Origin of the sequence: Photobacterium carnosum (assembly GCF_021236965.1) — a bacterium.
Classification (GTDB): Bacteria; Pseudomonadota; Gammaproteobacteria; order Enterobacterales; family Vibrionaceae; genus Photobacterium; species Photobacterium carnosum.
In genome coordinates this window covers 1-57,671 of sequence record NZ_WMDN01000003.1, presented here as the reverse complement: position 1 = coordinate 57,671, position 57,671 = coordinate 1, and the positions used below count along the sequence as shown (strand labels likewise).

Annotated in this window: 47 protein-coding genes, 13 tRNA genes and 1 pseudogene; 28 read left to right on the top strand and 33 right to left on the bottom strand. The window is 37.3% G+C overall.

The window, feature by feature from the left end; translation table 11 throughout:
• Positions 1-638 precede the first annotated feature (638 nt).
• From GLP24_RS03850 to GLP24_RS03840, 3 genes are read left to right on the top strand one after another with little or no spacing between them, the layout of a single operon-like run.
• Complete coding sequence (locus GLP24_RS03850; RefSeq protein WP_101768933.1) at positions 639-1,277, top strand: murein L,D-transpeptidase catalytic domain family protein; 639 nt, start codon at positions 639-641, stop codon at positions 1,275-1,277.
• A 49-nt stretch (positions 1,278-1,326) separates the two neighbouring features.
• Positions 1,327-1,512, top strand: a complete 186-nt coding sequence (locus GLP24_RS03845; protein WP_232615548.1) for a hypothetical protein — start codon at positions 1,327-1,329, stop codon at positions 1,510-1,512.
• Positions 1,513-1,531: 19 nt separating this feature from the next.
• Positions 1,532-2,101 carry a cysteine hydrolase family protein gene (locus GLP24_RS03840; protein WP_101768932.1) on the top strand — a complete coding sequence of 190 codons (570 nt, stop codon included), beginning with the start codon at positions 1,532-1,534 and terminating at the stop codon, positions 2,099-2,101.
• On the opposite strand, the gene ald is transcribed toward GLP24_RS03840, so the two are convergent.
• The 9 genes from ald to GLP24_RS03795 all read right to left on the bottom strand — a co-directional run bounded on the left by ald (position 2,077) and on the right by GLP24_RS03795 (position 11,750).
• Positions 2,077-3,186 carry an alanine dehydrogenase gene (ald, locus tag GLP24_RS03835; RefSeq protein WP_101768931.1) on the bottom strand — a complete coding sequence of 370 codons (1,110 nt, stop codon included), beginning with the start codon at positions 3,184-3,186 and terminating at the stop codon, positions 2,077-2,079. The genes GLP24_RS03840 and ald overlap by 25 nt on opposite strands.
• A 193-nt stretch (positions 3,187-3,379) precedes the next feature.
• Complete coding sequence (locus GLP24_RS03830) at positions 3,380-3,646, bottom strand: hypothetical protein (protein WP_036794193.1); 267 nt, start codon at positions 3,644-3,646, stop codon at positions 3,380-3,382.
• A gap of 75 nt (positions 3,647-3,721) precedes the next feature.
• Positions 3,722-4,390, bottom strand: coding sequence for an HAD family hydrolase (locus GLP24_RS03825; RefSeq protein WP_232575475.1), 669 nt, complete (start codon positions 4,388-4,390; stop codon positions 3,722-3,724).
• A 76-nt stretch (positions 4,391-4,466) separates the two neighbouring features.
• On the bottom strand, positions 4,467-7,412 hold the full coding sequence (locus tag GLP24_RS03820; RefSeq protein WP_232615547.1) for a bifunctional diguanylate cyclase/phosphodiesterase: 2,946 nt from the start codon (positions 7,410-7,412) through the stop codon (positions 4,467-4,469).
• A gap of 184 nt (positions 7,413-7,596) precedes the next feature.
• Entirely contained in the window at positions 7,597-8,829 is a 1,233-nt protein-coding gene (gene arsJ, locus GLP24_RS03815; protein ID WP_152652542.1) for an organoarsenical effux MFS transporter ArsJ, read from the bottom strand.
• A gap of 43 nt (positions 8,830-8,872) precedes the next feature.
• On the bottom strand, positions 8,873-9,871 hold the full coding sequence (locus tag GLP24_RS03810) for an ArsJ-associated glyceraldehyde-3-phosphate dehydrogenase (RefSeq protein ID WP_232615546.1): 999 nt from the start codon (positions 9,869-9,871) through the stop codon (positions 8,873-8,875).
• Between the two features lie 192 nt (positions 9,872-10,063).
• Positions 10,064-10,246 (bottom strand): protein-tyrosine phosphatase family protein, encoded by a 183-nt coding sequence (locus GLP24_RS03805; RefSeq protein WP_232615545.1) that lies wholly within the window; start codon positions 10,244-10,246, stop codon positions 10,064-10,066.
• 29 nt (positions 10,247-10,275) lie between these two features.
• A complete protein-coding gene (locus GLP24_RS03800) occupies positions 10,276-11,049 on the bottom strand; it encodes a metalloregulator ArsR/SmtB family transcription factor (protein WP_232615544.1) in 774 nt (257 codons plus the stop codon).
• A 92-nt stretch (positions 11,050-11,141) separates the two neighbouring features.
• The gene (locus GLP24_RS03795; RefSeq protein WP_101768924.1) at positions 11,142-11,750 is read right to left on the bottom strand and encodes a 2OG-Fe(II) oxygenase; all 609 of its coding nucleotides are present in this window, start codon (positions 11,748-11,750) and stop codon (positions 11,142-11,144) included.
• A gap of 261 nt (positions 11,751-12,011) precedes the next feature.
• Between GLP24_RS03795 and GLP24_RS03790 the strand changes: the two genes are divergently transcribed.
• Complete coding sequence (locus tag GLP24_RS03790; protein WP_152652540.1) at positions 12,012-12,869, top strand: DMT family transporter; 858 nt, start codon at positions 12,012-12,014, stop codon at positions 12,867-12,869.
• A gap of 70 nt (positions 12,870-12,939) precedes the next feature.
• On the opposite strand, the gene GLP24_RS03785 is transcribed toward GLP24_RS03790, so the two are convergent.
• The 19 genes from GLP24_RS03785 to GLP24_RS03695 all read right to left on the bottom strand — a co-directional run bounded on the left by GLP24_RS03785 (position 12,940) and on the right by GLP24_RS03695 (position 19,211).
• Positions 12,940-13,452, bottom strand: coding sequence for an RNA methyltransferase (locus GLP24_RS03785; RefSeq protein WP_101768922.1), 513 nt, complete (start codon positions 13,450-13,452; stop codon positions 12,940-12,942).
• Positions 13,453-13,678: 226 nt separating this feature from the next.
• Entirely contained in the window at positions 13,679-14,176 is a 498-nt protein-coding gene (locus GLP24_RS03780) for a hypothetical protein (protein WP_101768921.1), read from the bottom strand.
• Between the two features lie 156 nt (positions 14,177-14,332).
• The gene (gene arsB / locus GLP24_RS03775) at positions 14,333-15,388 is read right to left on the bottom strand and encodes an ACR3 family arsenite efflux transporter (protein ID WP_101768920.1); all 1,056 of its coding nucleotides are present in this window, start codon (positions 15,386-15,388) and stop codon (positions 14,333-14,335) included.
• A gap of 108 nt (positions 15,389-15,496) precedes the next feature.
• Positions 15,497-15,838 (bottom strand): ArsR/SmtB family transcription factor, encoded by a 342-nt coding sequence (locus tag GLP24_RS03770; RefSeq protein ID WP_232615639.1) that lies wholly within the window; start codon positions 15,836-15,838, stop codon positions 15,497-15,499.
• Positions 15,839-15,998: 160 nt separating this feature from the next.
• Complete coding sequence (locus GLP24_RS03765; RefSeq protein WP_232602470.1) at positions 15,999-16,565, bottom strand: DUF5384 family protein; 567 nt, start codon at positions 16,563-16,565, stop codon at positions 15,999-16,001.
• Positions 16,566-16,568: 3 nt separating this feature from the next.
• Positions 16,569-17,057: a hypothetical protein gene (locus GLP24_RS03760; RefSeq protein ID WP_101768917.1), complete on the bottom strand. Its 489-nt coding sequence runs from the start codon at positions 17,055-17,057 to the stop codon at positions 16,569-16,571.
• 491 nt (positions 17,058-17,548) lie between these two features.
• A tRNA-Leu gene (locus GLP24_RS03755) sits at positions 17,549-17,633 on the bottom strand.
• Between the two features lie 19 nt (positions 17,634-17,652).
• A tRNA-Cys gene (locus GLP24_RS03750) sits at positions 17,653-17,726 on the bottom strand.
• 54 nt (positions 17,727-17,780) lie between these two features.
• Positions 17,781-17,867, bottom strand: a tRNA-Leu gene (locus GLP24_RS03745).
• 64 nt (positions 17,868-17,931) lie between these two features.
• Positions 17,932-18,007 (bottom strand) — tRNA-Gly (locus GLP24_RS03740).
• 137 nt (positions 18,008-18,144) lie between these two features.
• Positions 18,145-18,231 (bottom strand) — tRNA-Leu (locus tag GLP24_RS03735).
• A 64-nt stretch (positions 18,232-18,295) separates the two neighbouring features.
• Positions 18,296-18,371, bottom strand: a tRNA-Gly gene (locus tag GLP24_RS03730).
• A 20-nt stretch (positions 18,372-18,391) separates the two neighbouring features.
• A tRNA-Cys gene (locus tag GLP24_RS03725) sits at positions 18,392-18,465 on the bottom strand.
• Between the two features lie 54 nt (positions 18,466-18,519).
• Positions 18,520-18,606, bottom strand: a tRNA-Leu gene (locus tag GLP24_RS03720).
• Between the two features lie 64 nt (positions 18,607-18,670).
• Positions 18,671-18,746, bottom strand: a tRNA-Gly gene (locus tag GLP24_RS03715).
• 20 nt (positions 18,747-18,766) lie between these two features.
• Positions 18,767-18,840 (bottom strand) — tRNA-Cys (locus tag GLP24_RS03710).
• 54 nt (positions 18,841-18,894) lie between these two features.
• A tRNA-Leu gene (locus GLP24_RS03705) sits at positions 18,895-18,981 on the bottom strand.
• Positions 18,982-19,045: 64 nt separating this feature from the next.
• Positions 19,046-19,121, bottom strand: a tRNA-Gly gene (locus GLP24_RS03700).
• 16 nt (positions 19,122-19,137) lie between these two features.
• Positions 19,138-19,211, bottom strand: a tRNA-Cys gene (locus GLP24_RS03695).
• Positions 19,212-19,744: 533 nt separating this feature from the next.
• On the opposite strand from GLP24_RS03695, the gene nirB reads away from it, so the two are divergent.
• From nirB to cobA, 4 genes are all read left to right on the top strand, one after another.
• On the top strand, positions 19,745-22,312 hold the full coding sequence (gene nirB, locus GLP24_RS03690; RefSeq protein WP_232604643.1) for a nitrite reductase large subunit NirB: 2,568 nt from the start codon (positions 19,745-19,747) through the stop codon (positions 22,310-22,312).
• Positions 22,309-22,635: a nitrite reductase small subunit NirD gene (gene nirD / locus GLP24_RS03685; RefSeq protein ID WP_101768915.1), complete on the top strand. Its 327-nt coding sequence runs from the start codon at positions 22,309-22,311 to the stop codon at positions 22,633-22,635. Before nirB ends, nirD begins: the two co-directional genes overlap by 4 nt.
• Before the next feature lie 113 nt (positions 22,636-22,748).
• Entirely contained in the window at positions 22,749-23,555 is an 807-nt protein-coding gene (nirC, locus tag GLP24_RS03680) for a nitrite transporter NirC (protein WP_101768914.1), read from the top strand.
• Positions 23,556-23,605: 50 nt separating this feature from the next.
• A complete protein-coding gene (gene cobA / locus GLP24_RS03675) occupies positions 23,606-24,427 on the top strand; it encodes a uroporphyrinogen-III C-methyltransferase (protein WP_101768913.1) in 822 nt (273 codons plus the stop codon).
• A 175-nt stretch (positions 24,428-24,602) separates the two neighbouring features.
• Here the strand turns inward: cobA and pgsA are convergent, their stop codons facing one another.
• From pgsA to uvrY, 3 genes are all read right to left on the bottom strand, one after another.
• The gene (pgsA, locus tag GLP24_RS03670; protein WP_045038447.1) at positions 24,603-25,160 is read right to left on the bottom strand and encodes a CDP-diacylglycerol--glycerol-3-phosphate 3-phosphatidyltransferase; all 558 of its coding nucleotides are present in this window, start codon (positions 25,158-25,160) and stop codon (positions 24,603-24,605) included.
• Positions 25,161-25,291: 131 nt separating this feature from the next.
• Positions 25,292-27,142, bottom strand: a complete 1,851-nt coding sequence (gene uvrC, locus GLP24_RS03665; protein WP_331254159.1) for an excinuclease ABC subunit UvrC — start codon at positions 27,140-27,142, stop codon at positions 25,292-25,294.
• Complete coding sequence (gene uvrY, locus GLP24_RS03660) at positions 27,142-27,786, bottom strand: UvrY/SirA/GacA family response regulator transcription factor (RefSeq protein WP_080174795.1); 645 nt, start codon at positions 27,784-27,786, stop codon at positions 27,142-27,144. The genes uvrC and uvrY overlap by 1 nt, the downstream gene beginning before the upstream one ends.
• Positions 27,787-28,443: 657 nt before the next feature.
• On the opposite strand from uvrY, the gene GLP24_RS03655 reads away from it, so the two are divergent.
• The 5 genes from GLP24_RS03655 to GLP24_RS03635 all read left to right on the top strand — a co-directional run bounded on the left by GLP24_RS03655 (position 28,444) and on the right by GLP24_RS03635 (position 35,604).
• Positions 28,444-28,995: an ECF-type riboflavin transporter substrate-binding protein gene (locus GLP24_RS03655; protein WP_101768910.1), complete on the top strand. Its 552-nt coding sequence runs from the start codon at positions 28,444-28,446 to the stop codon at positions 28,993-28,995.
• A gap of 2 nt (positions 28,996-28,997) precedes the next feature.
• The gene (locus GLP24_RS03650) at positions 28,998-30,692 is read left to right on the top strand and encodes an ABC transporter ATP-binding protein (RefSeq protein ID WP_101768909.1); all 1,695 of its coding nucleotides are present in this window, start codon (positions 28,998-29,000) and stop codon (positions 30,690-30,692) included.
• A gap of 2 nt (positions 30,693-30,694) precedes the next feature.
• Positions 30,695-31,537: an energy-coupling factor transporter transmembrane component T family protein gene (locus GLP24_RS03645; protein WP_101768908.1), complete on the top strand. Its 843-nt coding sequence runs from the start codon at positions 30,695-30,697 to the stop codon at positions 31,535-31,537.
• A gap of 374 nt (positions 31,538-31,911) precedes the next feature.
• Positions 31,912-32,871: a TAXI family TRAP transporter solute-binding subunit gene (locus GLP24_RS03640; protein WP_232615543.1), complete on the top strand. Its 960-nt coding sequence runs from the start codon at positions 31,912-31,914 to the stop codon at positions 32,869-32,871.
• Between the two features lie 129 nt (positions 32,872-33,000).
• Complete coding sequence (locus tag GLP24_RS03635; protein ID WP_232615542.1) at positions 33,001-35,604, top strand: TRAP transporter permease; 2,604 nt, start codon at positions 33,001-33,003, stop codon at positions 35,602-35,604.
• A gap of 65 nt (positions 35,605-35,669) precedes the next feature.
• Here the strand turns inward: GLP24_RS03635 and lgt are convergent, their stop codons facing one another.
• A complete protein-coding gene (gene lgt / locus GLP24_RS03630) occupies positions 35,670-36,470 on the bottom strand; it encodes a prolipoprotein diacylglyceryl transferase (protein WP_045038435.1) in 801 nt (266 codons plus the stop codon).
• 298 nt (positions 36,471-36,768) lie between these two features.
• Between lgt and GLP24_RS03625 the strand changes: the two genes are divergently transcribed.
• The 5 genes from GLP24_RS03625 to copI all read left to right on the top strand — a co-directional run bounded on the left by GLP24_RS03625 (position 36,769) and on the right by copI (position 44,220).
• Complete coding sequence (locus GLP24_RS03625; protein WP_152654386.1) at positions 36,769-37,161, top strand: hypothetical protein; 393 nt, start codon at positions 36,769-36,771, stop codon at positions 37,159-37,161.
• 223 nt (positions 37,162-37,384) lie between these two features.
• Positions 37,385-38,767 (top strand): TolC family protein, encoded by a 1,383-nt coding sequence (locus tag GLP24_RS03620; RefSeq protein ID WP_232615541.1) that lies wholly within the window; start codon positions 37,385-37,387, stop codon positions 38,765-38,767.
• A 12-nt stretch (positions 38,768-38,779) separates the two neighbouring features.
• Positions 38,780-40,501 (top strand): efflux RND transporter periplasmic adaptor subunit, encoded by a 1,722-nt coding sequence (locus tag GLP24_RS03615; RefSeq protein ID WP_232615540.1) that lies wholly within the window; start codon positions 38,780-38,782, stop codon positions 40,499-40,501.
• Positions 40,501-43,665, top strand: a complete 3,165-nt coding sequence (locus tag GLP24_RS03610) for an efflux RND transporter permease subunit (protein ID WP_232615539.1) — start codon at positions 40,501-40,503, stop codon at positions 43,663-43,665. The genes GLP24_RS03615 and GLP24_RS03610 overlap by 1 nt, the downstream gene beginning before the upstream one ends.
• Before the next feature lie 3 nt (positions 43,666-43,668).
• Positions 43,669-44,220, top strand: a complete 552-nt coding sequence (copI, locus tag GLP24_RS03605) for a copper-resistant cuproprotein CopI (RefSeq protein WP_232615538.1) — start codon at positions 43,669-43,671, stop codon at positions 44,218-44,220.
• Between the two features lie 92 nt (positions 44,221-44,312).
• On the opposite strand, the gene GLP24_RS03600 is transcribed toward copI, so the two are convergent.
• On the bottom strand, positions 44,313-44,804 hold the full coding sequence (locus GLP24_RS03600; protein WP_101768900.1) for a YehS family protein: 492 nt from the start codon (positions 44,802-44,804) through the stop codon (positions 44,313-44,315).
• 363 nt (positions 44,805-45,167) lie between these two features.
• Here GLP24_RS03600 and GLP24_RS03595 point away from each other — a divergent pair, with 363 nt between their 5' ends.
• The 10 genes and pseudogenes from GLP24_RS03595 to GLP24_RS03550 form a co-directional block, all read left to right on the top strand.
• Positions 45,168-46,634: an MltF family protein gene (locus GLP24_RS03595; RefSeq protein ID WP_232615537.1), complete on the top strand. Its 1,467-nt coding sequence runs from the start codon at positions 45,168-45,170 to the stop codon at positions 46,632-46,634.
• 629 nt (positions 46,635-47,263) lie between these two features.
• Positions 47,264-48,454, top strand: a complete 1,191-nt coding sequence (locus GLP24_RS03590; RefSeq protein ID WP_232615536.1) for a NupC/NupG family nucleoside CNT transporter — start codon at positions 47,264-47,266, stop codon at positions 48,452-48,454.
• Positions 48,455-48,722: 268 nt separating this feature from the next.
• Entirely contained in the window at positions 48,723-50,387 is a 1,665-nt protein-coding gene (alsS, locus tag GLP24_RS03585) for an acetolactate synthase AlsS (protein ID WP_232615535.1), read from the top strand.
• A gap of 12 nt (positions 50,388-50,399) precedes the next feature.
• Positions 50,400-51,119 (top strand): acetolactate decarboxylase, encoded by a 720-nt coding sequence (gene budA, locus GLP24_RS03580; RefSeq protein ID WP_221944915.1) that lies wholly within the window; start codon positions 50,400-50,402, stop codon positions 51,117-51,119.
• Between the two features lie 234 nt (positions 51,120-51,353).
• Entirely contained in the window at positions 51,354-52,580 is a 1,227-nt protein-coding gene (locus tag GLP24_RS03575) for an NRAMP family divalent metal transporter (protein ID WP_101768895.1), read from the top strand.
• 247 nt (positions 52,581-52,827) lie between these two features.
• Positions 52,828-53,721 carry a LysR family transcriptional regulator gene (locus GLP24_RS03570; protein WP_101768894.1) on the top strand — a complete coding sequence of 298 codons (894 nt, stop codon included), beginning with the start codon at positions 52,828-52,830 and terminating at the stop codon, positions 53,719-53,721.
• Positions 53,722-54,264: 543 nt separating this feature from the next.
• The gene (locus GLP24_RS03565) at positions 54,265-55,491 is read left to right on the top strand and encodes an NAD(P)/FAD-dependent oxidoreductase (protein ID WP_101768893.1); all 1,227 of its coding nucleotides are present in this window, start codon (positions 54,265-54,267) and stop codon (positions 55,489-55,491) included.
• A gap of 168 nt (positions 55,492-55,659) precedes the next feature.
• A complete protein-coding gene (gene gfa / locus GLP24_RS03560) occupies positions 55,660-56,271 on the top strand; it encodes an S-(hydroxymethyl)glutathione synthase (protein ID WP_101768892.1) in 612 nt (203 codons plus the stop codon).
• Positions 56,272-56,573: 302 nt separating this feature from the next.
• A complete protein-coding gene (gene gfa, locus GLP24_RS03555) occupies positions 56,574-57,137 on the top strand; it encodes an S-(hydroxymethyl)glutathione synthase (protein ID WP_101768891.1) in 564 nt (187 codons plus the stop codon).
• A gap of 420 nt (positions 57,138-57,557) precedes the next feature.
• Positions 57,558-57,671 (top strand): annotated as a pseudogene (locus GLP24_RS03550) (S-(hydroxymethyl)glutathione dehydrogenase); the annotation flags it as partial.

Genomic DNA, 57,671 nt, shown 5'->3' with positions numbered 1-57,671 from the left:
CAAAGCCATTTGGGCTCAACAAAATGTCAATCTGGTGATGACTTAGCAGTCCTTTCATTAGGTCATGGTCATAGTGATCATATCGGTGATCTAAATGGCGGTGGTGATAGTAGTTGAAGTGAAATTTATAATATGTAACTAATAAAGTAGCGCAATATGATGAATAGTATCGATACTGTCCTTTATATTAGACAATATAAATAGTTATTATTTATTTTTCTTCATCTTATATTCATGTTTATTTGTTTTGGTTGATATTCTCTCTCGCTGAATCACTCTTAACTCACCCTCTACATTATTATTTTAAATATATTCTAAATATTTAAAATTCAGATTGTAAGATATAAATATCAATTAAAAACAAATAGTTATAACCACTTCTCGCTTAATTACACAGCTTTTTTTAGCTTCATATTAATCAAACATGCTGCACTTAATTAAATGATGTTCATATTAATAAGCTATTGTTATCCATGATTAAATTAATCATTAATTCAACAACTATCTTATTTAAAACCGTTTAATTATCACTGCTCTATTATTTAATATCTCCTTTTTTTTTTCTTATTTATGATAAAGTACACCCTCGCTTAATTGCTAACCAACTTTGCAACCTATTTAAGAATAGAACGAATTAAATGAAAAAAGTTATTTACCTATTTCTATTAATGGTATGCCTTTTACCATTAAATGCATCTGCGCATGTTCTCCATACTGAACGTAAGAATGCAGACATTGTCGCAGATTATGTCTACCAAAAAGCGGATTTAAAAGGCAAGATTGATTACAGCGTGTTCAAAAAAGCATTTATTGCTTACAATAAAACCCGTGGGAAAAAGAAATCTTTATTAACCATTATTGATTACAGTATGCCATCTACTGAAAAAAGATTTTATGTCATTGATTTAAAATCGAATAAATTACTTTACCGTACTTATGTGTCACATGGCGAAAATAGTGGTCGTTTAATGGCTGATGATTTCTCTAACCGTGTTAATTCACATAAAACATCATTAGGTACATTTTTAACCGAAGGTACATACAATGGTGGTAATGGTTATTCATTAAAACTTAATGGGTTAACACGTGGTGAAAATGATAATGCATTAAAACGCTTTATTGTTATTCACGGTGCCAAATATGTTTCAGAATCATTTATAAAGCATAATGGTTACCTTGGTCGCAGTTGGGGCTGTCCGGCTATACCAACCTATTTGACCAAAAAGATTATTGATACAATTAAAGGCGGTAGTGTTATTTTTGCTTACGCTAAATAATCTACCTCTTCTAATAAAAAGCTTTTAGTTGAAGAACTAAAAGCTTTTTTTGTATCTAAGATTTCATAATATTCAAACTCAATATTTGATTGTATGCTCATTAGCATTAGCATTAGCATTAGCATTAGCATTAGCATTAGCATTAGCATTAGCATTAGCATTAGCATTAGCATTAGCATTAGCATTAGCATTAGCATTAGCATTAGCATTAGCATTAGCATTAGCAAAAAAATAACCAACCAAAAGGTAAAATTATGAAAAAGGCATTAGTTATTATAGATTTAATTAATGACATTGTTGATATAAAAGGGAAAATACCAAGCTGTGCTGAACAAGTCAGTACCCACCATATCATCCATAATACAAATATCGCGATTCAATGGGCCAAAGAAAATAATATACCGTGTATTTTTGTCAAAGTTGGTTTTCAGCCTAGTTATCTTGAATTACCTCACCAATCACCAATGTTTGGCAAAGCACAACAATACCGAGCGTTAGAATTAGGCCAATGGGGCACTGAGTTTCACCCTGATTTAAATGTAACTAAACACGATATGGTAATCACAAAATCACGCGTAAACCCTTTCTATAATACGGCACTTGATAGTGTCCTACGTGCCAATACAATAACTGATGTTTACTTTTGTGGCGTAAGTACTTGCTGGGCAATTCAATCCGCCGTTAGAGATGCCCATGATCGTGATTACTGTGTCCATATTATCAGTGATGCTTGTACGTCAGCAACAGAACAAGAGCATCAACGTTCTTTGGCAATGTTGTCAAGAATAGCTACCTTACATCAAGTAAAAACACTTGATATATAAGGATAACCTAATGCTTGAGCAACACTATAGTTCGTGACTTGACCGTGATAAACATTTAAGCCATTGAGTAAATGTTTATTGGTAGAGAATGCAGTTTTATAACCAAGATCAGCTAATTGTAGAATATAAGGTAACGTCGCATTATTAAGTGCAAATGTTGATGTTTTCGCTACAGCACCTGGCATATTAGCAACACAATAATGCACAACATCATCAACAATATAAGTCGGGTTATCATGGGTGGTTGGATATGATGTTTCAATACAGCCACCTTGATCTATTGCGACATCAACAATCGCAGCCCCGGCTTTCATGCGTCGAATCATATCCTTTGTGACAAGTTTTGGCGCTTGTGCACCAGCAACGAGCACACAACCAATCACAAGATCTGCAGCAATAACATATTTTTCAATAGCATCACTGGTTGAATAAATGCAGGTCACAGCCCCAGAAAATAAACGGTCAAGGCGGCGCAATACTTCTACATTTCGGTCAATAATCACCACATTAGCACGTAAGCCTACTGCCATCTGAGCTGCATTCATGCCCACTACACCACCACCAATAATTACCACATTGGCAGGTGCGACACCAGGTACTCCAGCTAATAAAACCCCTCGACCACCTCGTGATTTTTCAAGAGCAAAAGCACCTGCTTGTAATGCCATTCTGCCAGCCACTTCTGACATAGGTGCTAATAATGGTAATTGTCCATTGTCATCAGTTACTGTTTCATAAGCGATGCATACGGCTCCACTATTAATTAAATCTTCTGTCTGTTCTCTATCTGGAGCCAAATGAAGATAAGTAAACAATATTTGATCTTTACGTAATAATCTCCGCTCTTGCCGTTGAGGTTCTTTTACTTTTACTATCATATCGGCTTGTTCAAACACAGCTTGGGCTGATATTACAATTTGTGCGCCAACCGCAATATAATCCTCATCAGTGTAACCAATCCCCTCTCCTGCCTGTGTTTCGACATAAACAGTATGACCATGTAATATTGCTTCTTTTACTGAAGCAGGTACCATACCAACGCGATATTCATGAATCTTGATCTCTTTAGGAATACCAATTTTCATCATTGTACCCTTGTCTATCAACACTCGTCATATATAGACAATAGTTAATAATAATAGATATTTCCTACTATTTTCCCGCTAACAACTCACGTTTAAACTAATGATCAATAGCAAATCAAACAATAATTCACAAAAAACAAGCAAAAAAAAACCGTGATAAAATATCACGGTTTTTTATCACTTCCGATATAAATTAGATGTCATCTTCCCAAGGCATATCAGGTAAAGCGACAAGATTTTCACGATAACGTTTTAAATCAAACTTACCGTCATTTTTCATTACATCAAAAACTTCGATAGATAATGCACAAGCAATCATCTGCACCGCTTCATCACGTGCAGTACCTGTCATCATTAAACGCATCAATGTTTCTTTCACGACTAATGGATTACCGTCAGCTAGCTGATTTTCAACAGTTTCAACCAACATGTCACCCGTCATGATTTCTTCGTTTTCCATCATAAACCTATCTAAGTTATTTCAATCGTGCATAATTTAACATAGCGTATTGTTACTGCAAGATAATTGCTTATTTCACACAGCTGCAGACGATAATTTATCTTTAAATAACGCATCTAGTAATGGTTTTGCCTCAACCATTGAAACAAATGAATGATCAGCATTAATTGCTGTTAATGAAGAATGTCCATTAATCAATAGACAACAAATATCGGCATTTTTTGCTGATTGTAAACCCGTACGGCTATCTTCTATCGCAACAACTTGATAAGGTTGAACCTTCATTGCTTGGCAAGCATGTAAATAAACATCAGGTGACGGTTTATTATTTGCAACTTCATAACCACTGAATACTTGATCAAATAAATCTAGCCAGCCATGTAATTTTAAGACACCTTCAACGTAATCTCGAGGCGCTCCTGTCACAACCGCCATTGGTACTTTACCAGAAAAAGCGTGAAGCACGGCATCAACACCAGGTAAGGCAGGGATCCCTTGCTGACGAATTTTGGTATCAGTCAATGCTTCCATTTCAGTCGTAATAGTGACGATATCTACATTAAGTTGATAACTATCTATAAAATGTTTCGCTATCTTTGGCCACGTAACCCCAGCATAATATTCAATAAAATCTTCTGCCGTTAACGTAACACCATATGTCGCTAAATAGTCACTCCAATTGTTAGCGTGAAACGTTTCAGAATCAACTAACGTACCATCAAAATCAAAAAAAAGAGTTTGCATTGTTTACCAAATAATAATTTCTATATAAAAGAACTGCTTTTATAACATCCTACTTTTACAAATAACAGCTCGCTATTCATCTCACACCACTAGCACTATTACGTGCTTTAAGTATCGTAATCGCATCATCAATCGCTACTGCTGGGCTATAGTAGAAACCTTGAATATAATGACACGACATCTCAGATAAAATATCCAATTGCGCTTGTGTTTCAACACCTTCAGCAACAACCTCAACCTTTAATTTACGACTAAGATCGATAACTAATGAAACTAACATTTGACTCTCTTTACTGTGTTCAATATTAACAATAAAGCTTCGATCAATCTTAATAATATCGGGTTTAATATCAATAATGGCTGCTAATGACGAATAACCCGTGCCAAAATCATCTAATGAAATAGCAATACCGCGTGATCTAAATGCCGCAAGAATATCAATAATATTCTTACCGTCATCAAGGGCTGTTGATTCAGTAATTTCAATCATTATCGCGCTATAGGGTAAGTTATAGTTATTGATCGTTTCAAAAATATATTCTTGATTATGCTGTGAGAATTCTTTCACTGAGTGGTTAATTGAAAAAACAACATCGGTAAAACCACTGCGATGAATACGATCTAAATCAGCACACGCTTTTTCAAAAACTAATTGACCTAACATACCAATTAAACCGTAGCGTTCAGCAATAGGAATAAAGACCCCTGGAGAGATGAAACCCTCTTGATCATCATGCCAACGCGCTAGTGCTTCAAATTTACATACGTTACCGGTTTTATTATCAACAATAGGCTGATAATGGACGATTATCTTTTGAGCATTAATAGCATGCTTTAATTTATCGCGTAATTTTAATTTACGGATATATTCATGTTGTAATTGTTGATCATAAACACAGACACCATTACGCCCTAACCACTTCTGTTCATACATGGCATAATCAGCATTCTTAAGTAAAGCTTGATGTGTCGTACCACTTTCAGGATATGATGATATACCAATACTAATAGTTAAATTTATATCAATACCATTACATTGAATCGGTTGTGACATAATACTTACCAATCTATTGGCAATCCTTTGAGCATAATTAACATCTTGCTCTTTAATTAAGACGGCATATTCATCGCCACCATAACGACAAACAACACTGTACTCACAAAGTGTCGTTCTAAGAATATCAGCTACTTTTTGTAAAACTGTATCCCCAAAATCATGACCATAAAGATCATTAAAAATCTTAAAATCATCAAGATCAATAAATAAAAGTGAACACATTGATGTCGATAATTTATTAGTTGATACGTCATCAATTTGTGCGATGTATTTTTCTACTTTTTCAATAAAATGACGGCGATTCATTAACCCTGTCAAGGTGTCATTATTTGCTAATAGTTTTAATTTCTTTTCAGTTTGCTTTCGAGAACTAATATCATGAAAAACACCAACATAATTAACAGCATTATGATCATCTTCAATTTTATTAATCGTCATTTCTTCAGGATAAACAATACCATCACTACGGCGGTTATTTAATTGCCCTTGCCATGTTCCTGTTGTTTCAAGGCTATGCCACATTTGTTTATAAAAAGCAGTATTATGATAACCGGATGCTAATATACGTGGATTTTCACCAATAATATCAGCATGACAATAGCCTGTTACTTTTTCAAAGGCTTTATTAACTGAAATTATATTATTATCTTTATCGGTTATCACAATACATTCAGACGTATTATCCAAAACTGTTTTAGCAAGGGTTAATTGCTGCTCTGCCACAACAGCATCGGTTATATCAATTAATATACCGACAATGCGGTTGTAACAATTAATACTATTGGATTCAATAATATTACCTTTACAATTAAACCAACGACAATTTTTGTCATTACTTCCTGATTTTAATCTAAATTCAACATCAATTGAGGTTGTATCACCATTACGTAAACTTGAAAAACATTCAATAACCGCTAAACGGTCATCGTTGTGAATCATCATAACCCAATCATATATATTATTAACAGGGGTTTCATTAATACCTAAAATATCCCAAAATTTAGGTGATGTTAATAATACTTGTGTTTCTAAATTATATTCCCATAGACCTTCAGTAACTGCGTTATATGTTACGCTTAATTTATCTGATGCTTGATCTAATTTATTTGAAAGGTAATAAAATTCGGTAATGTCTTGTACAATACCTTTAATTAATGTGGCAGTCCCATTAATGTCACGCAATATATGACAATGCTCACGTAAGTATTTATTTTCACCTTCTGCTAAAACAATACGATAAATAACATTATAACTCATGCTATTGCTATCTAGCATATCACGTCTTAGTTCAAGAATACGGGTACGATCATCAGGATGAATATATTGATTCGTCGTTGTTTCATTAGGTGTAAAACTATCAATTTCACATTGGAATATTCGATAAATTTCTTTACTCCAATAGGCACTACCCGTTGCTATATCTACTTGAAAATTACCAAGCTGAGCTTCTTGCTGGTATTCTTCCATTTCACAAAGTAGTTTTTTTTGTTCTGATAGCACTGCTAAATATTGCACATCAGAACCAAGAATATCACCAAGAACTTGGCACCATTCGCCATACCGTTCTTCAGAAAAAAAATAAGGATGTTCAAATAAACATCCAATAACACCCACAACTTCACTGCTCTCAGAAAAGATAGGTATGCCGAGATAATGTTGTAATGAATAAGAAGTGATTATCTGATTGAATGGGTAGATCTGTGAGATATTATTAGAAAAATAGTAAGGTTTTCCAGAAGATATCATCTTTTCACAAAGAGAATTATTGATTAAATATGTAAATACGGTGTTCGAAAAACGATCATTAATAGAATAAGCTAAAGATGTCGCTTTGTGATGCTTTTGATCAAAATAAGCAATATAACAATGTGTGGGTTTTAATGTTTTATAAACAGTATGCAGTACTTCTTGTATGAACTCGCCACCATAACTGTTTCGTTTTAATGCTTTTAGTGTTGTAACCATAAGTAATCAGTAGCCTAAACAATATATCTGGAAAAATAATTATCTTTAATACTGGAAAAATAATAACTACTTAATATAGCGCATGTTATAGCATAATTAAAGGAAGTAAGTATTGATAATAAACTTTATTTAATATCTTTCAGGTGAATATCACTTTATCACTAAAAACAATAACACAATTAGATTAAATAGACGCCGTTGTTGTACTGTGACGAGGTAACCATAATGATATAATTGTTGTCATCATAATAAAAATAAATGCTATCCATAAACACATCGCTAAACCATATAATTGATATATCATGCCTGAAAGCAATGTTCCGATTAAACGCCCCATGGCGTTAGCCATATAATAAAAACCAACATCTAAACTTACACCATCACCTTTAGCATAACTTACTATTAAATAAGAATGTAATGAGGAATTAATCGCAAAAATAGCACCAAAGATCATTAGACCAATAATAATAATTAATTGCGGATACCAATTAAATTGCAATGCAATAGCTATCACTCCCGTAACCACAGCCAGTATCATTGCCCATCCAAATGCAACTCGACCATCGGGTACTATGCCTTCCGTTTTACCGGTAATTCTTGGGGCAATACTCTGAACCAAGCCATAACCAATGACCCACAACGCTAAAAAACCACCAACCAATATATAATCCCAGCCAAAAACTTGCCCCAAATATAATGGTAATGCAATCACAAACCAAACATCACGCGCACCAAAAAGAAACATTCTGGCCGCAGACAGTATATTTATACTTCTACTTTTTGAGAAAATCTGACTGAATTTTACCTTACTCTTTGCCTTGCCAAGATCTTTATCAAGCCACAATAGGCTACATATAAATACGACGGCAAGCACTCCAGCCATCGCAATAACTGCACCTTGAAAACCAATCAATGCCAGTAACGCCCCTCCTAAGAAAAAGCCGACACCTTTAAGTGCATTTTTTGAACCTGTTAACAGTGCGATCCATTTATATAATGCACCTTGCTGATCATTTGGAACGAGTGTTTTAATCGCACTTTTAGCACTCATCTTATTTAAGTCTTTAGCAATACCTGATAACGCTTGGGCAAACATTACCCATATAACAGTAAGATTTGCGGAAGGTACAGCCAACATTAACAATGCGACAACCTGCATAAACAAACCAATATTCATGGTCTTATTTAAACCCACCCGCGCACCAAGCCAGCCACCAATTAAATTCGTTACCACGCCAAAAAATTCATAAAATAAAAATAATGAGGCAATCTCTAACGGGCTATAACCCAGTTGGTGGAAATGTAAAACCACCAACATTCTTAATGCGCCATCCGTTAGAGTGAAATTCCAATAATTAAATGTCACCAACATATATTGGCGTACATCATTGGGTAACTGGCTCAGCTTTGCTAACATAAAAATACTCTCTAACTTATTATCACTTTTTATTATTAGCTGATTAACAACCAACTTTACGAATTAATTCTGCTGTCCGTGTGGCATAACCCATTTCATTGTCATACCACGCATAAATTTTTACCATACGATGATTTACAACCATGGTTGATAGCGCATCAATAATAGTTGATCGTTGATCACCGCGATAGTCAATCGACACCAATGGGCGGGCCTCAAAGCCTAAAATACCACTCAGTTCCGTTTCTGATGCAGCTTTCAATAATTGATTAACTTCATCAATAGAAGTATCACGCTCAACATCAAAAATAATATCCGTCAATGATGCGTTTGCCAATGGTACACGCACCGCATGACCATCAATTTTCCCAGCTAACTCTGGAAAGATTTCCACAATGGCTTTAGCTGAACCCGTTGTTGTTGGAATTAAACTCATACCACATGCACGAGCACGACGAAGATCTTTATGCGGCGCATCTAGGATAGTTTGTGTATTGGTTAAATTATGGATAGTAGTAAACGATGCTTGCTTGATACCAAGATGTTCGTGGATCACTTTAACAACGGGCGCAATACAATTGGTAGTACAAGATGCGGCAGTAACAATACGGTGTTTTTTAGCATCAAATAAATGATCGTTAACCCCGACCACAATATTTAATACTCCCTCGGCTTTTACTGGCGCAGAAACCACTACCCGCTTTACGCCTTGCTGTAAATATTGATTAAGGTATTGAGTATCACGGTGAACACCTGTGGCTTCTAATACAACATCACAACCAGACCAATCGACATCAGCAATCTGTTGTTGCTGACAATAACGAATTGCATGACCATTAATCATCATTTTGCCATTATCAACAGTCACAGCATGTCCCCAACGCCCTTGAATCGAATCAAATTCAAGTAAATGGGACAAGGTATTAACATCACCTGCAACATCATTAATTAAGACAAATTCAATCTCAGGCCAGTCAAATGCACCACGTAATACTAAGCGGCCAATACGACCAAATCCATTAATCCCTACTTTAATAGTCATGATTCTTCCTTACCTTGTTAATAATAAATATACGAATATCCATATATATGGAAAATCAAATATATCAGCCACAAGAAAAGAAATAAACCTTTTTTGCCTAAAATACGTTCAACAAGCTTCAATAACAAAAAACCCCGCATCTGCGAGGTTTCGTAATAAATTATTATTGATAGTAATTAGTACTTAGCGTCATCATTCCACGGCTTTATATTCTAACGCAGTTAACACTACCGTTGCTCCCGCCGCTTTTAATTGACGCAAGCTCGTTATCGTATTAACCCCTTTTGTTCCAGGGCATAGTGTTAATAATAAGCCACCTTTGGTAGAGGCTGCTTCATTTAATGATAATGTCCAAACAGGATGTAGATTATCCATAAAGTAACAATTCCTATTCTGCTATAGCATTAATAAATTGATGGTGGTTTCTTCCTGTTTTTTATTGCACTTAAACGTATTTTTTCTTGATTAATCAATGCAGGTTGACCATTACGTACCGTATCAAATGTATGGCGGATCCATACTGGTAAATCGGAAGAGAAATGATAAAAAATCCACACCCCTTCACGTTGATCTTGTAATACACCACTATCACGTAATAAGGCTAAATGACGAGAAACTTTCGGTTGGCTAACCTGTAACGCTTTCGTCAAATCCCCTACAGATAAAACGACTTCATCATGAATTAACATTAAAATACGTAATCGTAATGGATCACTCATTATTTTAAATAACTCAACCGCACCAATAGTGTCAGATTGATTATCACCATTAAGCATTAAAAATAACGCGATCTTGGCTTTTAAACCATCAAAGACATCATAGAAACCTTGAGAGCCGGACTCTGGCTTAGGATCTTTAAAATCCCAATGTATTAATGCGTCAGAATCAGGGAAAAGAGCACATTCTTTACTGGCTTTATCACACAACGTTATCACGACATCGAAATGTCGATGTTGTAAACTCGATGCCAATACACTGGTTAAATTATCGGAATTAATATGATGATAATTGAGTACTTCATAAACTCGTGAATCAACGCTTTCTGGCGCCATTCCTGCACTCATAATTTCAAATTGACCAATTGCGGTTTCACTGTCTCGACACATATGACGCATTAATGCTTCAGCAAGTTGCGATCGTGCAGAGTTACCGGTACAAAGAAACAAAATACGTTTCACAGTAAAAACCTTATTAATTATCATTGAAACATTAGAATATACGATAAAACATATATGACAAGTTCAAGTAATAAAAAATATATCTTTGAATTCTAACGAGCTATATCTAATTGATGACCACTGACGCCATTGGTTCTAAACCAACCAGCAATACTAAATCGTTGTTGTGTCACGGGAAGTACTTCATGCGGAAACAGTTCAGATAAAAAAACGACTAATCTGCCTGCTTTTGGATCTAATGTTGCTAATTCATTATCGTCGAGATCATACATTTTAAGACAACCACCATGTCCTGGCTGCCAATCATCATTTAAATAAAAGACCGTTGTTAATTTACGGTTCTCTTGACCACGAAAACAATCTAAATGCTTTTGATAAAAGTCACCTTGTTCATATTTGGAAAAATGTGCTTCATATTCAAATAAACCCAAGAAAAAATGACGATTTACTTCGACTCGAATATCATTCATTTGCTGTAAAAAATCAGTAACTGGTGGCCCCATATCTGAAGATAACCACTGAATTTTATCACTTCTAATTGCTTTTTTAGTCAGATATGTCTCATTACGACCGATCCCTGCTTGACTCCAATCTGCGGGAATACAGGCTTTCAGTTCACTGACTTTATCTTGAGTTAAGAAATCATCCCAAACAAACCACCCTTGGGTAAATAATGCATCAATAAGCTTGCCGTTGTTCATAGTCGTTCCAATATTAAATAAAAAAACGTTATAAGGGCAGACACACTTTACGACAAATCATAAAAATCATCATAACTATGAAATTTTCTACTCAAATTAACAATGACGTATACAATATTAGATTCAGTAGTTGATTAATCTAATCAAATAGTGACTAATGCCACATAGACATAATATTTATTAAATACTCATCACGTATTAAATAAATAATTTTGATAAAAACATTAATTTACTGATTTAAATGTATGGGAAATCGTTGTTATGAGCGATAAAAAACACGGATTATTATTGGCTTTTATTGGCATAATGATATTAAGCTTTGATAGTTTATTCGTTAAACTATCAAATTCTACTGCATGGAATGTACTTTTTTGGCGTGGTGCGTTTCAATGTATCGTATTGGTGATTGTTCAACTATTTTATAATCGTAAGAAATTTATAACTGAAATCTCACACCCATCTTTATCTCTTTTAGGCTTAGGATTTATTTTTGCAGCTTCAACCGTCTGCTTTATTGAATCGCTACATTATACTCAAGTAGCAAGTACCCTTGTTATTATCAATACCGCACCGTTTTTTACCGCTATTTTAGGTTTTTTAATCTTAAAAGAGAAACTGAAATGGCCAACATTACTTGCTATTGGTATCGCTACCAGTGGTATTTGGATTATCTTTGCGTTTGCGCCAGCTGGCGGTCAATGGGTAGGCAATGTATTAGCATTGGTTACGGCATTAGCAACCGCTATCTATTTAGTCGCCATGCGTAAAACGAAAGGGGAACAAGCCGCTAATATTCTGATTATAGCTGGCTTTATGATTGCGGTGTTCGCTTATATTAAAGGTGCTCAACCCTTTTCGTTATCCCATCTCCAAATGTTATATTTATTGGTATTAGGTGGTATTGTTGTACCCGGCTCTTATCTGTGTATTTCAAAATCTGCAGCCTATATTCCAGCCGCTCAAACAAGCTTAATTTTGCTAATGGAAATTCTATTAGGCCCACTATACGTATTTTTAGTGATTGGCGAGCAACCATCAATAAACGATATTTTAGGCGGAGCTATAATATTAATTACATTAGGGCTTTATACTGTGTGGGATCTTAAACAATCTGCGTAAAATATAACACCTAATAAAATTACCGCCGTTCGTATTTACAACGGCGATAATCCATCAATCATGTTAAATATTATTTAGCGCTTACACGTAAATTATTTTTATTATCACGATTTTGGCGAATATGTTCATCACTCTGGATAATATTTTCTTGTTTAGCAAGACGGTCATATAAAACAACATTAACGGATGCTGCTAAGTTCATACAACCAACCGTGGGTACATAAACAACATGGTCGGCTCTGTTTGCTACGTCTTGTGAAATGGAACCATCTTCAGGACCAAAAATATAAATCGCTTTGTCTGGATGCTGAAAATGAGGCAATAATGTTGCTCCCTCAGCAAAATCAACACAAACAATCTTCATATCTTTCGGCAAATTATCAAGCATAGATTCAACACCAGATAATGGAATTGTCTGTGCCATTTTCTTAGTATCTGTCTGAAATTTTGCGGCTTTATCGTAACGGGTTCCCGTATAAATAACAGCATCTGCTTTATAACAACCAGCAGCTCTGAGTACAGCACCGATATTGGTTGGACTTTTAGGATTACTTAATCCAATGATTACTGATGCATCTTTCATGTCAGGAATACCTTATTGTTTAGATTAACAACAAATATAAATAAAGATGTCATTATACTAAAATAGTAACTTTGCAGAAAGAAGTAACCAAACTTAACGTTACCGTCAGACCCATAAGCAAAAAAGCCTCACTCTTTTGAATGAAGCTTCTTCTTTAAATAATCGCTGTTGAAATTCTATACTAAAAAATTAACTCAACGTCGATAATCACTATAATCAATAAGAATTAATTTACGTTATTATCCGCTAAATGATGACATAACCAACCTAACGATAAATCTTCAATGGCTTGCTGTATCGATGCATCTATCTTTTGCGCTTCATCGCCATTATACATATCAAGAATAGTAGTAAAAAATGGCATATATGGCATTGTGGATATATACACTTTATTATCATCAGCAGCAGCGATCACTTCAATATCATAGGCATTTAAATGACGTGAGTCTTCAGATGTGATGTGTACTAAATTAAAACGAATGATACTGGCATCTTTCAAATCAACGGTCGCACGATACCCTATTCGATTTTCATCATCGATCAAATGATAGCCCCCATCAGTAAGCGCTATCCCTTTTTCAATCAGCATCGCTAATGTATCCGCTCGCTCAGAAGAGACGTCCATTACCAATGCTGATTCTTCTGAAAAATCATCAATAGAACCATCTTCAAGATCATCATCAAATATAGATCGGGTGTAGGTTGTTACGACATGATCTAGCATGCTTGCAATCCTAATGTTTAGTATAAATAAATTTATCAAGTAGATAATGGTTATACTGGATTACATTTTATCTGCAACACAAATTATAAAATCCAGTAATAAACACTCTAATTCTTCTCTATTCATTGTTTTAATATACACCTTGATTTAAAAGAATTACGGATAGTATTTTTGTTTCATTCTAAGCGCGACATTAACCAAAGCAATTAACACTGGCACTTCAACTAAAGGACCAATTACCCCTGCGAATGCTTGATCTGAACTCAATCCAAACACTGAGATAGACACTGCAATCGCTAATTCAAAATTGTTGCCTGTGGCTGTAAAAGCAATAGAGGCATTCTTGTCATAAGGAATACCCATTTTCTTACCAACAAAAAAGCTAATAAAAAACATTAGAACAAAGTAAATAACCAGTGGCACAGCAACACGGAAAACATCCATTGGTAAGGCTAAAATCATATCGCCTTTAAGGCTAAACATCAGCACAATCGTAGCGAGTAATGCAATTAACGTAATAGGTGAAATATGTGGAATAAACACCTCGTTGTACCATTGATCTCCTTTTTTAGCGACCAACCATTTACGACTAATAAAACCCGCAAGGAAAGGAATACCAAGATAAATAAGAACACTTTCTGCAATATCTATAATAGATATATTAATAGCAAAACCTTGATAACCAAATAGTGGTGGTAATACCGTAATAAACAACCACGCCATAACACTGTAAGTCAGAATTTGAAATGCGCTGTTTAATGCAACCAATGTAGCGCCATACTCTTTATTACCGCCTCCAATATCATTCCAGACTAATACCATCGCAATACAACGAGCCAAGCCGATAAGAATAATCCCCACCATGTAACCGGGATGATCACCAAGGAAGGTTAATGCTAAAACAAACATTAAAATAGGGCCAACAATCCAATTCATAACCAAAGATAACGTAAGGGCTTGTTTATCTTTGGTTACTTTTCCCATTAATCCATAATTTACTTTTGCAAGAGGAGGATACATCATTAAAATCAAACCAATCGCCAACGGAACATTGGTTGTTCCAACCGACATCGCTTGATTCCACTGAGACACTTCAGGAAAAATAGCGCCGATCCCCACCCCAATGATCATTGCAGCAAAAATCCATACCGTTAAGTAACGATCAAGAAACTGCATTTTATTATTTGGGCTATTTAAAACCTTTGTTGTCATAGTAACCTTCCAATATTTATTATTTACAACAATTAATCGTTAATCGTCGAATGACGATTAATTGTTATGAAAAAATCCAATCTTGTCTATAAAGTACTTAATAAAATATTAAGACAAGAAATCTGAAAATTTAGCGTTAAATGTATTTAGTGCTTCACGGTTAATGCGGTAACACACTTTAGGTGGGTTTGGTTCAGCTTTAATAAAATTAGCTTGTTTTAGTATCCGTAAATGCTCAGAAACTGTTGATTGCGCTAATCCTAACTCAGACACTAGATCACTGTTTAAACAGCTATCCATCGCATCTAAGGTATGAAGAATGTGAAGAATACGCAAACGTGCAGGATGTGATAATACTTTAGCTTGTGCTGCTAATGTTTGTTCTGTCTTTAGTTGTTGATCTGTTGCCGCAAAAGATATTTGGCAAGAATCAGGACATTTGGTCATTATTTTATCACACCATCTCGTTAATCGTCGATTAACGATACTTCATATTGAAGAACAGTGCAATTATCAATTTTTAGATAAGGCGAATAAAAAGCCTCAATCTTTCAATTGAGGCATTAATTACTTAAATAAGAATAATATTTCACCAATAATTAGAACGAACTTAATTGAACCAACCACTATTAGCATCTTCTTTAGCTCGACCTTCTGACTCCATCAAATTTTGAGTGCCTTTTGATACATTTCTTGTAGCATCAGCTTCAGATTGCAATATATCAGTTTTGGCTTTTTGTCTGTTAAGTTCTACATCAATAAAATCATTTTCTCTAGCTGCTCTTGCTGATTCTTTTTGAATAGCTATCATTTTACTTTTAAACTCAAGATCTCGTAATTTATCTTGATATTCTTGATCTCGATATTTATCCGCTAAACGTTCAGCTACCTTTTCTTGATGCAGAGCATCTAATCGTTTTTGCTTTTCTAGTGCCTTTTTATGTCTTAATCTCGCCGATTGTTCTGCTTGCTTTCTTTTTTGAGAAACAATACGAGCCAATTTAGCTCGGTGTTTTGCTTCTATTTTATCCTGCCGTATTTGTTCTGCTTTTATATTTGAAATCCCAATACTTTCTGCTTGATGAATTGCAGATAATTGAGATTGTAATGTATCAGCATTAGCCATTGAAAAAGGTAAAATACAAAATGTGCAAAGAAATATTATCACTTTCTTCATAGCTTAACTTTCCTTACATACTGAGTTAGGCTGAACTCGAGTCTCATTAGCTTGAGTTGATATAACTAAAGCAACACCGGGTTTAAACTCGCAAGCTTGCCCTACTTGAGTCGACGTATAAATTTTATTATTTTCAGAATATGTTAAAGAAACAGCATCGACCATTACTTTATCGGAAACAAGCATACTACTAGCACCTCCTGTGACCCCCCCCAAGACACCACCTACAAGTGTTTCTCCCTGATTATTGCCAATAAACGCTCCAGCAATACTACCTAAAAATCCCCCAACCGCAGCCACGTCTTTTTTAGCTTCTTTATTATCAACCTGCACCTTTGCTGGAGTAACAGCTATAATGTTGATAGTTTTTGCTTCTTGTTTTTGATTCAAGGCACTAACTTGATAAGTTGATGCTTTATATTGTTCCCCTGTTACTCCGCAACCACTTAGAATAACAGCCGATAATAAAGATAAAGCGATTATTTTTTTCATTTCTCACACCATAATTAAACGCAAACAGTTGCTATAAAACAAAGCACCTAGTGTTGGTATATTGCGCCTAATTTATATATTTGTTAATACCCAAAAGGCATATTGCTCGTATTTTAATATTTTTTGAGTTTATATAAAAAGAATAACTGCATATATATTTATAATATGAACGACATTAAACAAATCCCTACAATAAACTATATATCCCCGACCTTATTCGCTATGTCTCATAATGTGATAATAAAATAAAAATTTCATAAACGCTTATTTTTAACGAGAGACACTTGAATACACAAGATTATGTTGGAATTTGCAGGACAGTAATCGGCTATGGATTTTCAACATGACCGGATATCAGCAGGAACAGCCGTTTTACTAAGGGGTTTTAACAGAATAGGACAGGAAGTTGACCAGAAAAAGACAGGGCTACGTTTTTGATTAGGCTAGAAACAACAAAGCCCCAGCGTGAGCTGAGGCTTTATTATTTGAATTGGTGCCCGAGGTCGGACTTGAACCGACACTCCCGAAGGAAACGGATTTTGAATCCGTCGTGTATACCAATTTCACCACTCGGGCTTTATTCTCATAAAGAGAATGGAGGCGCGTCCCGGAGTCGAACCGAGGTACACGGATTTGCAATCCGCTGCATAACCACTCTGCCAACGCGCCAACGTTACTAGGAATTCTCCTAGCCTGTTGTTAATTGTTTAACAACGTAATAGATGGTGCCCCGGGCCGGACTTGAACCGGCACAGCGCGAACGCCGAGGGATTTTAAATCCCTTGTGTCTACCAATTCCACCACCAGGGCACGCAATTTCTTGCGATGGGTAAGACACCATCTGTAAATACTGCCTAAGCCGTATTCTTTAATTTGGAGCGACACATCGGGTTCGAACCGATGACCTCAACCTTGGCAAGGTTGCGCTCTACCAACTGAGCTAGTGTCGCATTTTATTCTCAAAGAGAATAGAGGTGTATTCTGAAGAGGTACGCAGACTTGTAACCCACTACATAGCTACTCTACCAATACGCCAATATTACTAGGATTTCCTAGCCTGTTGTTAATTGCTTAACAACGTAATAGATGGTGCCCCGGGCCGGACTTGAACCGGCACAGCGCGAACGCCGAGGGATTTTAAATCCCTTGTGTCTACCAATTCCACCACCAGGGCACGCAATTTCTTGCGATGGGTAAGACACCATCTGTAAATACCGCCTAAGCCGTATTCTTTAATTTGGAGCGACACATCGGGTTCGAACCGATGACCTCAACCTTGGCAAGGTTGCGCTCTACCAACTGAGCTAGTGTCGCATTTTATTCTCAAAAGAGAATGGAGGCGCGTCCCGGAGTCGAACCGAGGTACACGGATTTGCAATCCGCTGCATAGCCACTCTGCCAACGCGCCAACGTTACTAGGAATTCCCCTAGCCTGTTGTTAATTGCTCAACAACGTAATAGATGGTGCCCCGGGCCGGACTTGAACCGGCACAGCGCGAACGCCGAGGGATTTTAAATCCCTTGTGTCTACCAATTCCACCACCAGGGCACGCAATTTCTTGCGATGGGTAAGACACCATCTGTAAATACCGCCTAAGCCGTATTCTTTAATTTGGAGCGACACATCGGGTTCGAACCGATGACCTCAACCTTGGCAAGGTTGCGCTCTACCAACTGAGCTAGTGTCGCATTTTATTCTCAAAAGAGAATGGAGGCGCGTCCCGGAGTCGAACCGAGGTACACGGATTTGCAATCCGCTGCATAGCCACTCTGCCAACGCGCCAACGTTACTAGGAATTACCCTAGCCTGTTATTAATTACTTAACAACGTAATAGATGGTGCCCCGGGCCGGACTTGAACCGGCACAGCGCGAACGCCGAGGGATTTTAAATCCCTTGTGTCTACCAATTCCACCACCAGGGCACGCAATTTCTTGCGATGGGTAAGACACCATCTGTAAATACCGCCTAAGCCGTATTCTTTAATTTGGAGCGACACATCGGGTTCGAACCGATGACCTCAACCTTGGCAAGGTTGCGCTCTACCAACTGAGCTAGTGTCGCATATTCTCAAAGAGAATGGAGGCGCGTCCCGGAGTCGAACCGAGGTACGCGGATTTGCAATCCGATGCATAGCCACTCTGCCAACGCGCCATATCGTAAAGAATTATATTCCGTACTAACCTCAGTGAGTCACCCCGCTGAGGTATGTGATGTAATTTACTGATTTTACGGGCTGAGTCAACGAAAAATTATGACTTTTTATTTAAGTGGTCATTTTCCGTTACATCCACCTAAAAATCAGCCCATTTCTGATCAAAAACCACCCGCATCAAAATAACCATTCTAAATTAAAAGATTATCATCTTTTGTTAGCTGTCATTCCTTTGTTATAACTAGGCACTGAGATTTACTTTACGTTCACTTAAATTTCATATTGTTATTCACACATTAACAATATTACAAATAAAATAGTCAATAACTTTTCACCTAAAGTATTACATCGGAAACCACACCTTCTTCTACAGTAAGATCTTCATCAATAAGCGTTAATTGTTACCGCTAATTATTTGATTTTAAAGTATACCTCTTTAGGGTTATTTAAAGTTGTATTTGATTTATATCATATTTATTCTGACTAACACTCAATAAGATTATTGTAATTCACAATATTGTTAAGAGGATTTATGAGTAAAGTCAAAATAGCGATTATTGGTAACGGTATGGTTGGTCACCGCTATATCGAAGAGCTTATCGATAAAGCTAACATGGATAACTATGATATTACGGTCTTTTGTGAAGAACCACGTGTAGCCTATGATAGGGTTCATCTTTCATCTTATTTCTCTCACCACACCGCTGAAGAACTCTCGCTCGTTAAGCAAGGTTTTTATCAAAAGCATGATGTTAAGGTCCTATTAGGCGAACGTGCCATCACCATTAACCGAGATCAAAAACTCATTTACTCAAACAGTGGTCGTGAAGTTCATTACGATAAACTGATCATGGCAACAGGATCATACCCTTGGGTGCCATCAATTAAAGGCAATGATTCAAAAGACTGTTTTGTTTATCGCACCATTGAAGATCTTAAAGCGATTGAAGCAACCGCTAAACACAGTAAAAGTGGTGTTGTCGTTGGTGGCGGATTACTTGGATTAGAAGCCGCTGGTGCACTAAAAGCATTAGGGGTGGATACTCATGTTATTGAGTTTGCCCCAGTACTGATGGCTGAACAATTGGATCCCCATGGTGGCGCACAACTTCGAAAAAAAATCGAACAACTCGGTGTTGTGGTTCATACAGGTAAAAATACTCAAGAGATTATTGCCCAAGGTGAACATGCTCGCAATACATTAGCATTTGCTGATGGTACTTCACTTGAAGTCGACTTTATTGTCTTTTCTACTGGTATTCGTCCCCAAGATAAACTCGCTCAACAATGTGGTTTAGGGTTAGGTAATCGTGGTGGTATTGCGATTAACAATCACTGCCAAACATCCGATAGTGATATTTATGCCATTGGTGAGTGTGCTTCATGGAACAACATGTTCTTTGGCTTAGTTGCCCCTGGTTATAAAATGGCTCAAATTGCAGTTGGTCACTTATTGGGTGAGTCGCATGCTTTTGAAGGTGCTGACATGAGCGCCAAATTAAAATTATTAGGCGTAAAAGTTGGCAGTATTGGTGATGCGAATGGTCGTACTCCCAACAGTAAAAGCTATGTTTACCTTAACGAACAGCAAGATGTTTATAAACGTATTATTGTTTCAGAAGACGGAAAACAGCTTTTAGGTGCCGTGTTGGTCGGTGATACCGCTGATTATGGTAATTTATTACAGCTTAAATTGAACAATATTGAATTACCTGAAAATCCTGACTCTCTAATTCTTCCAGCTCATGCGGGTGCAGAAAAACCGGCAATGGGTGCTGATTCATTACCTGATAGTGCTGTCATTTGTTCATGTTTTGATGTTACTAAAGGTAAAATTGCGGCAGCTGTCGCTGATGGTTATACAACGCTAGGTGAGATTAAAGCAGTAACAAAAGCAGGTACAGGCTGTGGCGGTTGCTTACCATTAATAACCCAAGTTCTTAATGCTGAACTTGCGAAAGCCGGCGTTGAAGTTAAAAATCACCTTTGTGAGCACTTTGAATATTCTCGCCAAGAACTCTTACACCTTATTCGTATAGAAGAAATTACGTCATTTGAGGCGTTACTGGCTAAATATGGTAAAGGTTACGGCTGTGAAGTCTGTAAACCAACAATCGGTTCAATCCTTGCTTCATGTTGGAATGAATACGCACTCACACCTCAAAATACACCACTCCAAGACACCAATGATATTTTCCTTGGCAACATGCAAAAAGATGGCACCTATTCTGTTATTCCACGTATGGCTGGCGGTGAAGTGACACCAGCGGGATTATTAGCATTAGCCCAAGTTGCAAGTGACTATAAACTTTACACCAAGGTAACTGGCGCACAGCGTATTGGTTTATTTGGTGCTCATAAAGACGATTTACCACAAATTTGGCAACGTCTGATTGATGCCGGATTTGAAACAGGTCAAGCCTATGCCAAAGCACTCCGCATGGCAAAAACATGTGTTGGTAGCACTTGGTGTCGTTTTGGCGTGCAAGACAGTGTCGGTTTAGGCGTCCAACTTGAGAACCGTTATAAAGGTATTCGTACTCCTCATAAGATGAAGTTCGGCGTGTCTGGTTGTACTCGTGAATGTGCTGAAGCTCAAGGTAAAGATTTAGGTATTATTGCTACAGATGCGGGTTGGAATATGTATGTTGGCGGTAATGGCGGTATGAAACCACGTCATGCCGACTTATTTGCGGCAGATCTTGATACTGCAACCTTAATTAAATATATCGATCGCTACTTGATGTTCTATATCCGTACTGCCGACAAGCTACAACGTACCTCAACATGGTTAACAAGCTTAGACGGTGGCGTTGATTACCTTAAAGACGTCATCATCAATGATAAATTAGGCCTAAACCAACAGCTTGAAGCTGACGCAGAACGATTGATTGCAACTTATCACTGTGAATGGCAAGCCACACTCAGCAATGAGCAACAATTAAAGCGCTTTGCACATTTCATTAATAGTTCTAAGCATGATGACAACGTTGTTTTTGTTCCTACACGCGAACAGCATCGTCCAGCGACTGCTGATGAAAAAGCAATCAGTCATGAACAAAATACAACCTTTATTATTTCATTGGAGGAAAAAGCATGAGTCAGTGGATTTCTGTCTGCAATCTTGATGATTTAATTCCCGGCACCGGTGTTTGCGCATTAGTTGGCGATCAACAAGTGGCGATTTTCCGTCCCTATAATAGTGAGCAACTATTTGCCCTCAATAATAAAGACCCTTTTGCACAATCAAATGTCCTCTCTCGTGGGATTATTTGCCAACATCAGGATCAACTATGGATCGCGAGTCCATTAAAGAAACAACGTTTTTCATTAGTTGATGGTCATTGTTTAGAACAACCTGATATTAAAATTACGTGTTATCAGATTCAAGTTCACCAAGGTCAAGTACAGGTTCGCTTGTAATTAAAGCAGTAATGAGTTTGGCATATATTGCCAAACTCTTTTTGCCATAAGTTAATATAAACACTTCATTATTAGCTTATGACAAACAGTTTTAATTTCTACAAGGAAAATGTATGTACGCTGATACAATCAAAAAATGCTCCGCCAATGCGGCTCGTATTGTTAAATTTGCACAAAACGAGAAACTAGGCTTTTGGATAAGCTCTGCCATGGCTGGCGCTTACGTTGGTTTAGCCATTATTTTAATTTTCACTCTCGGTAATATGGTTGATCCCAGTATTAGACCCCTCGTTATGGGTGCTACATTTGGTATCGCTTTAGTCTTAGTGATTATTGCAGGATCTGAACTTTACACTGGACACACTATGTTTTTAACTTTTGGTGTAAAAACAGGTCAAATCACCGTCACAGACATGCTAAAGGTATTGCCTCAAACATGGATGGGTAACCTCTTAGGATCTGTAGGCGTCGCATTACTTTTCTTCTATGCTGGCGGTGGTCATCTGTTAAATGACGGCAATAGCTTATTAAACAATGTCGCGATGGCAAAAACGGCCGCACCCGCTTCAGTGTTAGTATTTAAAGGTATTCTTTGTAATTGGCTTGTTTGTTTAGCTATTTGGATGTGTCAGCGGGTTGAAGGCTCTGCGAAATTCATTGCTATTTGGTGGTGTTTATTAGCCTTTATCGCTTCAGGTTATGAGCACTCAATTGCAAATATGACAATCTTTGCTCTATCTTGGTTTGGCGTTCATAAAGAAGCATTTACGCTTGCAGGAATTGGTCATAACTTACTATGGGTAACTATCGGTAATACTATTTCTGGGGTGGTATTTATGGGACTTGGCTATTGGTTTACAACATCAAAAACACAACGTCCAATAATTAAATCCGCTACAACTGATACCCAACCACAATAAAAAATAGTGTAATCATACCAATAATAATGACACAGCCTTGGAGTAAACTTATGTCACAACAAGACACTTTTTATACATTATCAACACCAAAAAGTGTTGGTAAAGTTATCCTTGTCGGTGCTGGCCCTGGCGATCCTGACTTGCTAACGGTAAAAGCAATGCGTTTGATTCAACAAGCTGATGTCATTATTTATGATCGTTTAGTCTCTGGTGAAATTATTGCGTTATTTCCACCGCACTGCCAATCAATTTTTGTGGGTAAAGAAGCTGGTAATCACTGCGTCCCCCAGCAACAAATAAATGATTTATTAGTTAAACATGCTTTAGCCGGCAAGCAAGTAATACGCTTAAAAGGTGGAGACCCGTTTATTTTTGGTCGTGGCGGTGAAGAATTAGAAGCATTACTGCCTTTTAATATTCCTTTTGAAGTTGTTCCAGGGATCACAGCCGCATCAGGCTGTGCTGCATATGCAGGCATTCCATTGACCCATCGCGATCATGCGCAAAGTGTCCAGTTTATTACCGGGCATCTAAAACAAGGTCAGGATCAAATTGATTGGCTATCACTAGCACGTGCTAAACATACACTCGTATTTTATATGGGACTCAATCAAAGCAGTGCCATTCGTCATAAACTCAGTGCTTATGGCATGTCACTCGCAACACCAATCGCAATTGTGGAACGTGGCACCACGGCTCAGCAACGTGTTTTAACGGGAGAATTAGCTCAGATAGAAACACTCGCTAAACAAGCAGCTAGCCCCGCTCTTATTATTATCGGTAGCGTGACCTTATTATCACAACAACTTAATTGGTTTAAGCAACAAACAGATTCAATCAATATTGAACAACCTTTACAGTGCTGTGGATAATCTTATACTATTGATATAATAAGGAATTGATAAGTAAGGTGTTAATGATATTTGCCACATTAAAATAGCACCAATAATATATCGATTCAGACAACAAAGATAAAAGACTAGAAACAAAAATGGCGAGCTTATTAGCTCGCCATTTCTTTATTTGTTAGCCAATATTTAACGTTATTTAGTGATTATCTGCGTTTAACAAATCACCTTTAGCCGCTTTAAGATACTGCACCATTGACCAGTAAGTTAGTACCATTGCAATGTAAAGCGATGCATAACCTAGCCACACAACATATTGATGTGGATGCCATAGTAGTAATAATAACGCAAACATTTGTGAGGCAGTTTTTACTTTACCGACCCATGAAACGGCTACACTTGCTCGTTTACCGAGTTCAGCCATCCACTCACGTAATGCTGAAATAATAATCTCACGTCCAATCATTGTAATAGCAGGCACAGTTACCCAAAGGGTATGATAATGTTCAACCACCAACACCATCGCGGTTACAACCATTAATTTATCGGCAACAGGGTCAATAAAAGCACCAAAACGGGTTGTTTGATTGAGTTTACGTGCAAGATAACCATCAAACCAATCTGTTACGCCTGCCACCCAAAAGATTAACGCAGTTGCAAACGCCGACCATTCATAAGGTAAATAAAAGGTAATAACAAAAAATGGGATAAGAATGAGCCGGATAAAACTTAAAATATTTGGGATTGATAAACGCATAATTTTATTCTTATATTCAAGATCTGGGTCTAAGATACAACCGAGGTTACTCTAAAAAATAACAGAGTATGCCTTTCGTGTAAATTCAACCAATAAAGTACTGTAACAATGATGACCTTCAAAGTGACAGACTAACCATGTTGCAATGCATCGACTATTTTTTCTGCTAAAGCTAAACTGATACCTGGTACTTTAGCTATTTCTTCTTTATTTGCTTTTTTCAGTTCTTGCATTCCACCCATGTATTTTAATAAAGCTTGACGCCGCTTGGGTCCAACTCCCTCGACATCTTCAAGTGTACTACGCTTTCTTACTTTTGCTCTCTGGGCACGGTGACCACTGATCGCATGATTATGACTTTCATCACGAATATGTTGGATTAAATGTAACGCGGGAGAATCACTTGGCATAGATAATTCTTCACCCGTCACGAAAATTAAGGTTTCAAGCCCTGGTTTTCGTGTGGTTCCCTTTGCAACACCCACTAACATTGGTCGTTTCGGCCACTCAGCAATATAAGGTCTAACAACATCATACGCTCTTGAGAGCTGACCTCTACCCCCATCAATAAAAATTATATCTGGAATTTTATCCAATTCCATATTTTTACTATACCTACGATCTAATACTTGTGCCATCGCTGCATAATCATCACCACCAGTGATCCCAGTAATATTATAACGGCGGTATTCTTGCTTTAATGGACCTTCATGATTAAAGACCACACAAGATGCCACGGTTTTTTCACCCATGGTATGGCTAATATCAAAACATTCCATTCGAGAGATAGGTTTTAAGTTTAATGCTTGTTGCAGTGCAAAAAAACGCTCTTGAATCGTCATTCGATGATTTAATTTACTGGTTAGCGCCGTTTCGGCATTTGTTTGTGCTAATTGTAAATACTTGGCTCGTGCACCACGAGGATGATATTTAATCGTTATCTTACGGCCTGCAAGCTCAGATAATGCAGCTAAAATAGCCTCACAATCATCCCCGAGTTCTTCACTTAAAAGAATAAGGCTCGGAATAACCCGTCCTTCAGCTTGATTAAAATAAAACTGGGTAACAAAACTTGATAACACTTCAGTTAACGAAGCATCGATAGGCATTTTAGGAAAATAACTGCGACTACCTAAAATCTTACCCTGACGAATATAAAGACCATGAATACACGCCATACCATTTTGATGAGCAATACCGATAACATCTAAATCATCGTGATTATCTTGACTAACAAACTGCTGCTCTTGAATACGACGCAAGGCTTGGATCTGATCACGATAAACAGCAGCACGTTCAAACGCCAGAACAGCACTCGCCTGCTCCATTTTTTCCACCATAGTATTGATCACTTGCCGATCTTTACCTTGTAGAAATAATCTTACCCATTGCACTTGTTGTTGATAATCATCATCAGAGACTAACCCTTTAACACAAGGACCAGAACATCGACCAATTTGATACATCAAACAGGGACGACTACGGTTAGCGTAAACAGAATCTTCACATTGGCGGATAGGAAATATTTTTTGCATAAGATGCAAACTTTCACGTACAGCAGAAACATCAGGATAAGGACCAAAATATTCACCTTTACGGCGTTTAACGCCACGATGAATGGATAGCCGAGGATGTTTACTGGCACTTAGCAAAATATAAGGATAAGACTTATCATCACGCAATAAGACATTATATTTAGGTAAATACTGCTTAATATAATTATGTTCGAGGATCAATGCTTCAGTTTCAGTGTGAGTAACAGTCACATCAACTTTACGAATATTTTTGACTAACGCGCGCGTTTTTTCACCGTTAACATTAATACGGAAATAACTGGATAGGCGTTTTTTGAGATCTTTGGCTTTACCAACATAGATGATCTCACCGCTGGCGTCGTACATACGGTAGACGCCAGGTTGGTGAGTGACCGTTTTGAGAAAACCTTGAGCATCAAAACTGACATCATCAACGTGCTCTGACACTATAAAGTCTCAGTATCAAGCATGCCATGACGAATCGCCAAATGTGTTAACTCAACATCACCACTAATATTTAACTTATTAAATAAGCGATAACGGTAACTATTTACTGTTTTAGGACTTAAACTTAATTGTTCTGATATATCAGTAACTTTTTGTCCTTTGGTGATCATCATCATGATCTGTAATTCACGCTCTGACAGTTCTTTAAATGGATTTTCTGAATCTGGCGCGAACTGACTTAAAGCCATTTGTTGAGCAATTTCAGATGAAATATACCGTTGACCACTATTAACCATACGAATAGCGTTAACCATGTCATCTGGCCCTGCACCCTTGGTCAAATAACCCGAAGCACCCGCTTGCATAACTTTGGTTGGAAACGGATTTTCAGTGTGTACAGTTAATACAATAATTTTAACATCGGGATTGAAGCGTAAAATTTTACGAGTCGCTTCAAGACCGCCGATACCTGGCATATTCATATCCATAAGAATAATGTCGGCATGATTGCTACGACACCATTTTACGGCTTCCTCACCACTGATGGCTTCCCCTACCACCTTAATACCACGGACATCTTCAAGAAGACGTCGGATCCCTGTGCGAACCAGTTCGTGATCATCTACAAGGAATACATTAATCAAGCTGTATCTCCAATATGATTTGGCTCTGCACCCGGCCACAATGGCGGGACAGCTAACTCACTAATACTTATAATTCTACCTTAACTTCAACGCTAACCTCATACTGATTCTGTGTCTCAGTGCAAAGTTTCACATAAAGTTAAGACTTGACAGTTTACGGTTATCTATTTTTTACGCGCTGTAAAATAATGACCGTTGTTCGATTATTGTCTATTTTATAATAAAAATAAAGCCCCAAAAAATTAGTCTGCACATATGCTAACAATACCATGATAAAAAACAGCCAAATCAGTAAGCTATAACACTTTATTAACCTAAATTTGATAAGATAAACTAATGCTGATTATTCTTTAGCCGTCTAGATGTAAAGCGTTCCTTTCCGTGAGAGATTACGTTATCATAGCGCCGCTTTTGGTTTCACATTTACGACATACTGCGTTTTCATATTGAAAAGACTTACACCGCTCCTGCTTAATAATGGATTATTAATGCTGAGTTACCCAAAATGATAGTCATTACTATCACGGTACTTTGCTGATTAGCATGGTCTGTCTAATCTGTAACACGATGATTACAACCATAAGCACCTTTATAATCCAATTATTGCATTTCATCGATGGCTGAATGTCTCGATGACTGAGTTAACAAGGTTAAGTTATGAGTCTTTCTGCTAAAACAGTTGTTGTTATTGCAATTGGTGCAGCCTTATATGGCATCGGTGGTTTACCTATGTTCGGTATTCCTGTCTTTGCTAACACCACTTTAAAACCAGCCATGGCAGTATTAGCCTTATTTGCCGTTCTTTTTGGTCCTCTTGTCGGTTTTCTTGTTGGCATTATTGGTCACTGGGTAACAGACCTATTTGCCGGTTGGGGAGTATGGTTCACATGGGAACTTGGCTCAGGCATTGTTGGTTTGATTATTGGACTCTACCCTATTCTTACTCGTGGCCGTTTAGATATGGGACTTTTTTCTAAACTTGATTTTAGCCTATTTGTGGCACTTGCATTTGTCGCCAATGTCGTGGGATATGGCTGCTCCGCTTTTCTTGATGCGGTCCTCTATGCAGAACCATTTACCAAAGTATTAGTGCAATTAGTCATTATTGCATTAAGTAATACCATCATTATTGCCCTTGTTGGCCATTTAATCCTGACATCGGTCGCTAAACGTAAGCAGCAAAGCTTCAACTTAAAAGAGGCTTATTAATAATGAGTATCGTCTTTAATAACTTTTCGTTCAAATATTGGGCGCTTGAAAATCCAACGCTTAAAAATATTAATCTGACAATTAACAAAGGCGAAAAAATTGCGCTTATTGGTCCAAGTGGTTGTGGGAAATCAACATTAGGACAATGCCTAAACGGACTAATACCGCATGCTATTAAAGGTGATTGTAGCGGCGAGTTATATATTAATGGTAAGAATACCCGCACATTAGATCTTGATCACTGTACCAGTATGGTCGGTACGGTACTCCAAGACACCGATGGTCAATTTGTGGGATTAAGTGTAGGCGAAGATATTGCTTTTGCACTTGAAAACCAAATGATTCCGCAACAACAAATGCGTGAAATCGTGCAAGCAACCGCCGATATGGTCGATTTAAACAGTATTTTAGATCACTCTCCTTTTGAACTAAGTGGCGGTCAAAAACAACGTGTCTCTATGGCGGGTGTCATGGTGGATGACGTTGATATTTTATTATTTGATGAGCCACTAGCCAGCCTTGACCCCAAAACGGGTAAAGCAGCAATTGAGATCATTGATAATCTACATAAAGATTCAAACAAAACGGTGATCATTATTGAACACCGTTTAGAAGACGTATTACACCGTCCAATTGATCGTATTATTATGATGGAACGTGGTGAAATCATTGCAGATATGACACCGGATGATCTTTTAGCCAGCCCGTTATTACAGCAACACGGTATCCGTGAACCATTATATATTTCTGCCATAAAAGCAGCCGGATGTACGATCACAGCTGAAGATAAGCCTGCATATTTTTCAACCATTAATCTTGATAAATTCAAACCTCAAATAGAAGATTGGTTCCATCAAGTTAAACAACCTCAATTAGATCCCGTACAAGATGTGCTATTAAGCGTTAACAACCTTAGTTATTCTTATGATGGTGTTCGCAAGACGTTAGACGACGTTAGCTTTGATATTCATAAAGGCGAATTTGTTGCCATTATGGGTAAAAATGGCTCGGGTAAATCTACCATCACCCGTTTAATCATGGGCGTGTTAGAAGCCGATGAAGGTATCATCACCCTTAATGGTAACGACTTAACGAACCAATCTATTTTTGAGCGTAGCCAGCACATTGGGGTGGTAATGCAAAATCCGAATCATATGATCTCACATCATATGATTTTTGATGAAGTTGCATCAGGGCTACGTAACCGTGGCATGGATGAAGCACAGATTAAAATCAAAGTAGAAAAAACGCTTAAACTTTGTGGCCTAGGTCGCTATCACCACTGGCCTGTCGATGCATTAAGTTTTGGTCAGAAAAAACGCGTTACAATTGCGACAATGTTAGTGCTTGAGCCTGAATTACTGATCCTCGATGAGCCAACAGCGGGACAAGATTATCATCACTACACTGCAATGATGGCGTTTATTCAAGAACTAAATCAAAAGCTTGGGCTAACCATTGTGATTATTTCACATGACATGCACTTAGTGCTTGAATATACCCAACGCGCGATTGTCATTGCCGATAATCGCTTACTTACCGATGATAAAGTTAATCATATCTTTAGCCAACCAGCATTATTGGATCAAGCAAACTTAACCGTTACTAGCTTATATTCATTAGCTCAGGCGATGGGTATTGAGCATATTGATCAATTTATTCGCTGTTTTATCGCCCACGAAGTAAAAAATAAATAACCATGAAAAGCAAACATTTAAAATTTGGCATCAGTTATGTCAACACCAATTCTTGGCTTCATGCCTTAAACGGCATTACTAAATTTGTGCTATTTATGGCGTGGGTAACAATGGTGTTACTCACCTTTGATCTACGCGTTATCTGTGGATTAATCATCGTGGGTTTATTGCTACTTAAAGCCACTAAAATCCCTTTTGCTGTCTATAAACCGTTATTAGTCGGTACCGCGGTCGTACTATTAATGAATGCATTATTTATGTTTTTGATTGCCCCTCAACAAGGCACCGATTACATGCATTCGACCACTGTACTCGTGCACCTTTTTGGTCACTATAATATTACTCTTGAAACGGTATTTTACTTACTAACCGTCACGCTGAAATATTTTAGTATGTTCCCAATTGCGTTAGTATTTGTTTTTACTACTCATCCAACGGAATTTTCAGCCAGTTTAAATAAATTAGGTGTCCCTTACCGTATTGCTTATGCGGTTAGTTTAACGTTACGTTATTTACCTGAAGTGATGAAAGATTTCACTAATATCATGCATGCTCAACAAGCACGAGGGGTAGATATTTCAAAAAATGCGCCAGTGATGACACGTATTCGTAATGTTGCCAAGATTCTCGGCCCACTGATTTTTTCAAGTTTAGATCGCGCTGATGTGATCTCCAATGCGATGACATTACGTGGTTTTGGTCGTAATAAAAAACGCAGTTGGTATAGCTTAAAACCGATGACAAAAAATGATGTCATTGCGCTAGTTATTATTGCTCTTGTACTTGGGCTTGGCATTTTGCATCGTTATCAATCTACAACTTTATTCTGGTATCCTTTTCATTAAGACTGCCTTTAAATCATAATAAAAAACCGTCATTTATTGGCGGTTTTTTCGTTTAACTCGCTGTAATTCATCTCTTCATTACCTTCTTGTTATCCTTATTTTCATTCCATCTCTTATTAATAATATTGCTCTATTTCTCAAATTATAAGAAAAGCAACTTTTTACTTATTGTCAGCGTATTAATTAAACCGTACTTTAAATTAACAAAAAACAAACTTAACGCTTACTAGTCAAACAGACAGTCACGTTTTTATAACTAAAAATCATTAAAAAACACAACGCACAGACTAATAAATACAAAAATAGCATAAATACCACAGTGATAAAGAAAACAACAATTATCACTCTGTAATAATCATTAAAAGGATTTTAAAATGAAATTACTCGCTATTATTAGCACATTAGGCGGAATACTTTGCTCAAGCTTCGCTACGGCCGCTGACACTTTTATCTCGATAGGTACGGGTGGTCAAACGGGTGTTTATTACATTGCAGGACAATCTATTTGTCGATTTGTAAACCGCACAACGGATACTCACCACATCAAATGTAATGCCCCAACCAGTGGTGGTGGTGTGGCTAACGTAAATGGCCTGCGCAGCCATGAATACAACTTTGGCATTATGCAATCTGATCATCAGTTTAAAGCGCTTAACGGATTAGCCCCTTTTCAAGATCATGGCAAAATGCCCGCTATTCGTGCGGTTTTCTCTCTACAAAGTGAAGTGTTTACCATTCTTGCTCGTGAAGATTCAGGTATTAAGACCTTTGACGATTTAAAGAATAAGCGAGTGAACTTAGGCAATCCAGGTTCAGGACAACGTGATACGTTTGAGCAGATTTTAACGGTTAAAAATTGGAATAGTGATATTTTCAGTCTGGTTTCTGATCTCAAACCAGCCGAACAAGCGCCTGCAATGAGTGATAATAAAATTGATGCGATGAGCTACTTTGTTGGTCACCCAAACGGCGCGATTCAAGAAGCTTCTACCACAACAGATACCCGTTTAATTGCGGTTACAGGCCCTGAGATTGATGCACTATTAAAAGAAAAGAGCTATTTCACTAAAGCGATTATTCCTGGTGGTATGTACCGTGGTAACCCAAATGATACCGTTTCTATTGGTGGTAAAGCGGTGTTATCAACCAATGCCGATACTGATCCCGAAATGGTGTATCAATTAGTGAAATCAGTCTTTACTAACATGGATCGTTTCAAACGCTTACATCCTGCTTTTGCTGAACTAAAAGAAACCGATATGATAAAAACCGGTTTAACCGCGCCGCTACATGATGGCGCTATTCGCTACTACAAAGAACGTGGCTGGATGTAAATTCCACCGCCAAGCGAGATAGTCACTTATCTCGCTTACCCTTCTTTTTTACTAATGAAAATACATAGCATGCCATTGCTTTAATAACGTTTTCTGTTTTCATTAGTGTTAACAAGTAAGTGAAGACTTATGACTCAACATAATCTAATACTCGATAACCCGCTTTCAACAGAAGATCTGATTGCGAAAGATGTCGGCGCGCGTTTACCGACAGGAATGATGGCAAAAGTTATTACCTTTTTAGCTATTTCATGGTCACTGTTTCAATTGTGGATCGCATCCCCACTGCCTTTTATTATTGGTCTCGGGGTTTTTAATGACACCGAAACTCGCGCTATTCACTTAGCCTTTGCGCTTATTCTTGCCTTTTTAGTCTTTCCTGCCAGACACTCTTCAGCCACAGATCGGGTACCTTATAGTGATATTGCTTTAGGGATGATTGCGGCAGCTACCTCATTGTATTTATTTGTTATGTATAATGAATTAGCCCAGCGCCCCGGCAGTTTAACCCAATTTGATTTAGTCATTGCGTGTATTGGCTTACCGTTATTACTAGAAGCTGCCCGACGAGTCTTAGGCCCAGCTTTACCTCTTATTGCACTAGGCTTTATTGGTTATAGTTTTGCGGGCCCTTGGATGCCGGGATTACTCGCCCATCGCGGTGTACAATTTGCTTCACTTGCGAATCATCAATGGATCACCACTGAAGGCGTATTTGGAATCGCACTTGGGGTATCCACCAGCTTTGTTTTTTTGTTTGTGCTATTTGGCGCTTTACTTGAGCGTGCAGGTGCTGGGCATTATTTTATTCAATTAGCCTTTAGTTTATTAGGTCACCTTCGAGGCGGACCAGCAAAAGCTGCCGTGGTCGCATCGGGGTTAACAGGCTTAATATCTGGCTCATCAATTGCTAACGTTGTTACAACTGGTACTTTTACTATTCCAATGATGCGCAAAGTCGGATTTAGCAAAGAAAAAGCAGGCGCAATAGAAGTTGCATCTTCGGTAAACGGGCAAATTATGCCTCCTGTTATGGGCGCTGCGGCTTTTTTAATGGTCGAATATGTCGGCATTCCTTATATCGACATTATTAAGCATGCATTTTTACCTGCGGCTATTTCATACATTACTCTGCTTTATATTGTTCACTTAGAAGCCCTAAAGTTAGGAATGACCGCAATTGAACCTAAGCACCATAAACCGTGGTTAGTGCGTTTAACCAGTTTTAGTTTTGGGTGTTTGTTGGTCAGTGGTTTTTCGTTAACTATCTATTATGGCTTAGGATGGATCAAACCGTTATTAGGTAATTATGCAGCTTATGCCATTGGCGGATTATTAATTGCAGTTTATCTCGGTTTACTCAAAGTAGCCGCCACTCACCCACCATTACCGGCTGATGATCCTGATGCGCCCTTGGATGAATTGCCAGAAACACGCAGCGTCTTATTAGCAGGGTTACATTTTATTTTACCTGTCGTGGTATTAGTGTGGTGTTTAATGGTCGAGCGTTTATCTCCAGGACTATCAGCTTTTTGGGGCTCGGTAATGTTGGTTGGTATTATCATCACTCAACGTCCGCTACTAAGTTTATTACGTAAAGACGGTTATCATTATGGCAATTTCAATGACGGCAAAAATGATCTGATTGAAGCCTTAATTGCAGGCTCACGTAATATGATAGGAATAGGTATTGCCACTGCTACCGCGGGAATTATAGTCGGTGCTGTTTCTCAAACAGGTGTGGGTTTAATTCTAGCAGATTTAGTTGAAATGCTATCAATGGGCAATTTAATGCTGATGCTAATTTTATCCGCACTATTAAGCCTTATACTTGGTATGGGACTGCCAACTACCGCTAACTATATTGTGGTCTCAAGCTTATTAGCGCCCGTTATTGTAACGCTAGGTCAGCAAAATGGCTTAATTGTACCGTTAATCGCTGTACATCTATTTGTGTTCTACTTTGGTATTATGGCGGATGTAACTCCTCCGGTTGGATTAGCCTCATTTGCCGCTGCCGCCGTATCAAAAGGCGATCCAATAAAAACCGGTATCACCGCGTTTTATTACAGCTTACGAACCGCCGCATTACCGTTTTTGTTTATCTTTAATACTGATTTATTACTGATCGATGTCACTGTAACCCATGGTATTATTATCTTTATTATTGCAACCATTGCGATGCTTATTTTTGCGATGGCAACCCAAGGCTGGTTTATTACTCGTAATCGTTGGTATGAAAATATCGCGTTATTATTGATCTCATTTACTCTATTTCGTCCCGGTTTTTGGCAAGACTTAATAGTGGATCCTTTTCAAAATATCGCGCCAACACACTTAGTAAAAACCCTTGATACTCTACCTGCTGGCAATGTTATTCGAATGCGAATGGCTGGTGAAGATGCGATTGGTAAACACCGAGAGTTTAGCGTGTTATTTACCGTTCCTAAGGGTAATACCGGCCAACAAAAACTGACAAATATTGGTATTGAAACCTATCAAAGCCAAGGCAAGACATTGATTGACATGGTAACTTTTGGCAGCCCTGCCGCTAAAGAACAATTACAATTTGATCAACAGATTCTCGATATTAGAGTCCCAGTAGAACGCTGGCGTAAAGAATGGTTTTGGCTACCTGCAATATTATTATTTGGGATAATAATTCAAAATCAGCGTCGACGTTTACTGTCAGCACCAGTAGCAAAAACACCACAAAAATCCGCCATCGTATAAACAAAAAAAAGCCGATCATCTGATCGGCTTTCTATTGTCTATTTTTAAAATTTTAAAGCATTACATTAGCTATTTTTAGCGTGTTGTAAACGACGTTCTCTTTGGCCTTTAATCACCAAATAGATGCCCACTAAAATAAATGGAATACTTAATAACTGACCGGTATTAATCACCATATCGGTTGAGTAATCCGCTTGGTGTACTTTAATAAATTCTAGTAAGAATCGTACTGTCATCACCAAGACTAAGAACCAACCCAACAGCAATCCTTTATACTTACCGATATCGGTTTTTCTATATAAAGCAAATAATAAGAAGAATATTGCTAAGTAAGAAAAGCCTTCATAAAGCATAACCGGATGACGTGGTATTAAATCAACACGTTCAAACACAACCGCCCATGGCAAATTACTTGGGGTGCCTAAGATTTCCGAGTTAAAGAAATTACCAAAACGGACAAAGAAACCAAACAATGCGGTTGCTATTGCTAATCGATCAAGAAGCCACATACGGTCAATAGCATACTTTTTACTGTAATAGTAAACCGCAATGATTAAACCTAAACCACCACCATGACTGGCAAGTCCACCTTCCCATACAGCAAAAATTTTCGCTGGATGTGCCCAGTAGTAATCTGGATCGTAGAACACCACATGAAATAATCGAGCGCCAACAATGATACCGACCACGGCATACATAAGTAATGAATCTAAGCTTTCAATTGGCTTATTTTCACGTTCATAAATTGACTTCATAACTTGGAAGCCAAACGTAATAGCGAGCGCAAATAGCACGCCATACCAATGTATCTTTAAACCAAAGAATGACACTAGTATTGGATTAACATCCCAAACAAAATGATTCAAACAAGATTACCTTCTGAGTGAACAATAGCCAAAAATAACAAATGCTATCGATAATGATTACAGATTAGCAAGAAAAACCAGTGGGGTGAATAAACCGCAGCTTAATTTATCAAACTATTTATAATAAATACGGTTAATAATACAGCACAAAAAAAGCACTGAGCAATATAGTAAACATATTAACGCACTATATTTGTCATTTTATGCGCTAATTACCCCTTTAAATAACAATTAATACTTGACCTCAAACTACAATTATCGCATATAATAATAACTTAACTTTAATTAAAGGCTCAAGATGTATATTAAACGTCTTCGCACAATTTGGATTACAAGCTTTACGCTTATAGCATTATTGCTATCAAGTGTTGCTTCCAGTGCGCCTTTAATGTCGATAAAAATGCTCAGCATGAATAATTCAATGATGATAATGTCATCAACGATGGATTGCTGTGATGATGAATCAATGACATCTCATGAACACCATCAAGCACAACAATCGGCAGCACATTGCGATAAAATGGGTGGCGTTGATAATTGTTGCTCTATCGCATGTTTAAGTAATATTGCTTTTCTCCCGAGCCAATTTGAAAACTTATCTCAGCCATCAAATCTGACGCTCATCGCTATAGAAAAAACACACCAATTAAATACTACCACGCCAACGTTATATCGCCCTCCAATAGCATAAATCCGTTTAATCTATTTTTACTCACGACATCATTATTGTCCGTGATAGATTAATTGTATCTTATGATCTGTATTTAATTATTTTGCAGCAGATCTAAGATCACCATAAGCCTTATTTAATTCAATGACTGTTCTAAACCGTTATTACTTAATTAACTACGTAATAATAATTAGATCATCACTAATATTGTTTTATATTCGCTTGTGGAAGATTGGATTACGTTATGAACGTTACAACTTCTATGTTAGTGCTGATTGCCAGTGCTAGCGCAATAACACCGGTAACACTGCTTGCGTCACCATTAACAACTGCGTCGGCAAAAACTGAGCAATCGCAACAATTAACACAACTGATCACTAAAGCGATTAAAAACGATGCCAATATGGCGCAAATTAGTGCTCAACAGCGTGCAATGCAAGAAACCAGTTTAGGCACTAACAGCTTACCTGATCCCAAATTAAAACTGGGTATTGGTGGTTTGCCAACGAACAGTTTTTCTCTAAATACTGATCCAATGACCACATTATCGATTGGTTTAATGCAACAATTTGACCGTGGTGACACCCTTGATTTACAACAACAAAAAGGTGATATCCAAGCAACAGCTATTGGTATTCAACATGCGGTTCGTGAACTTGATATTACCAATAAAATGACCCAATTATGGTTAGAATTAGGCTATCAACAATCAGTTTATCGTACCTTACAACGTAACCACCGCCTTATAACGGAATTAGCCAATTTCACCAAGACTAACTACGCTATCGGTAGCGGTGAGGCACAAGATTTACTCCAAGTTCAACTGCAAGTCGTCAAAATAGAAGACAAATTACAAACAAACCGACAAACACAACATCGTATCATGGCACAACTGTCTGAATGGCTGGGCGCTGATTGGCTCACAACGCAAACAATAATCAAAGCATCAAACCAGTTATCTTGGCAACATCTTAACCAATTAATGCCGCGTTTAACCGCCACTACCCAACATTATTCATTACTGAAACAACACCCACTGGTACTTATTGCCAATAGTGCTATTTCTGCAAATGAAACCCAAGTCGCCATTAGCCAACAAGCCTATAAACCTCAATTTGGCATTGAAGTTATGTATGCCTCTCGCCAAGCCAATGGTATGTCTGGCAAACCAGCCTCTGATCTGGTGAGTGCCTATCTCACCATGGATCTGCCGCTGTTTACAGATAACCGTCAAGATCACCATTATGCGGCTGCGCAATATCAAGTGGGAGCGGCAAAATCACAACGTGATCTATTGCTCAATCAAATGAACGCCAAGGTAAATGCCTTACTGGTTGAACGCGATAATTTAAGCCAGCGCTTATCGCGTTATACAACCACCCTTCTGACTCAAGCTAAAGCACGTACACAAGCTGTAGAACGGGGCTATCAAAATAATACGGCGCAGTTTAATAATGTGATCACCGCAGCCACTGATGAGCTTACCTTAGTCATTGAACAAGCACGGATTATTACCGACTTAAACATTACTAACAGCAATTTAGCCTCATTAATCAATGGTTTTGATGTTCAACCACAATCGTTGCAGCTTCAGCATTCAACAACCATCAATAATAATAATCAATAAGTAGGTAATACCATGACGTCAAAAAATACGCTCAAAATTGCGACAGTTGCCTTACTTATTGGTGCTGCTATTGGTGTAACTATTACACATTATCTATCGCGTCATTCAGCATCAATGACCACAGCTGAAACAACAACGACCAATAATGATCCGTTATATTGGGTAGCCCCAATGGATCCTAATTACCAACGTGATAAACCGGGTAAATCACCAATGGGCATGGATCTCATTCCTGTTTATGCGGAAAAAACCACAGCAAAAGAAAATGTTGCAGGTACGGTAATTATTGATGCTGCGGTTGAAAATAACTTAGGTGTAAAAACAGCAGCAGTCATTAAGCAAAAACTTGAACCCAAAATAAATACCATCGGTTATGTTGCTTTTGATGAAAGTCATCTTTGGCAAACTAATATTCGTGTCAGTGGTTGGGTTCAAAAATTATACGTCAATGCTGTCGGTGAACATGTACATAAAGGCGATGTATTATTTACCCTTTATTCGCCTGAATTAGTTAAATCTCAGCAAGAATTACTTAATGCTTATCGCACTGGTCGTAGTGGTTTAATGCAAGGTGCCCGTGATCGTTTAGCCGCACTTGGGGTCGACAAACAACAAATTAAACATATTATCAAAACGGGGAAAGCAACGAAGACCATCGAAGTCAAAGCTATCGCTGATGGTGTTATTGCGAGTTTAAATATTCGTGAAGGTGGGTATTTATCACCCGCACAAGCCGCTATTAGTGCGGGACCTTTAAATGAAGTCTGGGTTAATGCTGAAATATTTGAACGCCAAGCACATTGGATAACCGCTGACAGTAAAGCCACCATGACATTAGATGCGATCCCCGGCCAACAATGGCAAGGCAAAGTTGATTATGTTTACCCTATTCTAGATCCCAAAACACGTACATTACGGATGCGGTTAAAGTTTGCTAACCATAATGAGCAATTAAAACCCAATATGTTCGCCAACATCACCCTAACCCCGATAACCGAAAAAGCCGTTCTCACTATCCCGACTCAAGCCGTGATTCGATCAGGCAATATGACCCGCGTTGTACTCGCTGAAGGTAATGGAAAATACCGATCAGTAAAGATCCGTATTGGTCGTGAAGCCGATAATCTCGTGGAAGTTATCGCAGGATTAACGACCGCAGATCGTATTGTCACGTCAGCACAATTTATGCTTGATTCAGAATCAAATAAAACGGCTGATCTCTCACGTATTAATGGTGTCGACAGTGTCGATAAAGCAATCGCCGTCACTTGGGCTCAAGGAGAGATCACTGCGATCAATGCTGATCAAACAATATTAACCATCAACCACCAGCCAGTCAGTGCTTGGAATTGGCCTGCGATGACGATGGATTTTAATATTGATAAAAATATAAAAATTAAAGACTTAGTAGTAGGTCAACAGATTAAATTTGAACTACAAAAAACAGCAGATAATCAATATAGCATCATTGATTATAAAAAACAGAAGCACAATATTGCCAATGAAGTATGGGTAAATGGTGATATCTCAATGTTAATGCCTGCATTTAATATGATCACGGTTAACCACCAAGCAGTACCTGAATGGAAATGGCCTGCGGGTGAAATGAATTTCACCGTCGACGATAGTATTGCATTAACCGATCTTAAACAGGGGCAATCGATTCGGTTTAAGCTGATTAAAAATGGCAGTGATTACACTCTGCAAGATATTAAACCAATGGAGAATAAATAATGATCCCTGCTATAATTCGTTGGTCAATCAATAACCGTTTATTGGTATTAATTGCGGCCTTATTTTTAACCGTTGCTGGCTTATACAGCGTTAAAAATACCCCCGTCGATGCCCTGCCGGATCTGTCTGATGTTCAAGTCATCATTAAGACCAGTTACCCAGGTCAAGCACCACAAGTGGTCGAAGATCAAGTCACTTACCCATTAACAACAGCTATGTTAGCCGTACCGGGCGCTGAAACGGTCCGTGGCTATTCTTTCTTTGGCGATTCCTATGTCTATATTATCTTTAATGATAAGACTGACATGTATTGGGCTCGCTCTCGTGTACTTGAATATTTAAGCCAAGTTGCACCTAAGTTACCCGCCAATGCAAAACCGACCTTAGGACCAGATGCGACTGGGGTTGGCTGGATTTATAGTTATGTATTACAAGATAAAACAGGTAAGCATGATTTAGCCGAATTACGTAGTTTACAAGATTGGTTTCTAAAGTATGAACTTCAAACTGTTGCAGGTGTTTCTGAAGTTGCAACCGTTGGTGGTATGGTCAAACAATACCAAGTTCAAATCGATCCTTCCAAACTACGGGCCTATAACCTCACGTTACAGCAAGTGAATATGGCGATTCAAAACGGCAACCAAGAAACCGGTGCTTCCGTTATTGAAATGGCTGAAGCCGAACATATGGTGCGTACTACAGGTTATTTAACCAATATCGAGGACATAAAATCACTGCCATTAAAAGTAACCAAAAATGGTACGCCACTGTTACTCGGGGATATTGCAGATATTAACATTGGTCCGCAAATGCGCCGGGGTATTTCTGAATTTAATGGTGAAGGTGAAGCTGTCGGTGGCATTATTGTGATGCGCTTTGGCGAAAATGCCAGTCAAGTCATCGCCAACGTCAAGACTAAACTGGCACAGTTACAACAAGGCTTACCAGCAGGTGTTGAGATTGTAGCCACTTATGATCGCTCAACATTAATTAACCATGCGGTGAAGAATCTGTGGCAAAAACTCGCTGAAGAATTCCTTGTGGTTGCTATCGTCTGTGCACTATTTCTATTCCACATTCGTTCTTCATTAGTAATAGCGATTAGCTTACCGATTGGTATTTTATCTGCTTTTATCATCATGCATTGGCAAGGTATTAATGCCAATATCATGTCACTAGGCGGTATCGCTATTGCAATCGGCGCAATGGTTGACGGTGCGATTGTGATGATAGAAAACGTGCATAAACACATTGAACGTACCCCACTTACCGATGAAAACCGTTGGCAAGTAATAGGTAAAGCGGCAGAAGAAGTTGGTACACCCTTATTCTTCTCATTGCTGATCATTACCTTAAGTTTTGTTCCCGTGTTCGCGCTCCAAGGACAAGAAGGCAAGATGTTCTCGCCATTAGCATCAACTAAAACCTACGCGATGGCAGCAGCGGCAGGCTTAGCGATTACTTTAGTCCCCGTATTAATGGGCTATTTTATTCGCGGTAAAATTTTACCTGAACATAAAAACCCCGTGAACCGTGCTGTGATTGCACTTTATCGACCATTATTGAATATAAGTCTTAAGTTTCCAAAAACAATCATCGTTATTGCGGTGTGTTTAATGGCTTCTTCATACTACCCATTAACAAAACTTGGCAGTGAATTTATTCCACCGTTAGACGAAGGTGATTTAATGTATATGCCAACTACCTATCCGGGGATCTCTATCGGTAAGGCTCGTCAGTTATTACAACAAACCAATAAACTGATTAAAACAGTACCAGAAGTCGCTACAGTTTGGGGTAAGGTTGGTCGAGCAGATACAGCAACCGATCCTGCACCATTAACCATGATAGAAACCGTGATCCAATTCAAGCCACGAGATCAATGGCGAAAAGGTGTTACCACTGAGTCTTTACGCAAACAATTAGATAAATTGATCCAATTTCCAGGATTAACTAACGCATGGGTGATGCCGATCAAAACCCGTATTGATATGTTAGCGACGGGCATCAAAACACCCATTGGGATCAAAATCGCAGGCCCAGATCTAAAGGTTATCGAAAAGATCGGTGCAGAACTTGAACCTATTCTAAAAAACATTAAGGGAACAACCTCGGTTTATGCCGAACGTGTTGCCGGTGGCCGTTATATCACGGTTGATATTAATCGCCGCCAAGCTGCGCGTTATGGATTAGCCATTAAAGATATTCAACAAATAGTCTCTACCGCGGTTGGTGGAATGAACGTAGGTGAAACCATTGAAGGCTTAGAACGTTATCCGATTAATGTTCGTTATCCGCAATCCTACCGTGATTCAGCCGCGAAATTAAAAGATCTGCCATTAATTACCCCCAATGGTGCACGAATCGCACTAGCGGATGTTGCGGATATTCGTTACGAAGATGGACCACCAATGATCAAAACTGAAAATGCACGTCCAAATGGATGGGTTTTTGTCGATATTGATCAACGAGATTTAGGTTCTTACGTTGAGGAAGCACAGCAAGTGGTAGCGAAACAATTAAAACTGCCCGCAGGTTATTCATTAACGTGGTCTGGTCAGTATGAATATATGGAACGCGCAAAAGCCCGTTTGAGTATTGTGACTCCAATTACTCTCGCCATTATTATGCTACTGCTTTATTTCAGTTTCCGCCGCGTACAAGAAGTAATCATTATTATGACTACCCTACCATTAGCCATGGTTGGTGGTTTATGGCTGATGTTCATACTTGGATTTAATTTCTCAATTGCCGTTGGCGTTGGCTTTATCGCGCTCTCTGGTGTCGCCGTTGAAATTGGCGTGATTATGTTGGTGTACCTCAATCAATCATGGGCCTTTAAAAAACAAGATGCTCAAGAGCAACAACGTTCATTAACAGCAGATGATTTACAACAAGCCATCAGTGAAGGTGCTGGATTACGTGTACGCCCAGTAATGATGACTGTCTTAACCGTTATCATTGGTTTGATTCCGATAATGTATGGCTCAGGTACGGGCTCTGAAGTCATGCAACGCATTGCCGCACCAATGATTGGCGGAATGGCATCTGCACTGTTACTGACGTTATTAGTATTACCAGCTACCTTCAAGCTTTGGAAAAGTCGCGAGCTTAAGACCAAGACCACAGCATTATTAAATTCATCATCAATTACAAAGGAATGAGTCATGAAAAAAATACTGTTAACTTTAATACTAGCCTTAACAACCACAACAGCGATGGCTGCAATGGACCACGCAACAATGAACCACGCAACAATGGATCATAGTGGTATGGATCATTCACAAATGGACACCAATAAAATGGATCATCAGATGATGAACATGAAAAACATGTCTGATGTGGGAATGCCCGCAATGGGGTCAAAGCCAGATAAAGTGGTATACGTTATTCTTTCTGATGACATGAAAATCACATTTAAAAAACCCGTTGATATCAAGCCTAACGACGTGGTGCAATTTGTGGTAATGAACACAGGTAAAATGGATCATAATTTCACTATCGGCTCAGCAAAAGAACAAGTAAAACATCGAGAAATGATGGTTGAAATGGATCATCGTAATCATGAACATAATCACGATAATGGCAGCAGTATCACCGTTGCACCAGGCAAAGCAAAACATATTCTATGGCATTTCCACGGCGATAAAAATGTTGAACTTTCTTGCAATATGCCTGGTCATGCAGAAGCTGGAATGATGAAAGCAATTACGTTGTAACAAAGTCCGTTATAACGAAGAAAATAATCCCAGCCAATAAAAAAGCAGCTTCAATAGAAGCTGCTTTTAATATTTATTTACAACGAAGACAATTACTTCTCGTCAGTCGTTTCTTCTAGTGATTCAACACCATGAAGATTGATTTGTAGTGCTTGTAAAAAGTTACGCAGCACTTGATCTTTACACTCACGGTAGTGTTTATGATCTACTTTACGGAAAAAAGCACTTAATTCATGCTTGCTTAAACGGAAATCAACTAACTTCAATAAATCAAGCACTTCTTCTGCTTTTAGATTTAGTGCAATTTGTAATTTTTTAAAAATAATATTATTTGTGATTTTCTGCTCTGGCGCAGGCTGAACGCCTTCTTTTTTGCCACGCTTTTGATTAATAAAGCCATTTAAGAAAGTAGCTACTTGCTCATCAGAACAACTTTTATAACCTTCCGCTTCATCGCCTTTTAACCAGCTACATACTTGCTCACGTGTTACTTCACAGTCAGCAGCAGCGAAAATAGCGATCATCTCACTATCAGTTAATTCAAAAGTATAGCGAATACGGCGCAAAACATCGTTATTAGTCACAATTTATCCAATTTAGTATGCTGTGGTTGTAATAATCACAGCGAAATTATCAGCGCAGAATAACAGATAACTCATCGCTATTCACCCGTATCTAGCAGCTTTTATATATCAACAATGCCAATTAATTTACTCTTAGCTGTAATTGATAACTTTCCTAACACCATACCAATGAATAACTTACCATTGAAAATAAATACTCAACTATTGATTAATACTTATCGATATTTTCTTTAGCATATAAAACATCATCAGTATAAGTCATACAAATTATCGAGATAAATAAGAAATTTTCACTATTTACAGCCATAATTAAAGCCAAAACGTATCAATTTACGATTATTACGGAATGGCAGATAAATAATTATGACTATTTCTAATTTCATTAAATATAAATATCAGCTAATTTCTTTATGCCTATTATTAATAAGTTTTCAAATTAATGCCGTTCAACTCGCCCCTCTCGGCGGTTCTAAGTATGTCGGTGATCTAGCAGAACTAGAAAAAAAACGGGTATTACGGGTATTGGTTGCAGCAGATCTGGGTTTTTACTATATAGAAGATGGTATTACTAAAGGTATTATTGCAGACTTATTGCAACATTTTGAGCAAGATATTCGTAAAAAACACCCAGCATTACATCTACAAATTATTCCTGTACACCGAGATAAACTGCTGCCTTATGTCATCAATGGCCTAGGTGATATCGCCATTGCTAATATTACCGTGACGGCTGAACGTAAAAAACGGGTCGCTTTTAGTGAACCTGTCCTTACGAATATTTCAGAAGTACTCATTAACAATAATAAACAACCGCCCTTTAATAAAGTCACCGATTTAAGTGGTCAAACAATCTGGGTCAGAAAAAGTTCAAGTTATCATCAAAGTTTACTCAAAATTAATAATAAATTACGGATGCAAAATTTACCCACAGCATCAATATTATTCATAGATGAAACGCTACAAGACTATGAATTACTGGAACTTATCAATTTAGACCTTCTCAATGCAACCGTCATTGATAACCATAAAATAAAAATCTGGCAACCCATATTAAAAAATATTCGAGTTAATGATAATTTTGTATTACGTAATGATGGTCAAATCGCTTGGGCTATGCGTAAAGACAGTCCCAAACTGATGGCGCTGGTTAATCATTATATTGATACAGTAAAAGAAGGGACATTAATCGGTAATATTATTTACAGTAAATATATTAAGAATCATCGTTGGCTTCATACGCTACTTGATCCTAATAATATTGATAAAATAGAAAATCTATCACCTATATTCTTTCGCTATTCAAAACAATATGACTTTGACTATTTAATGTTAATGGCACAAGGTTTTCAAGAATCAGGGCTTAATCAACATAAAGTATCAAACAAAGGTGCCGTTGGTATTATGCAGGTATTGCCTAGTACTGCGCGTGATCCTAGTGTGGATATTCCTAATATATATACCTCAAAAAATAATATTCACGCGGGTGTGAAATATATGCGTTATCTACAAAATCAATACTTTAGTAGCGATAAAATAGATTACGATAATAAGATTTATCTGTCCTTAGCCGCTTATAATGCTGGGCCTGGTAATATCAATAAAATGCGCCGTTATGCAAAAGAACAAGGTTATAATCCTAATATTTGGTTTAATAATGTTGAACTCATTACCCGTAAACACATTGGATTACAACCGATTGTCTATGTGAATAACATTAATCGTTACTTCATTGTTTATAAGCAAATAATGAAACTTCAACGTTTCCGTGATTCAGGTATTCGCCCTTTTATTCCACCGTATAAATTTGATGCTCCGGTGTTGTTTAAATAACACATTAACTATCATAAGCCATCAATAATCATCATGGTTTATATACATAATGATGATTTATGATTTTAAATTAGGCAGTGATAAATGCTTAGTTCGACGGTCATGCTTATGGAAATACCATAATTTACGGTTTTTGGATAATTTTTTCATTACAACACCTGTAATAAGATTAATAGAGTAGAGATCGTTCTATTATCTATTGATAATGTAAATTAATGCCAGTAACAATCATTGCTCATATTTCCAATATTACATTTTAATATTAATATATTGAATTAATACGCTAGATTAACAATTCTATATATCCAACAAAACAGCCAACACTTAATTTAAACAATTATACTCATAATAAACCATGTTATTTAAATAAATATAAACATTTCAATCAAAAAACTTGAGTGAAATCACAAAATATAATAAATCGTATCACGCCCCTTCATCGTCATCATTATTTTTATCACCATATTCAAACAAATAGCAAGCGATTGCGCAATCGTGGAAAATTAGTTTTTGTCAATTGCAAAAAAAACTACTGGATTAAAAATGCGATATACATCACTTTATCATGGTATGAAATCATTCAGCATACACACATAAACAGATAATAATCACACTGAGCACAATCCAATATGGTCTATTTACACTTTATACTCGGGTTAGTTGTTATTGCAGTATTAGCTTTACTTGCTAGTAATAACCGAAAGGACATCAAATATCGCTATATTATTCAGTTACTTATAATAGAGCTAGCGCTTGCTTACTTCCTTCTCAATTCATCTGCTGGTACAGGTATTGTAAAAGAGTTTGCAGACGCATTTAATGGTTTACTCTCATTTGCAAGTGATGGTACTAATTTTGTGTTCGGTAACTTATCGAATAACAATGATTTTAACTTCTTCCTTAATGTATTAATGCCAATTGTTTTTATCTCCGCATTAATTGGTATATTGCAACATATCAAAGTATTACCTTATATCATTAAAGGATTAGGTTTCTTGTTATCTAAAATAAATGGTATGGGTAAACTAGAATCATTCAATGCGATCAGTGCATTAATGGTTGGCCAGTCAGAAAACTTTATCACTTATAAAAACATTCTAGGCGGAATGTCTGAGCGTCGTATGTACACCCTTGCAGCGACGGCAATGTCAACAGTTTCCATGTCTATCGTTGGCTCATACATGAAGCTTGTCGACCCTAAGTATGTTGTTGCAGCATTGTTTTTAAACATGTTCAGTACTTTTATCATCCTTTCCATTATTAATCCTTATGACCATGAAGCAGAAATGGATATCGATGAAATGATGGCAGCAGAAAGTGGCGCAAAATTAACTTTCTTTGAAATGCTTGGCGAATACATTTTAATGGGCTTTAAAGTTGCAGTGATTGTTGCTGCAATGCTTATTGGTTTTATTGCTCTAATTTCAATGATCAACGCTGGCTTTAGTGCCGCTTTTGGTATCAGCTTCCAAAACTTAATTGGTTACTTGTTCTACCCTGTTGCATGGCTAATGGGTATTCCTGCTCACGAGGCATTACAAGCTGGCAGTATCATGGCAACGAAACTTGTTACTAATGAATTTGTCGCAATGATGGACCTTCAAAAACAAGTCGGTAGTTTATCAGCACATACTGTCGGTACCGTTTCTATCTTCCTTGTTTCATTCGCAAACTTCAGCTCTATCGGCATTATTGCTGGTGCGGTTAAAGGTGTAAACGAAGAAAAAGGTAATATGGTTGCTCGATTTGGCTTACGTTTACTTTATGGTTCAACGTTAGTTAGTATTTTATCTGCATTAATTGCTAACATCATGCTATAGCAGCATCAATTAACCACAGGATTCTTAAATGAATCCTGTGGTTTTTTATCACATAAGAATCAATATCTTCAGCCATTATTACTTCTGCTCATCCTTCTATATACAATCAATTCCACTGCAATTAATTAATTAAGTAATATTAACTTCCAGTTTTAGCCTCTTTAATTTGTATGATAAATAATTTAAATTTTGTATTACTCATTACATAAAATTCGATTTAGCGAAAACATGTCCTGAGCCGATAAATAATCATAACAATGAGGCTTATATGTCAAATAAAATCATCTCAGGTGCAGAGCTTGTCGTTGCAACCCTAAAAGCACACGATGTTCCGCATATTTTTGGTATTCCTGGTGCTAAAATCGATTCCGTGTTTGATGCTATCTGTGATAACGGCCCTGAAATCATTATTTGTCATCATGAACAAAATGCCGCTTTCATGGCCGCAGCGACGGGTCGTTTAACAGGTAAAGCTGGTGTTTGTCTTGCCACTTCAGGTCCTGGTGCATCAAACCTAGTTACTGGTGTTGCTACTGCAAATAGTGAAGGTGATCCTGTTGTTGCCCTTGCTGGTGCGGTTCCACTTTCGATGTATTCCCATAATACGCACCAATCAATGGATACACGTTCTCTGTTTAATCCAATTACTAAGTTTTCCGCTGAAGTAATGGACAGTGCTTCTTTACCTGACGTGGTTCATAAAGCTTTTCGTATTGCAGAACAACCGACTCAAGGGGCAAGTTTTGTTAGCCTTCCTCAAGATGTACTAACTAACCAAATTCCTTTTATTCCAGTACAACAACCGAAGCCAATTTTATTTGGTGGTGCGCACCCACAAGCTATCCGTCAGGCAGCCGATCTTATCAACGCGGCTAAAAACCCAGTATTATTATTAGGTATGGATGCGAGTCAGCCATTTGTTGCTGGTGCCATTCGTCAATTACTTGAGCAGACTAAAATTGCTGTGGTTAACACCTTTGCAGCTGCTGGTGTCATTTCTCATAATTTATATGATTGTTTCCTTGGTCGTGTGGGTTTATTTAAAAACCAACCGGGTGATATTGCATTAAACAATGCTGATTTAATTATTACTATTGGTTATAGCCCAATTGAATACGATCCAATCTTATGGAATAAAGACGGTAAAACACCCATTATCCATGTGGGTTACCAACAAGCTGATTTAGAAGCTAGCTATAATCCTATTTCAGAAGTAGTCGGTGATGTGGCCGTTTCAGTTGCTTCTATTGCCGCTGAATTAGATCAACGTGAATCTCTTGAAAATAATCAAAAATTTCAGGATTTACGTCAAGACTTACAACAAATTATGCGCATGGGTGTAAACAAAACATCGTCAATGGGTGTTCATCCATTGCGTTTTGTGCATGACCTACGTCGATTCGTAAGTGATGATACAACTGTGTGCTGCGATGTAGGCTCTATCTACATTTGGATGGCACGTTATTTCCATAGTTTCGAGCCTCGTCGATTACTGTTTAGTAATGGCCAACAAACATTGGGCGTTGCTTTACCTTGGGCTATCGCAGCATCACTACTGACACCTAATGAAAAAGTTATTTCAATGTCTGGTGATGGTGGTTTCTTATTCTCATCTATGGAATTAGCAACCGCTGTTCGTCATAAATGTAATATTGTTCACTTTGTTTGGACAGATCACAGCTATGACATGGTAAAAATTCAGCAGCTTAAAAAATATGGTCGTGAAAGTGCAGTGAGCTTTATGGGCCCAGATATTGTTAAGTATGCCGAAAGCTTTGGTGCGTATGGTTTAGCAATTAATACTGCTGATGATATTGAACCAGTATTACGTAAAGCAATGGCATTAAGCGGTCCTGTATTAGTTAACGTTAATATTGACTACCGCGATAACAGCCGTATACTTGACCAACTTCACCCTTGCCAACAAGATTAATAGGAAAACATCATGAGTCAGCAACATAGCAACAAAACGTTTTACCAAACTTCAATGATGAGTGCCTTAATTGCAGGTTTATACCAAGGTGATTTTACAATTGGTCAACTACTTGATCACGGCAACTTTGGTATTGGTACCTTTAATGACCTTGATGGTGAAATGATCGTTTTAGGTGATGAAGTCTATCAACTAACCAGTACTGGTGAAGTACATTTAGTTAGTCATGATATTACCACTCCCTTTGCTTCTGTGGTTAATTTTGAACCTACGGAAAAAGTAAGCCTTATTGAACTAACAAAAGCTGAGTTTGAAGCGTGTTTAGAAAAAGATTTTGTTGCTAACAATGCAATTAATGCTATTCGTTTAACGGGTAAATTTTCATACGTTAAAACACGTACCGTTCCAGCACAACATCGCCCTTATCCGCCAATGGTAGAAGTCGTAAAACATCAACCTATTGCAGAAATGACCCATGTCTCAGGCATAATGATCGGCTTTAAGATCCCTGAATACATGATCGGTATTAATGTTCCTGGCTTCCATTTCCATTTCATTAGTGATGATCGTACTCAAGGTGGTCATGTCAGTGACTTTATTTTGACAGAAGGCACCACTGAAGTTGAAATATTTAAAGATTTCCATTTACGCATGCCTGCATCTCAAGAATTTGATCGTGCTGATTTAAATCCTGACGATCTTAAAGCGGCTATCCATACTACCGAAAAATAATCGCTAAGACGTGTTATTTCAAGCCCTGTTATTTATAATAATGGGGTTTTTTTTTACTATTTAAAAAACATTATTGACAATAACCAAGACTATCTCTATTATCTGCGCCAGCTAAAGCAATCGATTACATTACATTGCTTTTTAGCAAAAAAAACGTCATCACAATGCAGCTGATCCCCATCAGTTGTCTTTCTATTTTTATAAATATGAGAGACATTAATTTTGGGATTGATTATGCAAACTAACACATTAACCACCAACACCTCCCCGCGTAACAACAACTGGCAAAACAAAGCTATTTTAAGTGTTGCTTTTTTAATGGCCACAACATCTGTCGGTCCTGGTTTTTTAACGCAAACTGCCGTATTTACCAATATTTATAACATTGATATGGCTTTCCCTGTTTTTGCTTCCATGTTTATTACGTTTGGTATTGTAATGAACTTATGGCGCATCGTTGGTGTTTCAGGCTTACGTATTCAAGATATTGCTAATAAAGTGGCACCAGGCATGGGATATTTCATTGGTATTCTATTAGCGCTTGGCGCTGTTGCTTTCAACTTTGGTAATGTTAGTGGCTCAGCCCTTGGTATGAATGTCCTAGCAGGACTAGATACCACCTGGGGCGCGATTTTTACAGGTGTTATTGGTAGTCTACTTTTTGTTGTTCATAATGCATCAAAGCGTATGGATCAAATGGCACGTTATCTCGGGTTATTAATGATCGTATTAATCGCCTATGTTGCCCTTACCAATTTACCGCCATTAGCACCTACCGTAATGGCTGCGATTGCCCCCTCTGATTTTTCTAACCTTTTATTACCAACCTTAACTATCGTCGGTGGTGCTGTTGGTGGCTATTATACTGGCGCACAACGTTTAATTGATGTGAAATTAACGGGCATTGAAAATACACACAATGTCATCAAAACAGCATGGGCCGGAATATCAATTGCGGTCATTATTCGAATTTTATTATTTTGTGCGATATTAGGTGTTATCACAACTGGAGTAACATTAGATAAATCAAACCCAGCAGCAGACGCATTTCGCCACGGCGCAGGTGATATTGGTTACTTTATTTTTGGCTTAGTCTTATTTGTTGCTTCAATTACTTCGGTAGTTGGTAATTCTTACATGGCTATATCTCTCATAAAAACCCTTTTCCCTATTGTTGCTCGTAATGAAAAAGCATGGTGTGTTGGATTTATAATCTTCACGACCTTAGGCACAGTATTAATGAACATGCCGATTCTATTACTGATGCTAGCAGGTCTAGTCAACAGTATTATTCTACCAATAGTGCTCGCGACAATGCTTGCTGCTACACGCAAACCCAATATTGTTGGCGATTATAAACACCCTCTTTATCTGACCGCTATTGGCATTACTATTGTAATTATTATGAGCTTAGCTAGCCTATCTAATATTAGTGGTTTTATTACTAAATTTATCGGCTAATTAATGGGAGACATCTCACTAAATATGTCTTCCATTTTAATTAATATTTATGTTAATTATCGCATCAAGACATAATCAATAACTATTTAGTTACAAATTAGCATTAAATGTTATTATAAAATCACTAATAGTTGCTATTATATATATGATTTAGTTATATTAGAGCAGCTATATTACTATCATTCTTATACAGTTTGATAAGATATGATTATATCCATAATAATAAAATAAGATGAATCGTTAAAAAATGAATATAAAGATTGAAACTCTTACCTCATTTATTGCTGCTGCCGAATATGGTTCGTTTAGTGCTGCTGCACGACAGCTAAATAAAACTCAAGCTGCAGTTAGCCTCACTATTCAAAATTTTGAACTCGATTTAGGGTTTCAAGTATTTGACCGTTCAAGTAAATGCCCTCGCCTTACAGAAAAAGGGGAACATGTACTAAAAAATGCAAAAATAATGATGGCGCAATATCAAACATTTCTTGAGCGATCATTATCTATTTACCATATGAATGATGTAAAAATAAAAGTGGGGATAGATCCACTGGTTTGTAATGATAAAATACTATCAATAATAAAAAAACTATCCTCTGATTTGCCTAATATTGAATTATTTATTATGCAACAAAATAGTAAACGCTTAGCTGAAGAGATAAAAGCTAAAAACCTTGATATCGCACTGGGTATTTTTGATCATGAAAATAAGATGAATCTAGAATATACCCAAGCATTCAATATCAATGTCAGTTGGGTTGCGACGCAATCTTACCTTGATAAATTTAATGATGGCGCAACAACATTAAGCTACCAAGATTTCTGTCAACAACGTCTATTAATTCCAGCCTCTTTAGATTCTCTACCTTTTGAAGAAGCAAAAGCCGCATTACAATTATGGCATGTTGAAGATATCCATACTATTTTATCATTATGCCGTGAAGATATTGGTATCTGTTGTTTACCTGATTTCGTATTACAACATGATCTTAAGAATGAATTAGTACAAAAACTTAACCTTTCATTCAGTAAAATCACTAGTAATGTATGGTCAGCATCTCTTATTTATCCTATTGGTTCCCAATTAAGTCCTGCTATTCATTGGCTTCAAGGACAATTTACCAATATTGAATCATTTTAAATAATCATTATTTAGCATGAGCACCTCTACTCATGCTATCCCCCCTATCTTTAATAGCGCTTTAATTCTTACTCTATAAGAACACTGCCATTTATCACACTTACTCTCTTTATCCTTTTTTCTGTTTATAAATGTATAGTTATGCAGATTATCTATAGACCTGAATACTGTCATTTTACTAACAATTTATTGCCGTCATTATTTTTTAAAGTATATTTTCGTTCCTGATTATTACTACAGAGTAAAAGTTATTTGTTTTTTACTCTATTGTCATTAAATGAGTTAGCAATATAATAGTCACTCCTGGCTCAACTAAGATATTTTAAAAAAAATACCCTTGTTTAGTTCACAGAACTTGAATTTTGACTGATTTAATTGTCTTATATCAAAGAAATTCATTACATATAAGATATCAGGTAGCGGCCCTACGTATTAGGGCTAATAAAAAATCATTTTGTAGCAACGGATCAGCTCATAGCTTTAATGATGGAAAGACCATCCCCTGAGAATGATGTCTAGGGTTCACTTTTTGAGGTATTCGTTATGTCACGAATCGTTATTGTAGGTGGCGGTGCTGCCGGTATAGAACTATCTACATTGTTAGCTAAAGCTAATCGTAAAAAACATGAAATTATTCTGGTTGAGCCAGAAACTGATCACTATTGGAAACCACGTCTGCATGAAATTGCTGCGGGTACTTTTGACCGTGAGTTAGATTCTGTTTGCTATTTCACTCATGGTGCAATTAACGGTTACCAACATTATCAAGCAGCAATGACTGATATTAACCGTGAAAATAAAATGCTCGCTGTTCGCCGTAATGATGGCACAGAAGCGATGGTTAAATATGATTACCTTGTTGTTGCTGTCGGCGCTGTAAGTAATGATTTTAATACGACAGGTGCACGTGATAACTGTATTTTCCTTGATTCAGCAAGCCAAGCTCGTCATGCATGGAATAAAATCAGTCAATTACTACGTGAAGGTAGTGATCGCACTGTAAATATTGTAGGTGCAGGTGCAACAGGTGTTGAACTTGCAGCAGAGCTTGCTCGTGTAAGCCACAAGCTACAACGTTACAATGCAGCTAAACTAACAATTAACTTAATTGAAGCTGCTGATCGTGTGCTACCAAATAGCCCACTAAAAATGTCAGAAAAAGTATTAAAAGAACTAAAACGTACCAATATTAATGTATTGCTTAATACCCGCATCAGCGAAGTATCAGATCACGGTATGGTAACCGCGGATAATCAACCATTAGAAGCAGATATTCAGTTCTGGGCTGCTGGCGTAAAAGCACCTGACTGGTTAAATGGCATCGGTGGTCTAGAATATAACCGTATGAACCAAATCCTTGTTAATGCAAACTTAACAACAACTGTTGATAACAGCATTTTCTCTTTAGGTGATTGTGCATCAATTCCACAGGCTGACGGTAGCTTTGTACCGCCAAAAGCACAAGCTGCTAACCGCGCTGCAGTGCATTTAACTAAAAGCTTGACCGATTTATTACGCGGTAAAGAACTAACTGATTTTGAATTTAAAGACGGTGGTATGGTTGTCGCTGTTGGTCACCACTTTGCTGTTGGTTCATTTGCACCTCATTCAAAGATGGCAAATAAATTAGTCTTTAAAGGACGGTTAATTCGTCGTCTTTACGATACAATTTTCCGCCTTCACCAACGTACCGTTGAAGGTATGTTTACTGTATCACGTTTAATTATTACTAAACGCTTAAAAGCTTTATTCCAGCCTAACGGCATGTAACAAACATAATAAATATTCGGCTAATCATTATTAGCCGAATATAATACCTAATACCTAATACCTAATACCTAATACCTAATACCTAATACCTAATATTTTATCGTTAATATTCTTTTTATCATAAAATATTTAATACTTTATCCTACTATACATATTAAGATTAATATAATGAAAAAATTCTTTGCTAAGTTATTCGGTAATAATACCGAAGGTTCAACGACATCTTTTATTAAATTGCATCCAGCAATAGATGGTGGAATTAAACCAACTAAAAATACATTTAAAAGTGGTTTAATTAGCTGTCAATGCCGAAGAAATAAAGTTACCGTTAAGTTAAATGGCCAAACTGCTCATAACCACGCTTGTGGCTGTTCTAAATGCTGGAAACCTAAAGGCGCATTATTTTCACAAGTCGCCGTTATTCCAAAAAATAATGTTGAAGTAATCGCCAATGCTAAAAAATTAATCATCGTTGATAAAACAGCAACCATTCAACGTCATGCTTGTAAAGATTGTGGCGTTCATATGTATGGCCGTATTGAAGACACAAACCACCCATTTTACGGCTTAGACTTCGTTCACACTGAACTATCAAGCGAGCAAGGCTGGTCTGCGCCTACGTTTGCCGCATTTGTTTCATCAATTATTGAAACAGGTACTGATCCTAAATCAATGCCAGCAATTCGTGAGCGTTTTGAATCATTAGGTTTAGAAACTTATGATTGCTTATCACCCGACTTAATGGATGCTATTTCAACCCACATTAGTAAAAATAAATAAAATCACCGCTAATTTATTTTCATAAGAACGCCCTTTTAAGTTGTGCCTTACTAGGGCTGTCTACCTTTATTTTCGATTGTTCCTATTTGGTAATAATCAATTACAGTATTCGTTATTGTGGAAAATAAAATTAAGCATAGAATGTACTACATCAACCCAATATCTATTTGTTAATTATTATTTTAATTAATTTTTAATTGTGCTTATACAAATAAATATAATATTTAAAAATGGTCTTTATAATTAATTATAATAAACCTAAAAAATAAATCATCTAATAACAATCCAATAAGAGAAACATTATGTCTATATCTCTACACCCTGCAATTGATAACGGTTTTACTGCAACTAAAGAAAACTTCCAAGGTGGCGTATTAAACTGTAACTGTGAATCAAATACAGTTCGTGTGAAACTATCTGGTCAAACTGCACATAACCATGCTTGTGGTTGTTCTAAGTGCTGGAAACCTGAAGGCGCAGTATTTTCACAAATCGCTGTTATCTCTCGTGACAACGTTGAAGTAATTGCTAACGCAGAAAAGCTTGTTATTATCGATGAGTCTGCAGCAATTCAACGTCATGCTTGTAAAGAATGTGGCGTTCACATGTACGGTCGTATCGAGAATGCTAATCACCCATTCTTCGGTTTAGATTTTGTTCATACAGAACTATCAACTGACAAAGGTTGGTCTGCACCTGAGTTTGCTGCATTTGTTTCATCTATCATTGAAACAGGTACAGATCCTAAAGACATGACGGCTATCCGTGCACGTCTTAACGAACTAGGTCTTAATACATACGATTGCCTATCTCCAGCACTAATGGATGCAATTGCAGCACACGTTTATGCTCAAAGCCAAAAATAAGCATAATAAATAGCTGAATTATTTTATTCTTTAAAAAGCAATATCTTTTGATATTGCTTTTTTTTTATCTAAATTTCATCTCAAATGGTAAAAATAACGGTCATAGTTAAAAGACTAATCCTAGACAATCTATGCCCTCATTTAAAAGTATTTACAATTAATAATAGCTAGATATTCACATCAATAGGTAGTATCGCCTAAAATAAGAACAAACATGAGTAATATCCTATTTACCATGAGAAGATAGACTTATTGTTACCCTTCAGTAATAATGATTTTACAATTTAAGGGATTATCAATTTTTAAGAAACAAATATAATAGCGGCATCAAGTCACAATGATGGTATTAAACCTGTGACTATAATTAACAACGAACACCATGTTTAAACATGGGTCACTTATATTTTAAGAGAGTGAACGATGACTGACAAATTTATCAAATCAAAAGCTGCTATCGCATGGGGTCCTAAACAACCTCTTTCTGTTGAAGAAATTGATGTAATGTTACCTCGTGCTGGTGAAGTATTAGTTCGT

Excerpts from the sequence above, each read along its gene's own strand:
- GLP24_RS03655 (WP_101768910.1), top strand. The coding sequence starts at position 28,444 with ATGAGTCTTTCTGCTAAAACAGTTGTTGTTATTGCAATTGGTGCAGCC.
- budA (WP_221944915.1), top strand. The coding sequence starts at position 50,400 with ATGAGTCAGCAACATAGCAACAAAACGTTTTACCAAACTTCAATGATG.
- arsB (WP_101768920.1), bottom strand. The coding sequence starts at position 15,388 with ATGACAACAAAGGTTTTAAATAGCCCAAATAATAAAATGCAGTTTCTT.
- ald (WP_101768931.1), bottom strand. The coding sequence starts at position 3,186 with ATGAAAATTGGTATTCCTAAAGAGATCAAGATTCATGAATATCGCGTT.
- gfa (WP_101768892.1), top strand. The coding sequence starts at position 55,660 with ATGAAAAAATTCTTTGCTAAGTTATTCGGTAATAATACCGAAGGTTCA.
- GLP24_RS03810 (WP_232615546.1), bottom strand. The coding sequence starts at position 9,871 with ATGACTATTAAAGTAGGGATTAATGGATTTGGTCGTATTGGCCGCTTA.
- nirC (WP_101768914.1), top strand. The coding sequence starts at position 22,749 with ATGTACGCTGATACAATCAAAAAATGCTCCGCCAATGCGGCTCGTATT.
- GLP24_RS03615 (WP_232615540.1), top strand. The coding sequence starts at position 38,780 with ATGACGTCAAAAAATACGCTCAAAATTGCGACAGTTGCCTTACTTATT.
- GLP24_RS03765 (WP_232602470.1), bottom strand. The coding sequence starts at position 16,565 with ATGAAGAAAGTGATAATATTTCTTTGCACATTTTGTATTTTACCTTTT.
- copI (WP_232615538.1), top strand. The coding sequence starts at position 43,669 with ATGAAAAAAATACTGTTAACTTTAATACTAGCCTTAACAACCACAACA.
- GLP24_RS03840 (WP_101768932.1), top strand. The coding sequence starts at position 1,532 with ATGAAAAAGGCATTAGTTATTATAGATTTAATTAATGACATTGTTGAT.
- pgsA (WP_045038447.1), bottom strand. The coding sequence starts at position 25,160 with ATGCGTTTATCAATCCCAAATATTTTAAGTTTTATCCGGCTCATTCTT.
- GLP24_RS03760 (WP_101768917.1), bottom strand. The coding sequence starts at position 17,057 with ATGAAAAAAATAATCGCTTTATCTTTATTATCGGCTGTTATTCTAAGT.
- GLP24_RS03575 (WP_101768895.1), top strand. The coding sequence starts at position 51,354 with ATGCAAACTAACACATTAACCACCAACACCTCCCCGCGTAACAACAAC.
- nirD (WP_101768915.1), top strand. The coding sequence starts at position 22,309 with ATGAGTCAGTGGATTTCTGTCTGCAATCTTGATGATTTAATTCCCGGC.
- gfa (WP_101768891.1), top strand. The coding sequence starts at position 56,574 with ATGTCTATATCTCTACACCCTGCAATTGATAACGGTTTTACTGCAACT.
- GLP24_RS03620 (WP_232615541.1), top strand. The coding sequence starts at position 37,385 with ATGAACGTTACAACTTCTATGTTAGTGCTGATTGCCAGTGCTAGCGCA.
- GLP24_RS03645 (WP_101768908.1), top strand. The coding sequence starts at position 30,695 with ATGAAAAGCAAACATTTAAAATTTGGCATCAGTTATGTCAACACCAAT.
- GLP24_RS03820 (WP_232615547.1), bottom strand. The coding sequence starts at position 7,412 with ATGGTTACAACACTAAAAGCATTAAAACGAAACAGTTATGGTGGCGAG.
- alsS (WP_232615535.1), top strand. The coding sequence starts at position 48,723 with ATGTCAAATAAAATCATCTCAGGTGCAGAGCTTGTCGTTGCAACCCTA.
- GLP24_RS03805 (WP_232615545.1), bottom strand. The coding sequence starts at position 10,246 with ATGGATAATCTACATCCTGTTTGGACATTATCATTAAATGAAGCAGCC.
- GLP24_RS03635 (WP_232615542.1), top strand. The coding sequence starts at position 33,001 with ATGACTCAACATAATCTAATACTCGATAACCCGCTTTCAACAGAAGAT.
- GLP24_RS03830 (WP_036794193.1), bottom strand. The coding sequence starts at position 3,646 with ATGGAAAACGAAGAAATCATGACGGGTGACATGTTGGTTGAAACTGTT.
- GLP24_RS03785 (WP_101768922.1), bottom strand. The coding sequence starts at position 13,452 with ATGAAAGATGCATCAGTAATCATTGGATTAAGTAATCCTAAAAGTCCA.
- GLP24_RS03780 (WP_101768921.1), bottom strand. The coding sequence starts at position 14,176 with ATGCTAGATCATGTCGTAACAACCTACACCCGATCTATATTTGATGAT.
- GLP24_RS03650 (WP_101768909.1), top strand. The coding sequence starts at position 28,998 with ATGAGTATCGTCTTTAATAACTTTTCGTTCAAATATTGGGCGCTTGAA.
- GLP24_RS03570 (WP_101768894.1), top strand. The coding sequence starts at position 52,828 with ATGAATATAAAGATTGAAACTCTTACCTCATTTATTGCTGCTGCCGAA.
- GLP24_RS03565 (WP_101768893.1), top strand. The coding sequence starts at position 54,265 with ATGTCACGAATCGTTATTGTAGGTGGCGGTGCTGCCGGTATAGAACTA.
- GLP24_RS03825 (WP_232575475.1), bottom strand. The coding sequence starts at position 4,390 with ATGCAAACTCTTTTTTTTGATTTTGATGGTACGTTAGTTGATTCTGAA.
- arsJ (WP_152652542.1), bottom strand. The coding sequence starts at position 8,829 with ATGTTAGCAAAGCTGAGCCAGTTACCCAATGATGTACGCCAATATATG.
- GLP24_RS03610 (WP_232615539.1), top strand. The coding sequence starts at position 40,501 with ATGATCCCTGCTATAATTCGTTGGTCAATCAATAACCGTTTATTGGTA.
- GLP24_RS03850 (WP_101768933.1), top strand. The coding sequence starts at position 639 with ATGAAAAAAGTTATTTACCTATTTCTATTAATGGTATGCCTTTTACCA.
- GLP24_RS03625 (WP_152654386.1), top strand. The coding sequence starts at position 36,769 with ATGTATATTAAACGTCTTCGCACAATTTGGATTACAAGCTTTACGCTT.
- nirB (WP_232604643.1), top strand. The coding sequence starts at position 19,745 with ATGAGTAAAGTCAAAATAGCGATTATTGGTAACGGTATGGTTGGTCAC.
- cobA (WP_101768913.1), top strand. The coding sequence starts at position 23,606 with ATGTCACAACAAGACACTTTTTATACATTATCAACACCAAAAAGTGTT.
- GLP24_RS03640 (WP_232615543.1), top strand. The coding sequence starts at position 31,912 with ATGAAATTACTCGCTATTATTAGCACATTAGGCGGAATACTTTGCTCA.
- GLP24_RS03590 (WP_232615536.1), top strand. The coding sequence starts at position 47,264 with ATGGTCTATTTACACTTTATACTCGGGTTAGTTGTTATTGCAGTATTA.
- GLP24_RS03595 (WP_232615537.1), top strand. The coding sequence starts at position 45,168 with ATGACTATTTCTAATTTCATTAAATATAAATATCAGCTAATTTCTTTA.
- GLP24_RS03795 (WP_101768924.1), bottom strand. The coding sequence starts at position 11,750 with ATGAACAACGGCAAGCTTATTGATGCATTATTTACCCAAGGGTGGTTT.
- GLP24_RS03790 (WP_152652540.1), top strand. The coding sequence starts at position 12,012 with ATGAGCGATAAAAAACACGGATTATTATTGGCTTTTATTGGCATAATG.